The organism is Anaerolinea thermophila (assembly GCF_020723905.1).
In the GTDB taxonomy this organism is placed as follows: Bacteria; Chloroflexota; Anaerolineae; order Anaerolineales; family Anaerolineaceae; genus Anaerolinea; species Anaerolinea thermophila_A.
In genome coordinates this window covers 173,015-230,685 of the sequence record NZ_DYHZ01000002.1, presented here as the reverse complement: position 1 = coordinate 230,685, position 57,671 = coordinate 173,015, and the positions used below count along the sequence as shown (strand labels likewise).

General features: G+C 56.9%; 51 protein-coding genes, 1 tRNA gene, 1 other RNA gene and 1 riboswitch (2 of these 54 running past the window's edge). Of the genes, 31 read left to right on the top strand and 22 right to left on the bottom strand.

All coding sequences use genetic code 11. The features are described from left to right. The 7 genes from LHF31_RS03650 to LHF31_RS03620 form a co-directional block, all read left to right on the top strand. Positions 1-386, top strand: the end of a protein-coding gene (locus LHF31_RS03650; RefSeq protein WP_298009772.1) for a PstS family phosphate ABC transporter substrate-binding protein. The gene continues 682 nt to the left of window position 1, outside the view; 386 of the gene's 1,068 nt are visible here — the last part of the coding sequence; the start codon falls outside the window, past its left edge; it ends in the stop codon at positions 384-386. Positions 387-474: 88 nt separating this feature from the next. Next, entirely contained in the window at positions 475-1,428 is a 954-nt protein-coding gene (pstC, locus tag LHF31_RS03645; protein WP_298009775.1) for a phosphate ABC transporter permease subunit PstC, read from the top strand. Next, entirely contained in the window at positions 1,425-2,654 is a 1,230-nt protein-coding gene (gene pstA, locus LHF31_RS03640) for a phosphate ABC transporter permease PstA (protein WP_298009777.1), read from the top strand. The genes pstC and pstA overlap by 4 nt, the downstream gene beginning before the upstream one ends. Then, positions 2,651-3,436, top strand: a complete 786-nt coding sequence (pstB, locus tag LHF31_RS03635; protein WP_298009780.1) for a phosphate ABC transporter ATP-binding protein PstB — start codon at positions 2,651-2,653, stop codon at positions 3,434-3,436. Before pstA ends, pstB begins: the two co-directional genes overlap by 4 nt. Positions 3,437-3,478: 42 nt before the next feature. Beyond that, the gene (gene phoU, locus LHF31_RS03630) at positions 3,479-4,156 is read left to right on the top strand and encodes a phosphate signaling complex protein PhoU (RefSeq protein ID WP_298009781.1); all 678 of its coding nucleotides are present in this window, start codon (positions 3,479-3,481) and stop codon (positions 4,154-4,156) included. A gap of 102 nt (positions 4,157-4,258) precedes the next feature. Continuing rightward, entirely contained in the window at positions 4,259-5,281 is a 1,023-nt protein-coding gene (locus LHF31_RS03625) for a CHAD domain-containing protein (RefSeq protein ID WP_298009784.1), read from the top strand. Positions 5,282-5,346: 65 nt separating this feature from the next. Next, a complete protein-coding gene (locus tag LHF31_RS03620) occupies positions 5,347-5,592 on the top strand; it encodes a hypothetical protein (RefSeq protein ID WP_298009786.1) in 246 nt (81 codons plus the stop codon). Positions 5,593-5,594: 2 nt separating this feature from the next. On the opposite strand, the gene LHF31_RS03615 is transcribed toward LHF31_RS03620, so the two are convergent. The 3 genes from LHF31_RS03615 to LHF31_RS03605 form a co-directional block, all read right to left on the bottom strand. After that, positions 5,595-6,482, bottom strand: a complete 888-nt coding sequence (locus tag LHF31_RS03615) for a methyltransferase domain-containing protein (RefSeq protein ID WP_298009789.1) — start codon at positions 6,480-6,482, stop codon at positions 5,595-5,597. A gap of 38 nt (positions 6,483-6,520) precedes the next feature. After that, positions 6,521-6,620, bottom strand: an RNA gene (gene ffs, locus LHF31_RS03610) — signal recognition particle sRNA small type. Positions 6,621-6,726: 106 nt separating this feature from the next. Next, positions 6,727-7,968 carry a site-2 protease family protein gene (locus LHF31_RS03605; RefSeq protein ID WP_298009792.1) on the bottom strand — a complete coding sequence of 414 codons (1,242 nt, stop codon included), beginning with the start codon at positions 7,966-7,968 and terminating at the stop codon, positions 6,727-6,729. Positions 7,969-8,055: 87 nt separating this feature from the next. Between LHF31_RS03605 and LHF31_RS03600 the strand changes: the two genes are divergently transcribed. Beyond that, the gene (locus tag LHF31_RS03600) at positions 8,056-10,032 is read left to right on the top strand and encodes a kelch repeat-containing protein (RefSeq protein ID WP_303773581.1); all 1,977 of its coding nucleotides are present in this window, start codon (positions 8,056-8,058) and stop codon (positions 10,030-10,032) included. Positions 10,033-10,041: 9 nt separating this feature from the next. On the opposite strand, the gene LHF31_RS03595 is transcribed toward LHF31_RS03600, so the two are convergent. Both LHF31_RS03595 and LHF31_RS03590 read right to left on the bottom strand, forming a co-directional pair. Then, positions 10,042-10,135 (bottom strand) — tRNA-Sec (locus LHF31_RS03595). A 121-nt stretch (positions 10,136-10,256) separates the two neighbouring features. Next, positions 10,257-11,762: a DUF2807 domain-containing protein gene (locus tag LHF31_RS03590; RefSeq protein WP_298009797.1), complete on the bottom strand. Its 1,506-nt coding sequence runs from the start codon at positions 11,760-11,762 to the stop codon at positions 10,257-10,259. Positions 11,763-11,989: 227 nt separating this feature from the next. Between LHF31_RS03590 and LHF31_RS03585 the strand changes: the two genes are divergently transcribed. The 7 genes from LHF31_RS03585 to LHF31_RS03555 all read left to right on the top strand — a co-directional run bounded on the left by LHF31_RS03585 (position 11,990) and on the right by LHF31_RS03555 (position 18,898). Further along, positions 11,990-12,844: a sulfurtransferase gene (locus tag LHF31_RS03585; RefSeq protein ID WP_298009799.1), complete on the top strand. Its 855-nt coding sequence runs from the start codon at positions 11,990-11,992 to the stop codon at positions 12,842-12,844. Beyond that, the gene (locus LHF31_RS03580) at positions 12,841-13,284 is read left to right on the top strand and encodes a SufE family protein (protein ID WP_298009801.1); all 444 of its coding nucleotides are present in this window, start codon (positions 12,841-12,843) and stop codon (positions 13,282-13,284) included. Before LHF31_RS03585 ends, LHF31_RS03580 begins: the two co-directional genes overlap by 4 nt. A gap of 145 nt (positions 13,285-13,429) precedes the next feature. Next, positions 13,430-14,992 carry an ABC transporter ATP-binding protein gene (locus tag LHF31_RS03575; protein WP_303773580.1) on the top strand — a complete coding sequence of 521 codons (1,563 nt, stop codon included), beginning with the start codon at positions 13,430-13,432 and terminating at the stop codon, positions 14,990-14,992. Between the two features lie 13 nt (positions 14,993-15,005). Then, complete coding sequence (locus LHF31_RS03570; protein ID WP_298009326.1) at positions 15,006-16,292, top strand: ABC transporter permease; 1,287 nt, start codon at positions 15,006-15,008, stop codon at positions 16,290-16,292. Beyond that, a complete protein-coding gene (locus LHF31_RS03565; protein ID WP_303773576.1) occupies positions 16,293-17,567 on the top strand; it encodes an ABC transporter permease in 1,275 nt (424 codons plus the stop codon). Between the two features lie 133 nt (positions 17,568-17,700). Beyond that, positions 17,701-17,970: a YbeD family protein gene (locus tag LHF31_RS03560; protein ID WP_303773575.1), complete on the top strand. Its 270-nt coding sequence runs from the start codon at positions 17,701-17,703 to the stop codon at positions 17,968-17,970. Between the two features lies 1 nt (position 17,971). Next, positions 17,972-18,898 carry a DMT family transporter gene (locus LHF31_RS03555; RefSeq protein ID WP_298002786.1) on the top strand — a complete coding sequence of 309 codons (927 nt, stop codon included), beginning with the start codon at positions 17,972-17,974 and terminating at the stop codon, positions 18,896-18,898. Positions 18,899-18,977: 79 nt separating this feature from the next. Here the strand turns inward: LHF31_RS03555 and LHF31_RS03550 are convergent, their stop codons facing one another. Continuing rightward, entirely contained in the window at positions 18,978-19,766 is a 789-nt protein-coding gene (locus LHF31_RS03550) for a carboxylesterase (RefSeq protein WP_298002784.1), read from the bottom strand. A gap of 20 nt (positions 19,767-19,786) precedes the next feature. Then, a complete protein-coding gene (locus LHF31_RS03545; RefSeq protein WP_298002780.1) occupies positions 19,787-20,782 on the bottom strand; it encodes a zinc-dependent alcohol dehydrogenase family protein in 996 nt (331 codons plus the stop codon). Between the two features lie 301 nt (positions 20,783-21,083). Here LHF31_RS03545 and LHF31_RS03540 point away from each other — a divergent pair, with 301 nt between their 5' ends. Then, the gene (locus LHF31_RS03540) at positions 21,084-21,578 is read left to right on the top strand and encodes a protealysin inhibitor emfourin (protein ID WP_298002777.1); all 495 of its coding nucleotides are present in this window, start codon (positions 21,084-21,086) and stop codon (positions 21,576-21,578) included. Between the two features lie 66 nt (positions 21,579-21,644). Further along, a complete protein-coding gene (locus LHF31_RS03535; protein ID WP_298002774.1) occupies positions 21,645-23,918 on the top strand; it encodes a M4 family metallopeptidase in 2,274 nt (757 codons plus the stop codon). A gap of 78 nt (positions 23,919-23,996) precedes the next feature. Here LHF31_RS03535 and LHF31_RS03530 read toward each other — a convergent pair whose 3' ends face one another. After that, complete coding sequence (locus tag LHF31_RS03530) at positions 23,997-25,037, bottom strand: NAD(P)-dependent oxidoreductase (RefSeq protein ID WP_298002771.1); 1,041 nt, start codon at positions 25,035-25,037, stop codon at positions 23,997-23,999. Between the two features lie 150 nt (positions 25,038-25,187). On the opposite strand from LHF31_RS03530, the gene LHF31_RS03525 reads away from it, so the two are divergent. The 5 genes from LHF31_RS03525 to LHF31_RS03505 are packed head-to-tail and all read left to right on the top strand — an operon-like array spanning position 25,188 to position 31,769. Next, complete coding sequence (locus LHF31_RS03525; RefSeq protein ID WP_298002768.1) at positions 25,188-26,867, top strand: response regulator; 1,680 nt, start codon at positions 25,188-25,190, stop codon at positions 26,865-26,867. A gap of 3 nt (positions 26,868-26,870) precedes the next feature. Further along, positions 26,871-28,796 carry an ATP-binding protein gene (locus LHF31_RS03520; RefSeq protein ID WP_303773571.1) on the top strand — a complete coding sequence of 642 codons (1,926 nt, stop codon included), beginning with the start codon at positions 26,871-26,873 and terminating at the stop codon, positions 28,794-28,796. Positions 28,797-28,806: 10 nt separating this feature from the next. Then, on the top strand, positions 28,807-30,150 hold the full coding sequence (locus LHF31_RS03515) for a nicotinate phosphoribosyltransferase (RefSeq protein ID WP_298002764.1): 1,344 nt from the start codon (positions 28,807-28,809) through the stop codon (positions 30,148-30,150). Positions 30,151-30,177: 27 nt separating this feature from the next. Continuing rightward, positions 30,178-30,981: a LysM peptidoglycan-binding domain-containing protein gene (locus tag LHF31_RS03510; protein WP_298002762.1), complete on the top strand. Its 804-nt coding sequence runs from the start codon at positions 30,178-30,180 to the stop codon at positions 30,979-30,981. Further along, positions 30,978-31,769, top strand: coding sequence for a YlbF family regulator (locus LHF31_RS03505; protein WP_298002759.1), 792 nt, complete (start codon positions 30,978-30,980; stop codon positions 31,767-31,769). The genes LHF31_RS03510 and LHF31_RS03505 overlap by 4 nt, the downstream gene beginning before the upstream one ends. Positions 31,770-31,850: 81 nt before the next feature. Here the strand turns inward: LHF31_RS03505 and LHF31_RS03500 are convergent, their stop codons facing one another. From LHF31_RS03500 to LHF31_RS03485, 4 genes are all read right to left on the bottom strand, one after another. Further along, positions 31,851-32,909, bottom strand: coding sequence for a BMP family protein (locus tag LHF31_RS03500; RefSeq protein WP_298002758.1), 1,059 nt, complete (start codon positions 32,907-32,909; stop codon positions 31,851-31,853). A gap of 167 nt (positions 32,910-33,076) precedes the next feature. Further along, the gene (locus LHF31_RS03495) at positions 33,077-34,336 is read right to left on the bottom strand and encodes an SLC45 family MFS transporter (protein ID WP_298002754.1); all 1,260 of its coding nucleotides are present in this window, start codon (positions 34,334-34,336) and stop codon (positions 33,077-33,079) included. Positions 34,337-34,370: 34 nt separating this feature from the next. Beyond that, positions 34,371-35,117: a tRNA (guanosine(37)-N1)-methyltransferase TrmD gene (gene trmD, locus LHF31_RS03490; RefSeq protein ID WP_298002753.1), complete on the bottom strand. Its 747-nt coding sequence runs from the start codon at positions 35,115-35,117 to the stop codon at positions 34,371-34,373. A gap of 88 nt (positions 35,118-35,205) precedes the next feature. After that, on the bottom strand, positions 35,206-36,849 hold the full coding sequence (locus LHF31_RS03485) for an HD domain-containing phosphohydrolase (RefSeq protein WP_298002750.1): 1,644 nt from the start codon (positions 36,847-36,849) through the stop codon (positions 35,206-35,208). A gap of 172 nt (positions 36,850-37,021) precedes the next feature. Between LHF31_RS03485 and LHF31_RS03480 the strand changes: the two genes are divergently transcribed. Continuing rightward, complete coding sequence (locus LHF31_RS03480; RefSeq protein WP_298002748.1) at positions 37,022-38,254, top strand: response regulator; 1,233 nt, start codon at positions 37,022-37,024, stop codon at positions 38,252-38,254. Positions 38,255-38,260: 6 nt separating this feature from the next. Here LHF31_RS03480 and LHF31_RS03475 read toward each other — a convergent pair whose 3' ends face one another. The 4 genes from LHF31_RS03475 to LHF31_RS03460 all read right to left on the bottom strand — a co-directional run bounded on the left by LHF31_RS03475 (position 38,261) and on the right by LHF31_RS03460 (position 41,829). Next, positions 38,261-39,715 carry a hypothetical protein gene (locus LHF31_RS03475; RefSeq protein WP_298002746.1) on the bottom strand — a complete coding sequence of 485 codons (1,455 nt, stop codon included), beginning with the start codon at positions 39,713-39,715 and terminating at the stop codon, positions 38,261-38,263. Between the two features lie 197 nt (positions 39,716-39,912). After that, positions 39,913-40,182: an FmdB family zinc ribbon protein gene (locus tag LHF31_RS03470; RefSeq protein ID WP_298002744.1), complete on the bottom strand. Its 270-nt coding sequence runs from the start codon at positions 40,180-40,182 to the stop codon at positions 39,913-39,915. A 145-nt stretch (positions 40,183-40,327) separates the two neighbouring features. After that, positions 40,328-41,320: a CAP domain-containing protein gene (locus tag LHF31_RS03465; RefSeq protein ID WP_298002741.1), complete on the bottom strand. Its 993-nt coding sequence runs from the start codon at positions 41,318-41,320 to the stop codon at positions 40,328-40,330. Positions 41,321-41,412: 92 nt separating this feature from the next. Continuing rightward, entirely contained in the window at positions 41,413-41,829 is a 417-nt protein-coding gene (locus LHF31_RS03460) for a cyclic nucleotide-binding/CBS domain-containing protein (protein WP_298005689.1), read from the bottom strand. A 169-nt stretch (positions 41,830-41,998) separates the two neighbouring features. Next, positions 41,999-42,120, top strand: a riboswitch (SAM riboswitch). 115 nt (positions 42,121-42,235) lie between these two features. Between LHF31_RS03460 and metK the strand changes: the two genes are divergently transcribed. Continuing rightward, a complete protein-coding gene (gene metK, locus LHF31_RS03455) occupies positions 42,236-43,426 on the top strand; it encodes a methionine adenosyltransferase (protein WP_333657468.1) in 1,191 nt (396 codons plus the stop codon). Positions 43,427-43,506: 80 nt separating this feature from the next. Then, the gene (gene murJ, locus LHF31_RS03450) at positions 43,507-45,036 is read left to right on the top strand and encodes a murein biosynthesis integral membrane protein MurJ (protein ID WP_298005684.1); all 1,530 of its coding nucleotides are present in this window, start codon (positions 43,507-43,509) and stop codon (positions 45,034-45,036) included. Here the strand turns inward: murJ and LHF31_RS03445 are convergent. The 4 genes from LHF31_RS03445 to LHF31_RS03430 all read right to left on the bottom strand — a co-directional run bounded on the left by LHF31_RS03445 (position 45,033) and on the right by LHF31_RS03430 (position 50,051). Then, a complete protein-coding gene (locus LHF31_RS03445) occupies positions 45,033-45,533 on the bottom strand; it encodes a metallophosphoesterase (protein WP_298005681.1) in 501 nt (166 codons plus the stop codon). The genes murJ and LHF31_RS03445 overlap by 4 nt on opposite strands. Before the next feature lie 10 nt (positions 45,534-45,543). Beyond that, a complete protein-coding gene (locus LHF31_RS03440) occupies positions 45,544-47,400 on the bottom strand; it encodes an HD domain-containing protein (RefSeq protein WP_298005678.1) in 1,857 nt (618 codons plus the stop codon). A gap of 43 nt (positions 47,401-47,443) precedes the next feature. After that, positions 47,444-48,274, bottom strand: a complete 831-nt coding sequence (locus LHF31_RS03435; RefSeq protein ID WP_298005675.1) for an MBL fold metallo-hydrolase — start codon at positions 48,272-48,274, stop codon at positions 47,444-47,446. 145 nt (positions 48,275-48,419) lie between these two features. Further along, entirely contained in the window at positions 48,420-50,051 is a 1,632-nt protein-coding gene (locus LHF31_RS03430; protein WP_303773566.1) for an alpha-glucosidase, read from the bottom strand. A gap of 289 nt (positions 50,052-50,340) precedes the next feature. Between LHF31_RS03430 and LHF31_RS03425 the strand changes: the two genes are divergently transcribed. From LHF31_RS03425 to LHF31_RS03400, 6 genes are all read left to right on the top strand, one after another. Beyond that, positions 50,341-51,501, top strand: coding sequence for an NEW3 domain-containing protein (locus tag LHF31_RS03425; RefSeq protein WP_303773565.1), 1,161 nt, complete (start codon positions 50,341-50,343; stop codon positions 51,499-51,501). Between the two features lie 27 nt (positions 51,502-51,528). After that, positions 51,529-52,473: an ABC transporter ATP-binding protein gene (locus tag LHF31_RS03420; RefSeq protein WP_298005667.1), complete on the top strand. Its 945-nt coding sequence runs from the start codon at positions 51,529-51,531 to the stop codon at positions 52,471-52,473. Further along, positions 52,460-53,437, top strand: coding sequence for an ABC transporter permease (locus LHF31_RS03415; RefSeq protein WP_298005664.1), 978 nt, complete (start codon positions 52,460-52,462; stop codon positions 53,435-53,437). The genes LHF31_RS03420 and LHF31_RS03415 overlap by 14 nt, the downstream gene beginning before the upstream one ends. A gap of 314 nt (positions 53,438-53,751) precedes the next feature. Further along, positions 53,752-53,955: a 30S ribosomal protein S21 gene (gene rpsU, locus LHF31_RS03410; RefSeq protein ID WP_013561199.1), complete on the top strand. Its 204-nt coding sequence runs from the start codon at positions 53,752-53,754 to the stop codon at positions 53,953-53,955. 37 nt (positions 53,956-53,992) lie between these two features. Then, complete coding sequence (gene infA, locus LHF31_RS03405; protein WP_298005655.1) at positions 53,993-54,247, top strand: translation initiation factor IF-1; 255 nt, start codon at positions 53,993-53,995, stop codon at positions 54,245-54,247. An 83-nt stretch (positions 54,248-54,330) separates the two neighbouring features. After that, positions 54,331-56,124, top strand: a complete 1,794-nt coding sequence (locus LHF31_RS03400) for an SLC13 family permease (protein WP_298005652.1) — start codon at positions 54,331-54,333, stop codon at positions 56,122-56,124. Positions 56,125-56,161: 37 nt separating this feature from the next. Here LHF31_RS03400 and LHF31_RS03395 read toward each other — a convergent pair whose 3' ends face one another. Continuing rightward, the gene (locus tag LHF31_RS03395; RefSeq protein ID WP_298005648.1) at positions 56,162-57,169 is read right to left on the bottom strand and encodes a dihydroorotate dehydrogenase-like protein; all 1,008 of its coding nucleotides are present in this window, start codon (positions 57,167-57,169) and stop codon (positions 56,162-56,164) included. Positions 57,170-57,380: 211 nt separating this feature from the next. Then, a protein-coding gene (gene nifJ, locus LHF31_RS03390; protein ID WP_303773561.1) for a pyruvate:ferredoxin (flavodoxin) oxidoreductase crosses the window boundary here: on the bottom strand, positions 57,381-57,671 show its final stretch. Its footprint extends 3,282 nt past the window's final position; the window shows 291 of its 3,573 coding nt (coding positions 3,283-3,573); the start codon falls outside the window, past its right edge — the gene reads right to left on this strand; the stop codon is at positions 57,381-57,383.

Here is a 57,671-nt window from a genome sequence, read left to right as displayed (position 1 = left end):
ATGCCAAGAAACAGGTGCTGGATGCCAAGAACCTGAACACCTCGGAAGATGACAATGTGCTGGTGCAGGGCGTGGAAGGCAACAAATATGCCATCGGGTACTTCGGGTTTGCCTACTACAAAGGCGAAGGCTCCAAACTTAAACTCCTCAGCGTGGACGGCATCAAACCCTCCCTGGAGACGGCTGAAAATGGCTCTTACCTGATCTCCCGCCCCTTGTTCATCTACTCCGATGCCGGTGTCATGAAATCCAAACCCCAGGTTGCCGCTTTCATCCGCTACTACCTGGAGCATGTTCTGGATGTCATCGAAGAAGTGGGATATTTCCCGGCTTCTCAGGAAACACTGGATAACAACTTCAAACTGTTTGAAGAAGCCATAAAGTAAATCCGGACTGAATTTATATAAATCTGGTTTCCCCTTCTCCTCTCTTCTGTATAGGGGAGAAGGGGAAATCTTCCTGAGAGGTATAGCCATGGAAGTATCGCTGCGTCACTTGAAACGTCCTGAAGAAAGCGCTTTGGATGTTTCAAGGCGCTTACAAAAGCGCCCACGCTGGGGAGAAGGGTTCATTCAAGCCTTTCTGTTTTTCTGCGGGGCAGTATCCATTTTGACCACAATCGGCATTGTGTATGAACTGGGAAAAGAAGCCCTGCTCTTCTTCCAGATGCCCGGCGTGACCCTGCTGGAATTTTTCACCAAAACCGAGTGGCAGCCCACCGTAGGACGATTTGGCGTTCTGCCGCTGGTGAGCGCCACACTGGTCACCACTGTGATTGCCATGATGGTGGCTGTGCCGTTTGGACTGGGCGCCGCCATTTACCTGAGTGAATACGCCTCGGAAAAGGCCCGCAAGGTCTTGAAACCCGCTCTGGAAGTGCTGGCAGGCATTCCAACCGTGGTGTACGGCTACTTTGCCCTGACCACAGTGACGCCTTTTCTGCGCATTTTCTTTGGGGATGCTATCAACATTTACAACATGCTTTCCGCCGGGTTGACCATGGGCATCATGATTATTCCGCTGGTGGCATCCGTCAGCGAAGACGCCCTGCATTCTGTTCCCAACGCCCTGCGAGAGGGGGCGTACGCCATGGGCGCCACTCGACTGGAAACCTCCCTGCAGGTGGTAGTTCCGGCGGCGCTCTCGGGAATCATCGCCGGCTTCATTCTGGGCTTTTCCCGCGCCATCGGCGAAACCATGATCGTTGCCATTGCCGCAGGGGCGGGACCGAACTTTACCTTCAACCCGCTGAAAGCGGCAGAGACGATGACCGGCTACATTGCCCGCATCTCCGGTGGGGATGTAGCATATGACACGCCGGATTACAACAGTATCTTTGCCATCGGGCTTTTGCTGTTTGGCATCTCCCTGGTTCTCAACATCATCAGCCGGAGAATTTCCGCCCGTCTTCGGGAGGTGTACGAATGAATCGCAGTGTGGTTCTCTCCGAAACCGGCAATCTTTCGGTTCGACATCAGTGGGGAAAATTCTTTCAGGGGTTGTTCCTGTTCTCCACAGTGATTGGTCTCATTGTGCTGGGAATTCTCATCGTCACGGTGGTAGACAAAACCTTCACTCTGGTTGCGGTGACCAACAAAGTGGACCCGGCTACCCTTGCCGACCGTCCGCTGGAAGAACTGTCCGAGGAAGAACTGCGCCAGATTTTGCGCGAAAACCTGCGCCCGGCGCGCCTGCGCACCATTGAGCGCGATCAGGCACCACTGGATGAGATGAATCAGGCAGATCTGACAGCGCTGGTGACGACAGAAATCGTCAAACCCACCACCCGGGCTTCTTATCCGCTGTTCCAGTCGCTCACCCGCCGCGCGGAAATCGAAGCCGAAATCCGCAGTGAATATCCCGATGCGCAAATTTACTTCAAAGCCTGGCTGACCTGGGATTTCCTTCAGCGTTCCATGTCCACCAAGCCCGATCTGGCAGGCGTACGTCAGGCGGTGAAAGGTTCGCTGTGGATTATCTTCATCACCATCCTGGTGGCGTTTCCCATTGGGGTGGGAGCGGCAATTTATCTGGAAGAGTATGCCGACCATCGCAGTCGTATCAACCGGATTTTACAGACCAACATCGAGAACCTGGCAGGTGTTCCCTCCATTATTTACGGCATCCTCGGCTTAGCCGTATTTGTGCGCACGCTGGCGCTTATCACCTCCGGGGCAGTATTCGGTGTAGATGCTGGAAGCGGGCGCACCATTCTTTCGGGCGGGCTGACCATGGCACTGCTGGTGTTGCCCATCCTTATCATCAGTTCCCAGGAAGCCCTGCGGGCAGTGCCGCGTTCTCTGCGTGAAGCCAGTTATGCCATGGGAGCCACCCGCTGGCAGACCATCTGGCATCACGTTCTGCCCTATGCCCTCCCGGGTATCCTTACCGGAACCATCCTTACGGTTTCGCGAGCGCTGGGCGAAACGGCGCCCTTAATCCTGGTGGGGGCTTCCAGTCTGATCAACAAAGACCCGCAAAGCGTCTTTTCCTTCTTTACCACGTTGCCCTTCCAGATTTACAACTGGACGGTACGTCCTCAGCCGGAATTTCGAAATATTGCCGCCGCGGCTATTCTCGTTTTGCTGGCAGTTCTGTTATCATTGAATGCAACAGCCATCGTGCTGCGAAACCGATTGAGTAAGCGAATATGAGCGAACAAAACCTTTCAAATCACTTTGCCATTGAAACCCGTAACCTGAACCTGTTTTACGGCAACTTTCGCGCGGTCAAGGATGTCAATCTGCAAATTGTGCCGCGTAAAATCACCGCCATCATTGGACCTTCCGGGTGCGGCAAAAGCACCGTCCTGCGTTCGTTCAATCGCATGAACGACTTTGTGCCAGGCTTTCACATGGAAGGGGAAATCCTCTTCCATGGGAAGAATCTGTATGCTCCCGATGTAGACCCGGTGCAGGTGCGCCAGTACATTGGGATGGTGTTCCAGAAACCCAACCCCTTCCCCAAGAGCATTTACGAAAATGTGGCATGGGGGGCACGCATCAATGGTTACAAAGGAAACATGGACGAACTGGTGGAAGGAGCCCTGCGCGCTGCGGCACTGTGGGATGAGGTAAAGGACAACCTGAAGAAGAGCGGGCTTTCCCTCTCGGGCGGTCAGCAACAACGTCTGTGCATTGCCCGCGCGCTGGCAGTGAAGCCGGAAATCATCCTCATGGATGAACCCTGCTCGGCGCTCGATCCGATTGCAACCCTCAAAATTGAAGACCTGATGCGCGAACTCTCGGAAAACTACACCATCATCATCGTCACTCACAACATGCAGCAGGCAGCGCGCGCATCGGATTACACCGCATTCTTCACCATGGATGAAGACCGCGCCGGGGTCATGGTAGAATATGGGGAAACCAGTCAGATTTTTACCAACCCGCGAGACAAGCGCACCGAAGATTACATCACCGGGCGTTTCGGGTAAGAGCCTGTTCAAATTTTGAAAGAAAGGGGTATAACCAGACCCATGCCACGAGCCACTTTAGATCGTCAATTGCATCAGATTCAGGACGAAGTCCTGACTTTAGGAAGTATGGTTGAACAGGCGCTGGTGAAATCGGTGGATGCGCTGAAACGCCGGGACGTGACCGCCGCTCAACAAGTCATCCGCGGCGATCAAGCCGTCAACGAGAAACGCTACGCCATTGAAAACGGCATCATAGCCGTGGTGGCAACCCAACAGCCCATGGCACACGACCTGCGTTTTCTGGCGGCAGTGCTGGAAGTCATCATTGAACTGGAGCGCATAGGCGACTACGCCAAGGGAATTGCCCGCGTATGCCAGCGTCTGGAAGGGGTAGAGATTCCCATCCCCAGCCGCGATTTTGAACGCATGGCGGAGATTACCGTGTCCATGCTTCACCGCTCCCTGTCGGCATTCGTGAAGGAGGATGCGTCTCTGGCACACCGCATTCCCGATGAGGATGAGCAGGTGGATGCGCTGTACAACTCCGTATACCACGGGCTGATCACCTCCATGATTCAACACCCCGAATGGATTGATCACAGCAATTTGCTCCTGTGGGTTGCCCACAACCTGGAACGCGCCGCCGACCGTGTGACCAACATTTGCGAACGAACGGTATTCATCGCCACTGGAGAACTGCTGGAGATGGATCTGGACGACTACGAAGAGACAGAATAAGCCGGGGGAAACCCGTCAAAAGGGATGAGAGCGCTTCAATACTGCCGGGCGCTCTCATTTTTTGTTTACGAGTCTTGTATAATGAAAAAGTGGAGGATGGTCATGAAAACATCTGCCTGTGTGTGCGCCTACGGAGCGCGGGTGATCTTAAAACATCTCAAAGCCTTTGAAAAAGAATGGCAGGGGGTACATACCGGCGCAGAAGATATCGAACATATTCACCGGATGCGGGTGGCATCACGGCGTTTGCGCGCCACGCTTCCGCTGTTTGAGCGGTGCTTTCCCCCCAAAAAACTGGACGGCTGGATGAAAGCTATCCGCCGTGTAACCCGCGCTTTAGGCGCCGCCCGCGATGCAGATGTGCAAATTGCCCGTGTGCAGGCCTTTCTGGATGGGGTAGAAGATGCCCGCCTGCGTCCGGGGCTTCAGCGCCTGCTGTTGCGCCTGCGGCAGGCACGGATGAGCCATCAGCCTGCCGTCACTGCCGCGCTGGAGAAACTGGCAGAACAGGGCACCCTGGACGAGATCAAAACCTTTCTTGAAGAACGGCTGAATGCCTGCGAAGAAGGCACGCCTCCGGATGCCGAACTGTATGCACTGGCACATGCTGAAATCACCCGCCGGTTGGAGACATTTCTGTCCTACGATGCCATCGTACCTGTCCCCGAACGGGTGGCGGAACTGCACGAAATGCGCATTGCCACGAAATGGCTGCGCTATACCGTAGAGACCTTTGCACCGCTGTACCCCGACGAACTGTCTCACTGGTTGAGCCTGCTGCGCAACATTCAGGAGCGTCTGGGGCAGATCCACGATGATGATGTCTGGTTGACCTTCTTACCGGCTTTTCTGGAGGAAGAGCGCCAGCGCGTCGAAGCGTTTTACGGATACACCCGTCCATTCCGCCGACTGGTGGCAGGGGTACAATGGTTTGAGCAAACCTGCCGTGAGGAACGGGAACGCCTGTATCACGAGTTTGTCAGCGACTGGCAACTGTGGAAAGATCGGAGGGAATGGGAAGCCCTGCAGGAACAAATCAACCTGCCGCGCCTGGATACCGGAGAAATTTACCCACCCCTGAAGCAGGAAGAAAATCACAATGATTCTGAGATGCTTTCTGCGTAATTTCAGGTAAAATTGTGGTAATCTGTTAAAGGCACTGATTTTTATATTCGTAGGGGGAACACCGGATGAATTTACGTCTTCCTGCACTGCTTGCTCTTTTGCTGATCTTCTTCCTTGTAGGTGCCATTATTGCGGTCGCCAGCGAAGGCGGGGATGTGCAGTTTCGTTCGCTTACAAACCCCAATACCCAGACGATGCTTCAGCCGCAAATCACACCCGCTCCGGTGACCGCTGAAGCCGCGGTAATTGGCGCGCCCACTGCGAACTGGTGGGAGAACCTGCGCCGCTGGCTGGGACTTACCCCGCGCTGATTTTAAGTCCGTTTGTCCAGACGAAAATCGTAAATCCCCTCCCGCACCGGGTAGCGCTGACCGCATGAGGGACATTGAATTTCCGGCGGGGTATCTTCCAGCCCTTCCTGCCCGCATGCCGGACAGCGGAAGAAGCCCTCTCCCTGTCTGGATGCACCCACCGCCCGACAGCGGGCAAACACGCTGGGCGATAACTGCCAGAGGTTGCCCGTCCACTGCGCCAGCGAATCCATGGCAACCAGCAGATTGAGGGGCAGAAGACGCTTAAACAAACCCATCCGGAAGTGAGAAACGGTCAATTGCCGTTCGACGACAAACCCGCTGGCTTTGAGCCATTCGCGCACCGAAGCGGGGTGAAAATCAAAATTGAGCGGCGCAAACTCCACCGGCTCCAGTGAGAAGGGATTCCACGTCTGCCGACGTAGAAGGTAGCGCAAAATGGCTTTGAGATTGTGCTTGTTGGCGTATTCCAGAATAAACACCGCATCCGATTGCAGAGTGCGGCGTACCTGCTCCAGGGCAAGGCGCGGCTCTACCATGTGATGCAGGGTGCGAATCATGGTAGCAGCATCGAAAACCCCCGAACTGAAGGGCAGGTAGTAAATATCGGCGGCAACGTAACGGTAGCGTGGAGAATCGCCCAGCCGCTGGCGGGCTTGCTCCAGTTGTGTGTACGAGTAATCCACCAGGGTGATTTCTGCAAAGCCCTGATACCGGGGGGTGTTGCGACCGGCTCCTGCGCCCAGTTCCAGCAGACGCCTGCCGCCAGCGGGAAGAAGTCGCCGCAGGGCAACCGCTTCCACGGCGTCCTCGTAACGACGTTCCCCACGCTCCCAGAAAGAAGTCTGGTAGTCGGAACCTTCGTAATCACACACTGGAAAGGATTTCATGCTCCCGTTTCACTCCGCAGGTTAAGGGTACAAAAAGCGCCGGGCAGGTTTGCCGGCGGCACCCAGAGGGACCTCCTTACCGTTGCTTCCTCTCGGACCTGGCGGGGTTCGAAGGTTTCTGCCGCGCCGGTCCCGCCCGGACGCCTCGTAAGCATACCGCAGGAACGGGCTGGTGTCAAGTTGATTAACCGAAGCCGGGGACGGGATGCGGCTTACAAAGGGTTTCATATGCGGAAGTGCCGCCTCACATCCCGCTGATGGGAATGGGGGTGAAGACCAGGAAGAAAATGATGATTCCCAGAATTGCCAGCGCCTTGCGCGGCGGGTCTAAGGGGGTAATTTCATCCAGCGGCTCGGCGTAGGCTTTACCCAGCCACGAGATGAGTAACAGCCAGATGAGCCAGTTGATGGAAAGAAGGGACATGGCGAGCAAGATGCCCTGAATCCAGGGCAAAAGACGCATGGCGCGTTTGCGCCCGATCAGCACGTTGATCAGGTGACCGCCGTCCAGCGTGCCTGCCGGAATGAGGTTCAAAGCGGTGATGAGCAAACCGCCCCAGCCTGCCCATGCCACCGGATGCAAACTGACATCCACGCCGCCGTAAGGGGGCGGGCTGGCGGTAAAGAAATAACGAATCCAGTACAGTACGGGCGGCACACTGCCATAATCTGCCGGCGCAGGCAAAAGCATGCCAAAGCGCAGGTATTTCATCAGCAAATAGAGGATGGAATTGCCTTCCAGCGTCAGAGTGACCGGAGCAGTCAGGCGGTCCAGAAACTGCTGGAAGAACCCACCGCTGGAGGGCAGTTCCGGCGGAGGCGGGGGGAGAGTACTCAAATGGGAGAGCGAAAGCCCGATGCCCAGCACCAGCAACGAGACCACCAGCCCGGAAAGCGGTCCGGCAATGCCAATATCCAGCAGAACGCGCCGATTCTTAACGCGCCCTTTCATGTTAATCACCGCACCCAGAGTGCCGAACACATTGGGAAACGGGATGAAATAGGGCAGGCTGACATTCACATTGTGATACCGCCCTATCAGATAATGCCCGAACTCGTGGGCTCCCATAATGGAGAGGATGGCAATGGCAAACGGCAACCCTGCCGAGAGGTATGCCAGCAACCCTGGCAGGAAACCGGGCGGCGGTTCCTGCGTTAATCCCATAGCGCCGCCAGTGTAAATCACGCTGATCAGCGTAAGGATGAACAGGATCAGGTTCAGCCGTCCGCTGGAGGGTTTGGGCTCAGGCTGGGCGGGGATGAAATACACCGCATGATGTCCATCTTCCATGCGGAAAACCGGCGTGAGCCGGTATGGGAACAGTGCTGCTTCCAACTGATCATACAGGCGGGCGGTATCATCGCCGAGCAACCTGCCGCGGTAGCGCACCACGAAACCTTCCTGGGTTGTGCCAAGAGTTTTATCTTCCACGCGCATCACGCGAGCAATCAGGACATCCAGTTCCTCAATCAAACCATTATCCATGGTTTCAATTATACTGGAATGCGAATTCGAATTCCGCTCGGGATATAATGTAATGGAAATTGGTCTACTCAGAAAGGCAAAATCACTATGCCTCCGCTTTTACAGGATGCCATTAACCTCATCAAAGCCGGGCAAAAGCAACAAGCCCGCGCCTTGTTGATGCAAATTTTGCAGAAAGAGCCAACCAGCGAAGCCGCATGGCTGTGGCTGACCGAATGCCTCAGCGATGATATTCAGCGCATTCAGGCGCTGGAAGTATGCCTGAAGTACAATCCTGACAGTGAAAAAGCCCGTAAAGCCCTGCAGGTCCTGCGGGAAAAATCCTCCTCTGCCCGACCGTCCACATCTCCGGCTCAACCGCCCGCCGCCGCGCCCAAAGCAGAAACGCCCGTTATTCCTCCAGAAGCGCAGGAAGGCATTTCCCTGCCCCCCACATCAACACAACCGGAAGCACGCCCGGTCGCTCCCTTTACAGCGCCTCCAGCGGGCGACATTGATCAGGAATTCATCAATTCGCTCATCGAAGAGAGCCGTGAAAGCGCCCCCCGGCTTAAGCCTGCTCCCAAAGAAGAAAAGCCTGCGGTGCCGCCTTTCATTCCCGTCCCGGCGGTGGAAGAAAGTCCTGCACAGGCGGAAATTCCTTCCGAAACTGCACCAGCCCCTGCCGACAGCGTGGTGAGCGCCTTCCGCAAGCCCGAGCGCCGCGGATTGTTTGGCAGAAGAGAAGCGCCTCCCCCACCTCGTTCTTCGAAGGGGGAGGAAGAAAGCCCAAAAACCAACTGGCTGACTATGTTTCTGCAGGTGGCACTATTCGTCCTTTTCGTCATGGCAATCATCACGGTCGTCGTGGTGACCGATTTGCCCTCGCAACTGCGCCAGAGTCTCATCCCCATTTCCAGCGGCAGAGCCACGGCGGTTCAGCCTACTGCCCTCCCGGCTTATGTGAATACTGCACCGCCTCCTACCAGCACACCCACTGTCATCCTGCAGTTCACCGCCACCCCCACGCTGACCCCTGCACCGCCGCTCCCCACCGGACAGGCTGGCAGTTCCTTCCCGGTGTACTTCAGCCCGCAGGCATTTTCTCTGCCATTGCCCCTGGCAGGACATACCGCCACCCGCCTGCAAGATGGGCGCCTGCTGATTGCCGGCGGGAAAACCCTGAGCGGGGTGACCATGAAAACTTTTCTGCTGGACAGTGACCGATCGGATGCGCGAGAAATCAATGCCCTGGTTGCCGCCCGCACTCACCACAGCGCTACCCTGCTGGAAGATGGACGGGTGCTGGCGGTTGGCGGAGAAAATGATACAGGCGTGGTCAAAACTGCCGACCTGTTCGACCCGGCAAGCGAGTCTTGGAGCACCCTGCTGCCCCTGTATGGGCATGGCGTGGGACACGTTGCCGTGCGTATGGATAACGGATGGGTGCTTCTTGCCGGTGGATGCGGACAGCAAGCCGTTGCCGAACTGTTCGACCCGGTCTCGATGACCTGGCAGGACGCCGGCGCTCCGCCGTATCCCCTCTGCCATGCCAGTGCCACTCGATTACCCGATGGACGGGTGCTGGTGGCTGGCGGTGAAGGCGAAGCGGCAGGCGGCGCACTGATCTACGACCTGAACACGCGTACCTGGACGTCTACCGCCCCTCTGAAAACGCCGCGCTGGCGCCATACGGCTCTGAGCCTGCCAGAAGGCGATGTCATCCTGTTTGGCGGCGAAAGCACCAGTGGACAATCCCTCAACGCGGTAGAGATTTACCGCTGGCAGGAAAACCGCTGGGAGAGTCTGGCGCCGATGAACGAAGGGCGCATCCAGCCGCAGGCAACCTTTCTACCCGATGGGCGCATTGCCGTGCTGGGCGGATATCAACAACAGGGGTTTGCCACCACGCTGGAGGTGTACTTTGCCGCCAGCGATGCCTGGAGCGCCGCCACCGCCATGGATGTGCCCTCGGCAGATTTCACCCTGACCTATTCGGAAGGCTGGGCGTATCTCCTACTGGGAGGGGAAAGCCCTGAGGGATTGCTCGACCGCAGAACGTGGCTGATCTTCTCCAACCCTTAAAAGAAAAGGCGGGGATGGATGGGAGTCGAACCCACCACGGCTCGCCACGCGACCCGTCAGCGGTTTTGAAGACCGTGAAGCCCACCGGGACTCAGCCATCCCCACCGTTAAGCATACTCGCACGCCCTTAAATTGGCAAGATTTACAGAAGGAAAGAAAACCGGACATAAAAACTCCGGAGAGGCACCTGAGCCTCTCCGGAGTTTTCCTTGAACTCGCTGGATTCACTTCTCTCCCAGCGGACGCAGGGTAGCCAGCCCATCATTGCGTGGTTTGATCTGCGGGGATCCGTAGTAGCCCACCGAACCGGCGCCGGAAATGCGCGTTTCCAGTTCTCCGGTCACCCACACGGTGACATTGCCGAGACCATCCACCCGCACCTGGGCACGCTCGGCGCGCAGGTCGCCGGCATCCAGCGTACCCGAACCACTGATCTCCACATCCAGTTCAGGAGCGGTGCCTGCCGCCGTAACCTTACCCAGACCTTCGATATCCACCTCCAGACGGTTTACCGCCAGACCTTTCAGCGAGAAATCACTGGCGCCTTCGATACGGATACTTAAGGCGTTGCCTTTCCACCCGTCCACCCGGATTGTGGACGCCCCGCTGGCTTCAATTTCGCTCAATGACTTCACCGTCAGGCGATAGCGGATGGTGCGGGAAGGCGAAATGCCCACGCCGGGTTGAATGCCCAGGATCAACTTCCCTGCCACAACCCGGCTGGTCAGGTAAGGCAGGAGGTTCTCATCCGTCTCAATGACCAGTTCTTCTTTGTCCCCCTGAACAAGGGTAACCTCGCTGGCGCCTTCCACCAGCAAACTGGAAACCCCGCGCACCTCACGAGTCTCGCTGGCGACCTGTCCGTTGCCGGAAATGACCTGGCTCATCCCCCCTTGCGAGGAGATTGAAGGTATGAACAGAAAGCCCGAGCGAACCGGCAGGCGCGCCGCCGCCCCCGTCCACACCGCCCACACGATGACTGCGGCAGTCATCAAACCCAGCGCCAGATTTGCCAGCGGGTACCGGTTTCCTATCAGCACCAGAAAGCCAATGACGACCAGGAACGCGGGCCAGAGGCGGAAGACCGCCGTAAGGTTTTCGGCAGGAAGGACACTGACCGAAACCAGCAACCACAGCACACCAAAGGTGATGAACATGAGGGGCCAGAAGAAGTCCCACTCACCGCCCGGTTCGCCGCGGCGCAGGATGTAGCGCGACAGCCGGATTGCCAGCAGGAGGACACCCAGCCCGGCAAGGATCAACGCCCAGAAGAGACCGCCGCCCAGCCGCGCCCCCACGCCAACCAGGCTGAAGAGCAGTTCAAAAATGGCGCCAAAAATGAGGAACAGAATGATGCCAACCTGCATGGTCTTCCAGCCAGAGCGGCGCAATTCCGGCAGGTTACTCCACAGACCGTAAATCAGCAAGCCAAAGCCCACCGCCACAATGATCAGCGCCCAGGCATACGCCCAGGTCTGATACAGGTTGAAGCGTTCCTGCACCCAGAAGATTGCCCCCAGCATGGTGACAATGCTGGCAGGGATTGCCAGCACGCCCAGCCCTCGCCCGCCCAGAAACATGACGAGAAAGAGCAAACCGCCAACCGCAACAATGCCAAGAGGCCAGGTGAGAGAAATCCCAGCCCAGCCCACAACCTCAAAAGTTAGAAATGCCAGTCCCAGAAGAATCAACAGGAGACTCAAAACAATGCGAGCACGGGTATCGTTCATCGGTATAAACTCCTCTCTGCGAACATTCGAATGAGCGCATGATGCCATTCATTTACTCTCTTTCAGTATACGGAAAAACGGGGAAAAAATTGCAGGCATCTGGGGTATTTCAGTCCCTCTTCCCGGACACATACGAAACCTGTGGTTTCACCTTGACAAACCAGCCTCCAAATTTTTATAATAAATCATATAAATTTTATCCAATTTAGCCTCGAAAGGAGGTTCCCATGTCAGAACAGTACGCTCACCCGGAAGTGCTGGTAGAAACCGGATGGTTAATGGAGCATCTCCAGGATCCGAAGATTCGCATTGTCGAATCCGATGAAGACCCGTTGCTGTACGAAACCGGACACATCCCCGGTGCAGTCAAGGTGGACTGGTTCACCACTCTGCAAGACCCGGTGCGCCGCGATTTTATCAATCAGGAGCAGTTCGAAGCCCTGTGTCAGAGCCTGGGGATTGCCAACGACACCACGGTGATCTTCTACGGCGATAAGAACAACTGGTTTGCCTGTTACGCTTTCTGGCTGTTTGAGTATTACGGACATGAGCACCTGCGCATCCTCAACGGGGGACGGCAAAAATGGCTTCAGGAAGCCCGTCCAATCACCCGCGAGGTGCCGGTGTACCCGCCCACCACATACCGCGCCAGACCGCCCAAGCCCGAGATCCGCGCCTTCCGCGAGGATGTCTTCCGTCACATCGAACAAAACGGCGCGCTGGTAGATGTGCGTTCTCCACAGGAATACACCGGCGAACTGCTCCACATGCCCAACTATCCGCAGGAAGGGGCGCTGCGCGGCGGCCATATTCAGGGAGCAGTCAACATCCCCTGGGCAATGGCGGTCAACCCTGAAGATGGCACTTTCAAACTCCCTCAGGCTTTGCGGGAACTCTATCAGAGCAAGGGAATCACCCCTGACCGTGAGGTGATTGCCTACTGCCGCATTGGGGAGCGCAGTTCGCACACCTGGTTTGTGCTGAAGTACCTGCTGGGATATCCGCAGGTGCGCAACTACGATGGCTCATGGACGGAATGGGGCAATCTGGTGGGCGCGCCCATTGAGAAGGGGGGCGGATGAACGAAACGCTCCCTGAACGCCTTGCCGAAATTGTAGAGGATTTCCGTCTGTGCCAGGGGCGGGAGAAACTGGAGTTACTGTTGCAGTACGCCGAGAGTTTACCGCCTCTGCCCGCCCATCTGGAAGGACGCCTCGATGCCATGGAATCGGTGCCGGAGTGTATGACGCCGGTTTCCGTGGCGGTAGAATGGCTGGCGGATGGCGCCGTATTTCATTTTGCCGTGCCCGCCGAATCGCCTACCGTGCGCGGCTATGCCGCCATCATTGCCGAAGGCCTGCGCGGTGCAACCCCTGAGGACATTCTGCACCTGCCCTCCGATTTTTACATGAGGATGGGGTTGCAGGAAGTGGTAACCTCTCAGCGGTTAAACGGCATGGCGGCAATTGTGGCGCATGTCAAACGGCTGGCGCTGGCACGTCTGGAAGAATCCCCGAGATGATCGTAAGCCTCCCCCGCAGTGCGGGGGAGGCTTCATTATGTTCAATTGTGAACGTTGTGTGCGGAAAATATGACAAATGGAAGGAAGACTTGTCTAACATTGTGATAAAATAAGCACAATTCTTTCCTTAAAGAGCGGAGGATTCATGACACCAGTTCTGCAGTTGAAGGGAATCACCAAGCGGTTCCCGGGCGTACTGGCGAATGATCACATCGACTTAACCCTCAATGAAGGCGAAATTCTGGCTTTACTCGGGGAAAACGGAGCCGGAAAATCCACATTGATGAACATCCTATATGGCTTGTATCAGCCGGATGAGGGTGAAATCTATGTGCGAGGCCAGAAAATAACCGTTCATTCACCACTGGATGCGATTCGAGCCGGGATTGGTATGGTGCACCAGCACTTCATGCTGATCCCGGTTTTTACTGTCACGGAAAACGTCATGCTGGGCGCCGAGACGGTGCGCATGGGCGATTTCCTGGACCGTGAAAAGACGGCTCAGCGCATCCGCGAGATTTCCGAACGCTATCACCTTGAAGTGGACCCGTACGCCTACGTGCGCGATTTGCCGGTAGGCGTGCAGCAGCGTGTGGAAATCATCAAACTGCTATTCCGCGAGGCGGACATCCTCATCTTCGACGAGCCGACCGCCGTGCTTACCCCGCAGGAAGCCGATGAACTGTTCGTGATCATGCGCGAACTGGTCAAACAGGGCAAGTCCATCATCTTCATTACCCACAAACTGCGCGAGGTGCTGGAAATTTCCGACCGCATCATGGTCATCCGGCGCGGCAAAGTGGTAGGTGAAACCACCCCCGCCGAAGCCGACAAAGCCAAACTGGCAGAGATGATGGTAGGGCGCACCGTGCGCCTGGAAGTGGAAAAGGAAATCGCCAAAGCCGGTGAAGTGGTGCTGGAAGTCAGGGATCTGGTGGTTGCCGACGCACAAAAGCAGATTACCGTGGACGGGGTCAGTTTTGATGTGCGTGCAGGTGAGATTCTGGGCGTGGCTGGCGTGCAGGGCAACGGGCAAACCGAACTGGTGGAAGCCGTGACCGGCTTGCGCCATCCCATTTCGGGCACCATCCGTCTGCTGGGCGAGGATGTAACCCACGCCACCCCGCGCAAAATTACCGAACTGGGGTGCGCGCACGTTCCTGAAGACCGCCAGCGCGATGGGCTGGTGTTGACCTTCCCGGTCTCTGATAACATTGCCCTGTGCACGTACTACAAACCGCCCTTTGCCCGCGGCATCCGCATTCAGGAACAGGAGATTCTCAAGACTGCCGAAAAGTTAATCCAGGACTTTGACATCCGCACACCGGGACCGCTGGTGAACGTGGGCAATCTCTCGGGTGGAAATCAGCAAAAAGTCATTGTTGCGCGGGAGTTCTCGCGCCCCATCCGTCTGCTGGTGGCATCCCAACCCACGCGCGGTCTGGATGTGGGCTCCATTGAGTACATTCACAAGCGCATTGTCGAAAAACGCGATGAGGGCTGTGCGGTGTTGCTGGTTTCGTCTGAACTGGATGAAATCATGGAACTGTCCGATCGCATTGCCGTGATGTACCGCGGCAAAATCGTGGCAATTGTACCTGCCGAGCAAGCCACCAAGAACTACATTGGTTTGCTGATGGCAGGCGTCAGTCCGGAACAGGCAGGCGCCCCGCAGGTTGGGGAGCGCGTCGTCGAATCAACCTTGTGACACGGGGTGGATCGTGAGCGAAAACAAGCCGAAACAAGATGCAGGAAAAGTTTTTTTAGAGGAAGTCACCGGGCAGTCCGAAGAAGCCCAGCGAATAAAAGGCTGGCGTAAAACCGGGCGCACACTGGTGGTTCCTCTGCTGGCGATCTTCACCGGTCTGGTCTTTGGCGCGATCTTTATTGTGGTGACCAGTGAAGACGTGTATGCCGCCTTCCGCGTGTCGTTTGGCTCGGGAATGGCGACGGTCTGGAAGACCATCATCCAATCCTATCAGGCACTGTTTACCGGCGCACTTGGGGACCCGGCGCGCATCATCTCGGCGTTGCAGTCGGGTAACCCGCTGGAGATTCGCCGGGCAGTGAACCCCATTCTGGAAAGTCTGGTCAACGCCACGCCGTACATTTTTGCCGGTCTGGCGGTGGCGCTGGGCTTCCGCTCGGGGTTGTTCAATATCGGCGTGGAAGGACAGTTGTTCATCGGCGCCGCAGCGGCAACCGCGGTGGGCATCTTTGTAAAGGGACTGCCTCAAATCATCCATGCACCACTGGCGTTTCTGGCAGGCGCGCTGGGAGGAGCACTGTGGGGCTTTATACCCGGCTGGCTCAAAGCCAAAACCGGCGCTCATGAGGTGATCAACACCATCATGATGAACTGGATTGCCTTCCGCCTGACCGAATGGCTGTTGTCCGGTCCGCTGACCCGTCCGGGGTCGGGTGGTCTGCCCATCAGTCCCATCATTGAAAAGTCGGCAGAAATTCCGCAGTTCTTCCCGCCGCCCATCCGTTTCCACCTGGGCTTTTTCATTGCCCTGGCGTTTGCCTACGCCGTGCACTGGTTGCTCTTCAAGACAACCTGGGGATTTGACCTGCGCACCGTCGGGGCAAACCCGAATGCGGCAAAATACGCCGGGATGAACATTACCAAGAACATTGTGCTGGCGATGACCCTCTCCGGCGCGCTGGCAGGCATGGCGGGCGCCAATCAGATTTTGGCGGTCAACCGCAGTATGGCGCTGGGGCTTTCGCCGGGTTACGGCTTCGACAGCATTGCGCTGGCACTGCTGGGCAACAGCACGCCGATGGGCGTGGTGCTGGCTTCGCTGTTGTTTGGCGCTTTGCGCAACGGCGCCACCCGCATGGAATTGCTGTACATTCCCAACGATATTATTTCCATCATTCAGGCGCTCATCCTGGCATTTGTGGCGGCTCCTGCCATCATCCGCACCATTTACCGCATCCGTGTTCCCAAAGAAGCAGAAGAAGCCGTCTTTACCGGCAGTTGGGGAGGAGGGAACAAGTAAATGGCTACTTCAACAATTGTCATTCACCGCAAAAAAGTGGAGGTCATTTCCCCCACCCGACAGCGTGCCACCGGCATCATTGAAATTTTGCTGGGGGTGTTGATCTTCCTGTTCTTCCGCCGCACCGAACCCGGGATGGTGGCGCGCTTTGTGATGACCCCCGGTGGGTTGGATCGCGGTGCGGCACCGGACTGGCTGATTCCGGCGTACAGCACCCTGCTGGTGCTTGCCATTCTCACCGTGATCCTCGGGCTGGTTCAGGTCTGGCGTGGATTCGGACGCTGGATGAATCTGGTGTTGAGTGTGGTGGTGGGGTTGACGGTTTTCTCCTTCCTCACCTGGGCTACAGCAGGTAAATCGCTCAATCTGGTGGGGATGCTCAGTGCGGCAATCCTGCTGGGCGTGCCGATTATCCTCGGAGCGTTCTCGGGAGTGCTCTCCGAACGCGCGGGTGTGGTGAACATCGCCATTGAAGGCATGATGCTCATGGCGGCAATGGTTGGCGCGCTGGTGGGAAGCGTGACCAAGAACATGTGGGTGGGCTTGCTGGCAGCCATGCTCTCCAGCATGCTTCTGGCGCTCATTCACGGGGTGCTCTCCATCCACTACAAAATCAACCAGATTATCTCCGGCACGGTCATCAATATCTTCTCTGCCGGACTGAGTTCCTATCTCTCGGCAAAGTTCCTTCAGACCTACCAGCAGTTGAACAATCCACCCATCTTTCCGCGCATTCCCATCCCCCTGCTGGCGGATATCCCGGTGATTGGACCGCTGTTCTTCAACACCAACCTGTTTGTTTACATCATGCTCATTTCGCTGATTGTCATCCAGGTGGCGCTCTTCTCCACCCGCTGGGGCTTGCGCCTGCGCGCGGTAGGCGAGCATCCCAAAGCCGCCGATACGCTGGGTATTAACGTGTTCGCCACCCGCTACATGGCCGTCCTGCTCAGCGGGTTGATGGCGGGAATTGGCGGTGCTTTCTTCACTCTGGGCTCGGTAGGACGCTTTGACGAGATGATGACCGCGGGCAAAGGCTTCATCGGTCTGGCGGCGATGATTTTCGGCAACTGGACGCCGCTGGGCGCTTTTGGAGCGGGCTTGCTCTTCGGGTTCGCTGACTCGGTAGCCACCAAACTGACCATTCTCGGCACCGGGATTCCCACTCAGTTCATGGCAATGGCTCCCTACATCGTCACCATGATTGTCCTTGCGGGCGTAGTGGGACGCGGTCAGATGCCTGCCGCCGATGGCACGCCGTACGAAAAAGAGTAATTCCACACACACAGACAAAAAGGGCTGGCGTATGCCAGCCCTTTTTGTGTCGGAACATCAGCAGTCCGCTGAATCAGAAAATGACCCTTTTTTTCACCCTTGAGAGGCGCCCAGAATCAGGTATACTCGGCGCATGATGAATCTGGATCGTGAAGTTTTTGATTTTCCAACGGTAATCCCGCTCAAGGTGATCGGGCGCAACGAACAGGACTTTGAAGCCTTTGTGATTGCCCTGTTCCAGAAGCACCTCGACGAGGGAGATATCCAGAAGGTGGAGACACGCCTCAGCCGCGAGGATCGTTATCTCTCGGTCACCGTGTCGTTCACGGCTTCCTCGCGGGTGCAGTTGAACGCCATTTACGCCGAACTGCAAAGCCAGCAACGGGTCCTGATGGTGATTTGACATGTGGCGGTCGAACGCGCTCTTGCTGGTGGTCACCGCCATCTGGGGCATGGGATTCGTCGCCCAGCGCGTGGGCATGGAACACGTGGGTGTGTTCACCTACAACACCCTGCGCTTCGGAATGGGCGTACTGGCGCTCTTCCTGTTCCTTCCGCTGGTGCGTCGGTTTGAACCGCTGCGTGTACAGTCAAGTGCCCGCACGGTTTTGAAAGCCTCTCTGCTGGCGGGGGTGCTGTTATTCATTGCCTCTACCCTGCAAACAGAAGGACTGGTGTACACCACCGCGGGCAAAGCAGGGTTTATCACCGGTCTGTACGTGGTGCTGGTGCCTGTGCTGGGTTTGCTGTGGCGTCAGCGCACCCACCCGGCAACCTGGATGGGCGCTGTGCTGGCAGTGGCAGGGTTATACCTGCTCAGCGTCAACGAAGCCTTGCAGATTTCCCGGGGCGACTGGCTGGTGCTGGCAAGCGCGTTCTTTTGGGCGGCGCACATTCAGGCACTGGGTTTTCTAACCCGCAGAGCCGACCCGGTGCACATTGCCATCGGGCAGTTTGTGGTGGTCACTTTGCTCAGTCTGCCCGGCATGCTTGGGATGGAACACCCGGCACTGGCAGACATTTCCGCCGCCAGCGGCGCCATTCTCTACGGCGGACTGATGGTCGTGGGGGTGTCCTTTACCCTGCAGGTCATCGCTCAACGCGAGGCGCACCCCGCCCACGCCGCGGTGATTATGGTCTCCGAAGCGGTGTTCGCGGTGCTGGCAGGCTGGCTGCTGCTGGGCGAGCGTCTGTCCATGCGCGGCATTGCCGGTTGTGTACTGATGACCGCCGGGATGGTGCTTTCGGCGCTGGCGCCTTACCTGCACGCCAGAATGGAAACCCCCACCCTGCAGAATCAGCCCGTGATTGAGGCAGGCAAAGAGCGATAGGTTCGAGAAACCCCTTACAATCTCACCATAAAAAAATGGCTTCGGCAGGTCCAGGAACGTTCGAAGCGCGCCAGTCCGATCAACTCAGCATGGCGGGCATACCGTCATTCGAGGTATCCTGAATGAAACGCTCGATGCGCTCGGTAGCGGCGTCCACTTCCTGATCAATCAAAATCACATGGCTGGAATGCTCGAACCATGCCAGCGACTTATAAGTCGAAGAAACACGATCCAGAATGATCTTCCCTGCATCGGGGTGAACGGTGGTGTCGTGGCGCCCCATCAGCACCAGAACAGGCTGAACAATTTCTGGAAGGCGGCGCTCCACCTCTTTCTGGAAGAGGAATAACTGTTGCACACCTTTGAGCGGATTGACGGGATACCCCTGCCAGTGCGAATCGGCATCCAGCCCGCCTTTGGGAACTGCGGGGGTGAACAGACTCAACACCGGCAACAGGGCTTTCTGCACAGGAGAAATTTGCAGGCGGATGGCAGGAGCTGAGGCGATGACTCCCTCGGCTTCGCGGTGTTCCGCCGCCAGAGCCAACGCCACCAGCGCGCCCATCGACTCGCCCAGCAAATAGACCTTCTGACAGGTTTTCCGCAATTGCTGATAGGTTTCCTCCGCTGCGGCAACCCAGTCCTGCCAGCGGGTGCGGTTGAGGTCGTCGGGGTGTGTGCCGTGACCGGGCAATAGCGGCGCGGCAACCGTGTATCCGCGCGGATGCAGGCGCTCGGCAACCATGCGCACCTCCACCGGCGTGGCGGTGAAGCCATGCACCATCAGAATGCCAATCGGACCAGCCTGCCAGAAAAATGGCTCACCGTTCAGGTGCGGGTTGTGCAGATTGGGATTGGGTTGGGTCATGCGTGTTCCTCCATGGGGATTCATGCCTGAGGTAAAATCATCACTTTCCGGACACCTTCAGCGCCCTGTTCCATTAACTCACAGCCGTGCAGAAAATCAGCCAGTGGCAGGCGGTGCGAGATGAGATCATCCACACGCAGGGCGCCGCTCTGCAACAGCCTCACCGCCTGATAGGAATTACGCTTTGAGGTAAATGATCCCATCACGGTCAAGCCTTTGCGGAAGATTTTGAACGGCTCCAGAGTCATGGTGGCATCGGAGCGCGGCACGCCAAACCACAACACCCTGCCGCCCGGGCGGACAAAATCCAGCGTGCGGGTCAGCACCGCAGGGACACCGGTCGCGTCAATGACGGCATCAAAGAAATCCAGCGGCAAATCGTCCAGACTGCTCAGGGCTTGATCGGCTCCGGCTTCGGCGGCAAACATCAGACGGGCAGGGTTGCGCTCTACCACGGTGATGTGCGCCGCGCCCTGCAAACGCACCACGCGCATCAACTGTACGCCAATGGGACCGGCGCCAATGACAAGCAGATGGTCGCCCATGCGGGGAGCCAGGTTTTCCATGCCGTGCAGGACACAGGAGAGCGGCTCCATGAAAGCGGCTTGCTCGGCAGGCAAGTCGCCCACAGGAAAGGCGGCTTTTTCGGGAACCACCGCGTACTCCGCCATGCCTCCCGGCAGAGTCACGCCGGTAGCCTGCCAGTTGCGGCAGAAATTCTGGCGATTGTTCAGGCATTCCTCACAGGCATCGCATGAGATGTTCGGTTCCACAGCAACCCGCTCGCCCACGCGAAAACGGGTGACGCCTTTGCCGGTCTCAACCACCGTGCCCGCAAACTCGTGACCGGGGATAACCGGATACGTTCCCATGTACTCCCCACGCAGAATGTGCAGATCTGTACCGCAGATGCCCGAGGCTTCCACACGGATGAGGATTTCTCTATCGCCGGGACTGGGGATGGGAATCTCGGAAATTTCCACCTGATTGGGCTGAACGATGCGAACGGCTTTCATGAGCAACCCTCCATGGAATGGTCTTGTGAAAGATTGTATCCCAATTCCGGGCATAAATAAAAGGAAAAAAAGCAGGAACAAGCGTGGTTTTCTTCCGGTAAAAATTCTGTTATACTGAGGAGGGATTTCCCATCTTTTTTATTTACAGGGATTGAGTCCGCACCTTACGGGTGGATTGAGTATTTTCTCTCCAAAAAAGGTCCTTTCCCCCCAGAAACGAAATTCCTCCCTGTCGGTACGGACATTCCCTTTCAGACCACTCTGGAAGGGATACCTGTTTTGTTTCAGAAAGGAGTCCTTTATGAAAGGTCCTCAAAAAGTCTGGTGGCTGATGCTGATTTTCCTGCTGGGAATGGTGTCCTGTGCGCCGCGCTCCGGCGTTGAAACGCCCCCCCTGCCGACCGCATCGCCGGAAGGGGCAAAGGGTCTCCCGCAGTGGAAGGTGCGCCTGACGCAGGCAGGAGGATTTGCCGGCGTGTCCCGTCGCGTGGAACTGGACAGCACCGGCACGCTGACGGTCAGCGATGAAAATGCGGCGCGCATCATAACCTCTACGCTGTCTGAGAAAGAGTTAAAGGAAATCTCCGCTCTGGTGCTTGAGGCGCGTGGGGAAGAGTCAAAGCCCGCGCCGCCCGGATCAGCCTGCCGCGACTGCTTTGAATACACCCTTACCATTGAGCGTGATGGGGAGCGAATCCAGGTGCGGGCGGACGATTTAACCCTGGACCAACTTCCTCTCGAGCCTTTAATTTCCCGTTTGCTGGAACTCCAGGAAAAAGCACTTTCCGGAAAATAACCTTTATCCCCTTAATGGAGAGGTCGTTTTATGAATTTGTTTTCCTTTTCAGGTGTAAGGCGCGCCATGTGGCGCATTGTAACGGTTGGTATGCTTGCAGCGACTGCGCTGGGAACAGGCTTGATGCGCGCTCAGGCATCTGGACTGACAGCAACCGCTCCCGCGCAGTGCCTGCCTCAGGGGCAAAGCCAGATGACTCTGAATCGCGAGAGCGGGCTGGTGCGCTTCATCGGAACAGATGAAACCCGTCCCATTCCACAACCACAGGCACTCCCCGCATCCGCCACCCCGGAGATGGCGGCGCGGGCATACCTGCAAACCTGCGGATCGCTGTTCGGGCTGAAAGACCCGGCATCTGAACTCACCCTGATGAGCAGTGAACCGGCAGAGAACGGCGGCGGGGTGGTGCGTTTCCAGCAGAGGGTACAGGGCGTACCCGTATTGGGCGGGGAACTCTACGTCCATACCACTGCCCGCAACGAGATTCTGGTCGTGGGCGGAGAGGTGTTTTCTGATCCCGGTGTAAAGATCACCCCGGCGTTTGCGGCGGAAGAAGCCAGTGAGAAAGCCCTGGCAGGTGTGGCGCGCAAATATGGGCTGGAGGCTGCAACGCTGACCACTTCCGAGCCAGAGTTGTGGATTTATGACCCTGCCATACTGGGCGGGCGCGGCATCCCCATCCCCCGTCTGGTGTGGCGCATGGATGTGATTCCCGCCGCAGAACTCCTGCCCATCCGGGAACTGGTGCTGGTGGATGCCCGGACCGGTTTCGTAGCGCTCTCGTTCAATCAGATGGACACGGCGTTGAACCGACGTATTTACGATAACAACAACGTGCGCAGCAGTTCATTGCAAAACCCCGCCAACCTCAAACGCACCGAAGGGCAGGCGGCAACCGGTATCCAGGACGTGGACAAAGCCTATGACTATGCCGGGGATGTTTATTCCTTTTACATGACCTACCACAGCCGCGACAGCCTTGACGGCGCGGGGATGGCGCTCATCTCCACCACCCGTTACTGCCCTACCTCAACAAGCACGGGCTGTCCATATGTGAATGCCTTCTGGAACGGCGCACAAATGGTATATGGAGACGGCATGGTCGTGGATGATGTGGTGGCACATGAAATGACCCATGGGGTTACTGATTTCACCTCGCGCCTGTTTTACTATTATCAGTCCGGGGCAATTAACGAAGCCTTTTCAGATATCTGGGGCGAATGGATTGACCAGACCAACGGCAAGGGCAACGATACTGCCGGAGTGAAGTGGATATTAGGCGAAGATCTTTCCATCGGTGCCATCCGCAGCATGAGCAACCCACCCGCCTACGGCGACCCCGACCGCATGACCAGTCCCAATTACACCTGCGATCCTGATGAGCAAGATAACGGCGGGGTGCATACCAACAGCGGTGTGGCAAACAAAGCCGCCTATCTGATCACCGACGGCGGTACGTTCAACGGCAAGACGATCACCGGACTGGGTATTGCCAAAGCAGCGCGCATTTTCTACAAAGCCCAGACCAGCCTGCTGACTTCTGCCAGCGACTACCTCGACCTGTACAACGCACTCCAGCAAGCCTGTACCCTGCTGGTGGGGACAAACGGAATCACCTCTGCCGACTGTACACAGGTCAAGAACGCGCTGGATGCGGTAGAGATGAATCAACAACCCATCGGGTGTTCCGCCCCTGAAGCGCCGGTTTGCACCAGCGGCTTCCCTGTGGATCTGTTTAAGGATGATCTGGAAAACCCATCCAGTGGGAAGTGGACGACATCCAGCCTCACCGGCGGGAATTACTGGTACTACCCGCAGAATCCCAACGCTTTATCCTTCGACGCCACCTACGCTACCAGCGGAGTGACCAATTTCTGGGGCTATAACTACGGGAATACCGCCAGTTACGCCATTGCCATGACGTCCAGCGTATCCCTGCCAGCCGGAAGCACCCCATACCTCTATTTCAAACATGCCTATGGATTTGAAGATGATTCCAGCGCGGCATATGATGGCGGAGTGATCGAGTACAGCACCAACGGCGGCGCCACCTGGATAGATGCCTCGACGCTCTTCACCCACAACGGCTACAATGGCACCATTTCCGCCTCGTATGGCAACCCTCTGGGAGGCAGACAAGCCTTTGTGCGCGAGAGCAACGGCTACATCTCCACCCGTCTCAATTTGAGTTCGCTGGCGGGGCAAAACGTGCGTTTTCGCTTCCGCATTGGCACAGATAGTAGCAATGGCGACTACGGCTGGTTCATTGACGATATTCGTATGTACACCTGCGTAACCTCACTGCCCAATAAAGTGTATCTGCCAGTGCTCCAGCGCTGAAAGTGTTTCGGAACAAAACAGGCTCTCCATCCTCTCAGGGGAGCCTGTTTTGATGTCCTGTTACGGAAAACTGTTGCGTTAGAAAAACACCTTTACCAGTTTAAGCGCCTTTTGCTTCCACGGAACGCGGTGAGTGACGCCCTCGCCGCTGTGGACAAGACTGTCCTTGTTCGCCAGATACCAGCGGTAATTGCGCAGGAGAGCGTCCCGGTTGGAGTATCTGGGCTGGAAATTCAACACCCGCCGGGCTTTTTCGATGGAGACAAACGAATCTTTTGAAGCCGTCTCGTAAATCCAGGGGTAGAGCGGGGAAAGATTCAGGGCTTCCAGGATTTTGAGCGCCAGCACCACCGGTCCTGCCGGGAAGGGGATGATGCGCTTGCCAAAGCCGGCTTCGTCCAGCACCGCCTGATAGTCCTGCCGCATGGTGGTGAATTCTGCCGCGCCGATATTAAACGTATCGTTGACCTTCTGCTCATCCAGCGTCATACAGGCGTAAATGGCATCGCACAGGTCTTCCACATCCAGCAGTTGGTAGCGATTGTTCCCCGAGCCAATCATCGGGAAGTTTTTACCCTCGCTTGCCCATTCGTAAAAGATGGCAAACACCCCCAGCCGTTCCGGTCCGATGAAGGATTTGGGACGTAAAATCGGCACACACATACCCTTTTGACGGAACTCCAGACACACTTCCTCGGCTTCAATTTTGGCTTTGCCATAGGGTCCGACCCCGATCAGCGGGTCATCCTCATACAGCGGATGATGATCGGGCACACCATAGACTGCCGTACTGGAGATGTGGATAAAGCGTTGAACCCCCAGCGCGTGCGCCTCTTCCAGGAGGATACGAGTCCCGACCACATCGGTGGTGTAAATCTCTTCCGGGGGGTAGAGCGGAAGCGCCGCGGCAGTATGAATGACGATCTCAGCGCCTGCCATGCTCCGGCGCACTGCCTCACGATCGCGAATATCGCCCTGATAAAAGGTAATACGGTCACGTTCGGGATAGTTAAATTCCACCCGATCAATGCCGGAGATGCGGGTATACCCTTTCTGCAAAAGGTAACGCACCAGATTAATGCTTAAAAAACCGCTAATGCCGGTAATGTAAATGTTCATATCCTGTCCTTCCTCCATTATTTGGATAGGCTGATTGTACCTAAAAACCGGAAAACCAATCCCCTTGAAAACGTTTTCCGCGAAAATGTGAAAACATTCCCATGCCAATTTTCTCCCCAATCCGGGGTAGTCATGCTATATTATAGGAATATGGCAAATGGGCGTGATCGCATCTTACTCGTCGAAAGCGATCCTGTTGTGGCAGACCTGATCGGCAGACAGGCGCTCCAATCGGTGGGATATCAGGTGGTGGTGGTGGGCGATGGCAATTCCGCCATTGCCCGCGCCGTGCAATGGAACCCCGATCTGGTACTGGCTAACCTTAATCTGCCGGGGTTGAGCGGCAAAGACCTGATGGTTGCCCTGCAGGCTCAGGGCTTACAGATGCCCGTGATCCTGCTGGCAAACCGCGGGCAGGAAGCCGATATCGTGCAGGCATTCCGTCTCGGAGCAACCGATTATCTGCTTCTGCCGGTTCGGGAAGCCGAAGTAGTCTCGGCGGTAGAACGCGCCCTCAAACAGGTGCACGAACGCCGCGAACGAGAGCGCCTGCAACAACAACTCCAGCAAACCAATCAGGAACTGCAACAGCGAGTGCGCGAATTGACCACCATTTACTCCGTTGGAAAGGCGGTCACCTCCATCACCGACCTTTCCCTGCTGATGGATCGCATCCTCGAAGGAGCGGTGACCGTGACCCAGGCGGATGTGGGCTGGTTTCTCCTGCGCGACGAGGATAGAAAACCCTTTGTGCTGGTCGCCAGCACCAACCTGCCCAATTCACTGGGAGCGGTGCGTGGCAAGCCCTGGGATGATTCAATCAGCGGGCTGGTTGCCATGTCGGGCGAGCCGTTAAGCATTCACGGCGAGCCGCTCAAGCGGTTTAAAATCTCCAGTCTGGGGCAGGCAGCCCTGATTGTGCCCATCAAAGCCGTGTCCAGAGCGCGCCGCCACGTGGTAGGCTTGCTGGTGATGATGCGTCGCGCTGCCACTGCCTTTAGCGCCAGCGAACAGCATCTGCTGGAAGCCCTGGCAGACTACGCCTCGATTGCCCTGACAAACGCTCACCTCTTCCGCGCCGCTGAAGAGCGCGCCCGCTCGCTGGAACTGCTGGCACAAAATGCCCGGATCGGCGAGCGCATCAACTACGATATTCTCAACACGGTGCGCGAGTCCATGGCATCGCCAATTGCCGCCGCGGCGGATGCCCTGAACAAACTGGGTAAGGATCCCACCGCACGCTGGCGTCCTGACCAGAGGCAGTTGCTCTCCACCATTCAGGAAAAACTGGATGTTCTGCACCAGATTGTGGAAGCCATTCCTTCCCCACCCACCGGCGAGGCGCGTTCGACGCCGGTCAAACTGAACGACCTGATTCGTCAATCGGTCAGCCGCGCGCAGAAACTGGCACAACCCAACCGCCTGACCCTGACCACCGAACTCCCCCCGGAAACCGTAGCGGTGAACGTGGAAGCCAGTCTGCTGGAACCGGTGCTCGACAGCGTGCTGGCAACCGCCATGCGCCTGAACGATTCAGGCAGTCCGCTGGTCATCCGCCTGGAACGGGAGAAAGACGGAAGCGCGCATTTACAGGTGCGCGTTTCCGGGGTAGTTCTGCCGCCAGCAGACATTGATCGGGTGATGAACGATACCCACCCGATGACTGCTCCCTCTGCGCCGCGCTTCAGCGGGCTGGGCATCCGGATGAAATTAATACAGGAAATCCTCAGCCGACAGAACGCAAAGATCTGGCTGGAAAGCCAGAGCGGAAAAGGCACGGTTTTCCATCTCTCATTGCCCTCTGTACCTCATTTTTCGGGTAAGCCATAAAGCATGTTGCCTCAAACGACCGAAACGATTTTAATTGCCACCCCCAATCCGCAGGTGAACTTCCTGCTGGAGCGCATGATTCGCTCGATGGGGTACGGCGTGTTCATCTGCGCCGACCGTGCCAGTCTGAAGAGTATCCCCTCTGGACTGGCTCCCACCATGATCTTCGTCTCTGAGAAGATGGACGGCGAGAGCGCCGAAATGGAAACGGCGCAGGAACTTGCCTACCGCTTCCCTGCCGCACCGGCAGTGTTGTTCGTGGAACGGGATCAGCCGGAAAAACTCAAAGCCGCCATGCGGTTGGGGTTTATTGATTATCTTTCTCTGCCCTTACGCACCGATGACATTCTGCGGGTGCTTCGCCATGCGCTGGAAATTGGCAGGTTGCGCCGGGAAGCCATCTTAATTGAAACCCGCCGCGCCACCGCCAGTTTGCAACAGCGTCTGGATGAACTTGAAACCCTTGCCCGCCTCGGGCGCACGGTGGTCAGTTCGCTGGATCTGGATCATGTCCTCGGCGCTGTGGTGGATGCCGCCGTGGAAATGACCGGGGCTGAAGAAGGCAGTCTGTTAATGCTCGACCCTGCGACGGGGGAACTGTACATGCGGGCAGCACGTAATTTTAATGAAGATTTCGTGCGCACCTTCCGCCTTCCGGTCAAGGATACGCTGGCAGGCACGGTTATCCGCACCGGGCAACCCGTCCTGCTGGATGACAGCACCCCGCAAAAAATCAAGACCACCTATCTGGTGCAGAGTTTACTGTATGTACCGCTGGCGGTTCACGGGCACACCTTTGGCGTGCTGGGCGTGGATAACCGTCAGCGCGGCACCTCATTCAGCGAGCATCATCTGAAACTGCTGGGGGCGCTGGCTGAGTTTGCCACCATTGCCATCGAAAATGCCCGCCTTTACACTGAAACCATCGCCGAACGGCGCAAACTGGAAACCGTCCTCACCAACGTACAGGACGGGGTAGTGCTGATGGACCGGGAAAAACGCCTTCTGCTGGTCAACCAAACCGTGCGTCAGGCGTTCTCCCTGCCCGAAAACCATCTGGTGGGGCGCTCATTCCGGGATGTCTTCACCCATCCTGCCCTGCTGGAACTGCTGGAGGGACTGGATAACGGCACCGACCGCACCGAACTGCAGGTGGAAGACGGCAGATATTTCGCCGTGCGGGCTTCTCCCATCCCCGAAGTGGGAACTGCCCTGACGTTTTCGGACATCACCAACCTGAAGAAACTGGATCAGATCAAGAGCGATTTTGTCCATACCGTTTCACACGATTTGCGCTCGCCGCTGACCGCCATCCTGGGGTATGTGGAACTCATCGAACGGGTGGGAACGGTCAACGACCTGCAACGGGATTTCATCCGCCGTATTCAGGTCAGCGTGCACAACATCACCAGTCTGGTGGATGATTTGCTCGATCTGGGACGCATCGAAGCCGGTTTCGACACCCGCAAAGAGCCGGTGGCGCTGGATACCATCATCCGCTACAGCGTCGAGGGCTTCAAGAAAGCCCTGGGAGAAAAGGGACACACTCTGCAACTGGATCTGCCCGCTCAATCCCCCAGTTTGCTTGCCAACCCGGTGCAGATGCGCCAGATGGTGGACAATCTGCTGGATAACGCCATCAAGTACACGCCGCAAGGTGGCAGAATTCAGGTCTCTCTGCGAGTGGAGGGCAACCAGTTGCTCTTCCAGGTCTCCGATAACGGCATCGGCATTCCCCCCATTGACCTGCCCTACGTCTTCGACAAGTTCTACCGCGCCAGCAACGCCGCTCCAGACGTCTCTGGTACGGGGCTGGGGCTGGCAATCGTAAAATCCATTGTCGAGGCGCACGAAGGGCGCATCTGGGTGGATTCGGCGGTAGGCAGCGGTTCGACTTTTACCGTGGTACTCCCTTTGAGCGGAGGATAAATACCGTTCTATGAGCATCTTTGATGGCCAGCGGTTGGATAACCGCACCTTTAAATTAGACATCGAGCGCATGCGCCGCGGCTGGTACAGCGACAAGTACTTCGTCAACATTGCCGTGATGCTGAACGAACTGTCCCGCCGCAAAGTTCTGTACCGCGGCGACAAACCCAACCTGCCACCTCACATGGCGCCTAACGATTTACCAGTGGGCGATATCGAGGTGGAGATGCAGTGGTTCACCCGCCGACCGGGCACAACCATTGTGGTCGGCGTGGATAAAGCCCTGACCATGCTCCGTCACTGCACCGGTTACTGGGAAGGCGACCATTTCGTGGATACCCATGAGCAACTGGAAGTCTGGGCTGTGCATGACGGCTCGCTGGTTCATTATAACGGCGACCCGCTCAACATCACCCCGGTAATGCGCGTACGCGGGCGCTACCGCGATTTTGCCATGCTGGAAACGCCCACCCTGGGCATCCTCACCCGCGCCAGCCGGGTAGCCACCAATGTGTACGAAACCCTTATCGCCGCACGGGGCAAGCCAGTGTTGTTCTTCCCCGCACGCTTCGATGTGCACGAAGTCCAGGCGGCAGATGGGTATGCCTACAACATTGCCGTCCAGCGCTTCAACATGGATTACGCCAGTACGCTGGGACCGTTTGTCTCCACCGATGCGCAGGGCGACTGGTGGGGCGGGTACGGCGGCGGGACCATTGCCCATGCCGCCATTGCCTGTTTTCTGGGCGATACTGCCGAAGCCATGCTGGCGTTCTCTGAAGTGTTGCCCAAGAGCATCCCGCGCATTGCGCTGGTGGATTTTAACAACGACTGCGTGGGCGATTCCCTGCGGGTGTGCCGCAAGATGTTCGACCGCTACCGTGCGCTGATTGAAGCAGGGAAACCGGACGAGGCGGAACGCTATCGCCTGTATGGGGTGCGCCTGGATACCAGCGGCAGTTTGCGCGATATCTCCGTGCCCCCTCTGGGCGATCCGGATCTGGACCTGGGGGTCAACCCCCGCCTGGTGTTCCTTGTACGGCAGGCGCTGGACAGCGCCGCCGAAACCTGGGATGTGCCGCCCGAATGGGTGGAACGCGCCCGCGAGTACTGCCGTGGAGTGAAGATCGTCGTCTCCGGCGGTTTCAATCCGGATAAAATTCGCCGTTTTGAGAAACTGGGCGTTCCAGTGGATATCTACGCGGTGGGTTCATCGCTTTTCAACAACCATGGTCCCACTGTTACCGACTTTACCGCCGACGTGGTGCGCGTGAAAGTACACGGCGAATGGGTCGACATGGCAAAAGTCGGGCGCCGTCCGCGCGACAACCCCGAAATGGAACGCGTCTGGTAAGCGGTGGACATGTTATAATCCTGAAATATGGACAGGAATTTTCGATTTGCCACCGGGTTTGTTTTCATTCTGCTGATCGGGCTGATGCTGGCAAGCCTGGCTTTGCCGGTTGCGGCGCAACCCCCTGAGCAGGTCACCTATCAAACCCCCACCCCTCAGCCAGACGGGCGCATCCTCTATATTGTCCAGCCAGGAGATAACTGCCTGCGCATTGAACTGCTCACCGGCGTGAAGGTGCAGACTCTGCGCGAACTGAACAATCTGGACTCTGCCTGTACGCTGGTGCAGGGGCAGGAACTGTTGCTGGGGGTGGCAACGGTAGAACCCACTCCCACACCGGCTCCGGATATCACCCCCACTCCCTTACTCCCTACCCCCACTCCCATGCGGGGTACAGGACAGGTATGTATCATCCTGTTTGCCGACCTGAACGGAGATGCCGTGCGCGAGGATAACGAACCGCCCATTCTGGGCGGCGCAGTCAGCGTCACCGATCGCACCGGCAATGTGTCCCTTTCCGGTTTAACCACCGATAATCCCGACAACCCCCTGTGCTTTGCCGATGTTCCAGAAGGGGAGTACAACGTCAGCCTGGCGGTGCCGATGGGCTACAACCCCACAACCACTACCAGCGTGCCGATCAAACTGCTGGCGGGAAACGTCTCGGTGATTGACTTTGGCGCGCAAATCAGCGTGCGCCAGCCGCCACCCGGCGAAACCCAGAGCGGTGGGCGGTCTCCCCTGTTGCTGGTGCTGGGCGCGCTTCTGGTGCTGGGAGGCATCGGGCTGGCGGTGTATGTGCGTGTGTTCCGCAATGTGGGCGGTGAATGAGCGTTTCTGCCTTTGTGCCTGCCATTCTGGAAGAGCCGGGAAGAGAGGCTATCCGGCAAGCCACGCTGAACCTGGCGGAAGCGCTGGCAGTTTCTGAGGAATTTCAGGCATTTTTACAGACTGCTCAGGCGGTGCATGGCGATGCCGACGTGCACCGCCTTCTGGTTGCCATCCGACAGGGACGCACCCGCTATGACCAGGGGGAGGCGCCCTCTCTGCAATCTCAGGTGGAAGCCCTGCCGGTCATGCGCGCCTACCGCCGCGCAGAACAAGGGGTGCGATTCCTTTTTTCGGCAGTGGTACAGCAAATCAGCCGCTCTGCCGGAGTGGATTTTCTGGAGCACGTCCATCAGGAAATGAACGCCTGCGGGATGCCGGTTCACGTTGTTTCCGATGAGGTGATCAACCTTCCGGAAACGCTCTCCGAGCCTTACGCTGATCTGGCACGGCAGTTGGGCGAAGCCCTGCGCAACTCTCCAGAAGTGCGCGCCTACCTGGCTGCCCGGCAAGCCGTGCGCGAGGATGCGGCGCTGGCGGCTCTGCGGCGCGAGGTGGAGGAAATGGAGGAATCATTCAACGCCCGCCGCGCCAGCGGATTCTATCCGGCGGGGGGAGAACTGGAACTGTATGCAGAAAAGCAGGCACAATTACGCCAGCATCCCCTTTTGGTAGCGAAAGAGGATGCCCGCGCGCAGGTGATGAACCTGTTCAGCGCGGTGCACACGCTTCTGTCCAATTCGCTGGGCATTTTGTTCAGCGAACTGGCAAAGAAACCAGCCATGTTTTAAATAACCTTTTTCCAGCATTGGGAAATAAAGAAGGAGGGCGGCTGTTTCAGCCGCCCTCTGATTTACAGGCTCAATCCGGACTTATTTGATGTCGGCGAGTTTGATCTTGCCGTCAATGATGTCCTTCTTGATTTGCTCGATTTCAGCCTTCAGTTCCGCAGGAACCTTGCTGTCGAGGTTGTGATACGGGGCAATGCCCACACCGTTGTTGGCGAGGGTACCGACCACGTTCGTGCCACCCTTGAAGGCGCCATCTTTGACCTGCTTGGCAACCTCAAGCGTGGTGGCGTCCATATTCTTCAGCACAGAGGTCAGGATGATGTCCTGATACCCTTCGGCGGTGAGGAACCAGTCGGAGTCTACACCGATGATCAGCGCGTTGCCGCGTTCCTTGACGGCGGCGGCGGTGCCCAGACCCACAGGACCAGCCACGGGCATGATGATATCGGCGCCTTCATCCATCAGGGTGATGCCGAATTCTTTACCCTTGGTCTGATCGTCGAACGAGTTGGTGAAGAGACCCTTGTCGGGGGCGGCGAGGTCATAACCCAGCACTTCCACGCTGGTGCCTTTCACCTGATTGTAGTACTTGACGCCGCGCACGAAGCCATCCATGAAGATGGTCACGGGCGGGATGGGCAGACCACCAAAGGTCCCGACCTTGCCGGTCTTGGTCATGCCAGCGGCGAGGTAGCCAGCCAGGAAAGCGGCTTCATCGGTGGCGAACACCTGACCCACCACATTGGGGATGGGCGGATCATAGGCGAAGTCCACGATGGAGAATTTGAAATCGGGGTTGGCTTCAGCCGCGGCTTTGGTGGCATCGCCCAGCAGGAAGCCGACGGTCACGATCAGGTCGCACTTCTCTTCGATGAAGGCGTTCAGGTTCTTTTCGTAATCGGCGACTTCTTTGGACTCCAGGTACTTGGCTTCAAAGCCCAGTTCATCCTGCGCACGCAAAGCGCCTTTCCAGGCGGTGGCGTTGAAGGATTTGTCATCAATACCACCGGTGTCGGTGACCTGACAAATCTTCAACTTCTTTTCAGGCGCCTGAGTAGCAGTCGCCTGAGGCGTGGTGCAGGCGCTCAGAACGAGCGAAAGGATCAGCACCAGAGCCAGCACGAGGGAAAACTTTTTCATACGATTCTCCTCCACTGAGAATTGAGTTTTGGGTTACACAGCAAAACCAGAGAGGTTGTCAAAACAATCCACCTCTGGCTACCGGTAACTGTATAGAAGAGTATAATGCGCTTTCCCGATGGATGCAAGTATGAGATGCGCACATTTTTCTGATAAAAATCACAACTTTAATCCCCTGTCTGAGCAGTCCTGGCTTCGCCGCGGCGCACGCCCAGCATCATCACCAGCGCCACCAGCATGAAGACCGGTCCAACCAGCATGGTGTTGCTGTAGTTTTTGCCGGTCAGCTGGATGATCCAGCCATTCAGGTTGGGTCCGGCAATGGCGGCAAGGGTAGAGAAGAGGTAATACAATCCCGTGTACGTACCCACCCGCAACTGATCGGTCATGTCCACAACCATCGGCAGGGAGTTCACGTTGATCATTGCCCAGGCAATACCGGCAAGCATCAAAATCAGTCCCACCACAGGCACCACTCCCAGCACCGGCAGGCGCGTGATTTGGATCAACAGAACCTCGGGGGGCAGAAAATACATACCCAGCATACAGGCAGAGAGCAGTACAATGCCGGTCATGATAACCTTGCGGCGTCCCAACGCGCCTCCCAGCATACCGGCTGGCAAAGCAAACAGCACAAACAACAGTGACAACTGTCCCAGCAGGCGGGCGCCATCGCCGCCGGGCAAGCCCAGATGGTTCTGCGCGTACAGGGTGAAGAAGGCTTCGATGGCGTTGTACGCCACGAACCAGAAGAAAATCGCCAGCAGGATGCGCAGGGCGCTGCGTTCCTGAGAGGTGAGTACTTCCTTCAAACTGTGCCACAGAGAGGGCTGTTCTTCCGAAGTCGTCTCGTATTCTTTAGGTTCTTTAATGAAAATGAAGACCATCAACGCCGCCAGAATAACCAGCGCCGATCCCATCCAGAAGGGATAGGCTTCGTTGATGTTGAAAAGGGGGCCACCCACCAGTGTGCCCAGGATCGCGCCCAAGCCGCCCATCAGATTGATAATGCCGTTTGCCTGTGAACGGTACTGTGAGGGAGTGATATCGGGCATGAGCGCCACCACCGGGGTGCGCCAGAACGCCATGCTCAAAATCAGGGTGCTGGTGCAGGCGACGAATAAAGGCAGGACCGAAGCCAGCGGAATCAGCCCAAAAACCAGCGCCGCGACCGGTGCGCCGATGAGAATGAAGGGCATCCGCCGTCCAATGGGCGTGCGCAGACGATCTGACCATGCCCCCACCGGTGGCTGGATGAAGAGCGCGGCGATGTTGTCAAAGGTCATGAACAAGCCAATCAGCCACGGCTCAATGTGGAAGCGGTTGGCAAGAAACAGCGGGACGAAAGCGTTGTACACCATCCAGATCACGCTGACGCCAAAGAAGCCGAACCCCAGCAAGAACGTTCGACCGACACTGAATTTCATGCAATCCTCCTCAGGGTTGAGATGGTTGAGTCATTCATGTCCCCGAATCATTCAGGGACTTACGCACCTGTTCCAGGAACTTCCGGTCTTCTTCGCTCAAAGGCGCTTTTTCCAGCAAATCGGGACGGCGCTGAAGTGTGCGTAAAAGCGCCTGCTGGCGGCGCCAGCGGGCAATTTCAGCATGATTGCCCGAAAGCAACACCTCAGGCACCTTCCAGCCGCGGAATTCCGCCGGGCGGGTGTAGTGGGGGTATTCCAGCAAACCGCTGGCATGCGAATCATCCATGGCGCCATCGGGGTCGCCAAGGGCACCGGGAATCAGTCGGGTGATGGCATCCATGACAATGAGCGCGGGGAGTTCCCCGCCGGTGAGGACGTAATCGCCAATGGAAAGTTCATCGGTCACCAGATATTCGCGGACGCGCTCATCCACCCCTTCGTAGCGCCCACACAACAGCGCCAGATGGGGGTACTGTGCCAGTTCCATGGCAACCTGCTGGGTGAAAACCCTGCCCTGCGGGGTGAGCAGAATGACCGGACAGGCAGGCGGCGCGCCCAGCACCGACTCCACGGCGTTGAAGATGGGTTCGCATTTCATCACCATGCCGCCACCGCCGCCATACGGGGGTTCATCGGTGACGTGGTGGCGGTCGGTGGCATAGGCACGGATATCATGGACATGCACTTCCAGCAAGCCGCGTATACGCGCCCGCTCAAGGATGCTTTCGTTAATGTAGGGTTCGATCAAACCGGGAAAGAGGGTAAAGACATCAAAACGCATGTCTTTATTCTACCGTAGAAAAAAGAAATGGCGCTGTCCCCTCCCGGTTTCCCGTGCCGGACAGCGCCTCAAAGGGGCTTTACAGAGATTATTCTTCGGAAACTGCCTCTGTGTGATTGTTGACAATGGCTTTTTCCTCGGAGTTGTTGAGCACCGTTTCGAGTAATTCAATGGCTTCGGGGTTGAACTGGGTACCGGCATTGCGGCGCAGTTCGTACAGGGCTTCTTCTTTGCTCATGGCAGGGCGCTGAGGCATTTCTACCAGCATGGCAGCAAAGGCTTCGGCAACGCTGATGTAACTGGCTTGCACCGGAATTTGACGCCCGGTCAGATGATCGGGGTAACCCCGCCCATCCCAGCGCTCGTGATGATGGTACACCCAGGGAACAATGCGTGCCACCGCGTCAATGGGTTTGAGGATTTGCGCCCCGTAATACGGATGCATCTGAATCTGGTACCAGTCGTCTTCGGTGAGCGGTTCTACTTTGGAAAGGATGGCTTCGGGCACCGAAATCTTGCCCACATCGTGCATCAGCGCCGCCAGCACCAGGAAATCTGCGTCGGTTTTGTTCATACCGGCTACCGCCGCCATCTTCCGCACCAGCACGCTCACCTGTTCGGAATGCCCGCGCAGGAAGCGGTCGCGCGCCTCGATTGCCGAGATGAGCGAACGCGCCATGGCACTGACCTGCGTAAAGACATCTTCCTGACTCTCCGAGGTCACCGCGGTTACCAGCGAGCGGGTAGCCCCCGGTCGGCGGCGTTCCAGATAGGTCAGTTCGGTTTCTACAGTGTTTTCGTAGGTGGAGACAAAACTCTCCAGCACCTCAATGGCATGTTCCAGCTCCTGGCGGTCCCCATTTGCCCACAACTGCGGAATCTGCTCATGCAGTTTGATGGTCATGCGGGCAATCTCTTTGGCGGGGATAACGGTTTTTCCCAGCGATGCCAGCATGTCGTGACGGGTGACCAGACGGGTGAATTTTTCCTCCACCTCGCGCACCCGCATGGAGAGAGAGGGCAGTTCCCGCACCATGGACTCAAGGTTATAGATTTGCAGGATGACCTCATCCGGATTGAGCGCGCCGGAGCGTTCATCCTCAAAAATTTTGTTCAAACGCTCGTTCCAGATGCGCTGGGCTTCTTCTAATTGCAAAATTTGAGAACCAAAGGTGACTCTGCCCTCCCGATGGAGTTGTTCCAGATAACCAATTGCCAGATCAAGCGAACGCCGTGCCGAGGAAATGCGCTGAATGTATTCCTGGCGGCGCATTTCTTCCCTGCGCTGGAGTTCTTTTTCGATTTGCTTCTGGTTGTATTCTGCCAGTTCCGCCGGCGCCTGCGACAGATATTCCATCAGGGCGTTCTGGTCGGAGAGCAATTTCTGCCATGCCTCTTTCAACTGGCGCAAATCCTTTACCCGACGCAGAAACAGAGGACGATTGCGCATGTCCTGCTCAAGACGGGCTTTTTCCTGCAGGATGTGATTAAACAAATCCCACACCCGGCGGTCGGTATCAGCGGCTTTGTAATCCAGTTTACTGATGAACAGGCGGTAATCGTTCAATCCTGCTTCCAGTTCAACCAGTTTTTGCTGAATTTTTTCCGGAAACCCTCCCAGTTCCCGACGCAGTTGTTGCCACTCCTTAAAAGTAGCCGTCCACCCCTGCGAGGTTTCCACGGGGGGAAGGTTTTCTTTAACCTCATATTGAAGACTGGTTGCCTGATCCACGTTTTCTCCCATATTCCATACCCAACAATCTCGATAAAATCCCCTAAGGTTATTATAGCGATATCCTCTTCAAAAAAACATTGTTATTTCCTTGCAACTCTGCAAACGCCATTCTCATTCAGATGAACCTATGTACAATATATATAACCCCAACGAAACATAGAGGGAGAAGATGAGTCCACAACGTATTACCCGTGTGCTGGTCGTTGAAAACAACATTCAAGCCGTTAAGACCTTCCGGAAACTGCTCTCGCTGATCGAAAATATCGAGGTGATTGACTTCATCACCACGGCGCAGGAAGCGCTGGAGATGGTGGCTGAAATGAAGCCCGATGTCATGCTGGTAGAAGAACATCTGCCAGATATTGACGGCATCAGTTTCACCGAAATCATCCGCCGGGATTATCCTGCCACGCAGGTCATCATTGTCTCACAGGACAAGCACTACGATACCGTCCTGCGCGCTCTGCGCAATGGCGCTTCAGACTTTCTGGCACACGATGTTTCGATTGGGGAATTTCGCGAAGCCATTCTGCGCGCCAGTGAACTGGCAGCCCGGGAACGTGCCAGTTACAATGCATTTGCACCGGTAGAGTCCCGTACAGAAGCGCCAGATTCCGGCATACGCGCCGATGTGATCGCCGTGTACAGCCCGCGGGGCGGCTCCGGCACCACCACCATTGCCAACAATCTGGCGCTGGCACTGCGAGACAACGAAAGCCAGATTGCCCTCATTGACGCTTCCCTGCAATATGGAGACGTAGATATCCTCTTCAATGAATTGGGACGTCTCTCGTTGATGGATTTAACCCCCATCGCATACGACCTGGACCCCAAGGTGGTCAAAGAGTGCATGATTCTGCACCGCTCGTCCGGGTTGTACCTGCTGGCGGCGCCCAAACATCCGGTCATTTCTGAAGCGCTTTCGGGAGAGCAAATCTGCCGCGTGCTGGAGTACACCCGCAACCTCTACAACCACATGGTGATCAACACCTCGTCCTACATTAACGAGTCGACTCTGGCGGCGCTGGATGTCGCTGATCTCATTGTGCTGGTCGGTACACAGGAAATTTCCTGTATTAAGTCCCTGCGTTCCTTTCTTGAAGTATGGGATAGCCTGGGGATGAAGCGCGAGCGTCTGATGCTGGTCATCAATAAATATCGCGCCGAAAGCCCGCTGACCACCAAAAAAATCAGCGAGACGCTCAATCATCCGGTGGAACTGTTCATCCCCGAGGATCAGGAAAGCGCCCTGCGCGCCGCCAATCTGGGCAACCCCTTAATGATCAGCAACCCGAACGCGGATATTTCCCAGTCCATCGCGGAACTGGCAGACCGGGTGAAAAAGAAACTGCCCGCCCTGCAGAGCGAGCAGCGTTTCCGTTTGTTCATGAAAAATCAGTAACTCCCTTCAGGGAGCATTGAAAACCACAAAGGTATCGCTCTGGCAGATGGGCTCTGCTGAGGGCAGGTTCAGGCAAATCTGATACTCGATCACGCTTAAATTGCTGACCCCCTTGAGCGGCGGCAACGTCACCGTTGAAATCCCTTCCCGGTTGGTAGGCGGCAACGATAAAGTCAGCGTCCGCCCGGGCAGAGTTACGGTGGCTGTTCCGGAGACGAGAACCATCGGTTCCCCGCTTTGACGATAAAAGACGTTCATTTGCAGGACCTGATGATCAGAGTCGCTGACCTGTGGATAGGCTTCGGAAATCATCAGATTGACCGTCTGCGGGGTAAAGGCTTTCGGCAGCGTCAACTGATCGGCAAGGCGCCGGGCATACTCCACCCCCTGGGGCACCAGCCGGACGCGCTTCTCTGAAGGGGCAGTGGGTTGATAGTCCACACAAAAGTTTTCAAAGCACTGCCGGTACACGCCGTTCTCTGCAATTTGTCGGACATCGCCCAGCGGTTTACCGCTGTTGCGCACCCCGCCCAGCCGTACAATCAGATCATCCACCTCAAGCGGAACCAGAAACCCCAGTTGCTCATCCACCAGATGAAAAACCATTCCGGCTTGCTCGCGGTAGGGGTAAGGCGTTTGAGTAATCTCGTTACCCAGCCAGAGCGTGAGCGGGCGCAGAGCAACTTCCGAGGGGCGATCCAGCGGGGCATAGAGAATGGCGTTTTCGTAAACCTGCTCAAGCATGCCATCGGGGGTAACAGTCGGCGCCGCGACGGGTTCGCCCAGGGCTTCCCAGTGCCGCGCGGTCACCATCCGCTCGAATGGCTGGGTGATCAGGCCGTTCTGGATGATATTCCAGTATTCCTGAGTGCGCTCCGAGCATTCCACCCCGCACAGATACGCTCCATAGGGCAATAGATGCACCGTGCCGGGCGGGTCTTTGAGACTGCGGTAAAAACCCAGATTCTCAAAAAACTGCTCGTATCGCGCGTAATCGTGGTTGATGCGAACATGCGTCAGCGGTGCACCGGCAAAAATGGACAGACGCTGGTAGGATTCGACAAATTCGGAATACACCCAGTACCCTTCAACCAGCAGGTCATGGACTTCATCATGCACCACCGGGATACTGGCATCGTCACGCACCTGCAGTTGCAATCCCAGCGGCTCAAAGCGGATGCGTTTACCGGGTTCCATCTGGGCAGGATCGTACGCCAGTAACCCTGCCTCCACATACTGATAGCGCTTTTGATTGGCATCAAAAGGCGCAGACAACACCCTCCCCAGAAGCGCCTGCCCTCCCAGATTCTGATAGAACTCCACGAAGACCGGATCCAGCGCAATGGATGGTCGAGGGTGTGAAACGGTCCCGCCCTGTGTGGTGGGTAAACTGCATGCCATCATGGGGAAAAACAGAGCGAGACCCAGAAAGATCCATCGTATCAGTGCCCCTCTGCGCATTATTGCCCCCTCACTCCCTGTGTTACGGCAAGATTGTGATTTTGTGTACTTTTTACAATATAGAATTTTTTACCGATCATGTAAAGAGGAAGGATGCCCGGAAACGCAACAATTGCATTACAATTTTTTACCCGATCCCCGGGTAAACAAAACCCGGCAAGGGTTGCCGGGCTATTCAAAAAAGGAAAGAGGAAAAACTAATCTTTACTCTCGGAGGAACTGCTCGAGTCTGAAGTGCCTTTTTCGGTGGATTTGTTTTCAGAAGAGCGGCTCTTGCCATTCCCCGATGGCGAGCGATGATCGGTGGCATAGAAGCCCGACCCCTTAAAGACAATGCCAACCGGTTGATACACTTTGCGAACCGGTTCGCCGCACTCCGGACACTCGGTCAGCGGAGGATCGCTAAATTTTTGGGTATGATCAAACTGCAACCCGCAGGATTCGCACCGATAGGTATAGACTGGCATACGTTCACCTCACAAACAGACTCGATGAGTCTCGATTCAATTTCACCTGAGTCCAGGGGGGAATTATACGCCCCTCTGCTCTGAATTACAACCTTACACGCACGCATCATAACAGAAAAATATAAAAAGAAAATAAGAATCTGGATTATTTTCCTTGCAATCTGCCGACAAAAACGAGGAACAACCCGAGGATCGAAAGTCCAATCAACCCGACGCCTGCAATCTTCCAGGGAAAGGGTGTTGGGGAGACAGTTTCTTCGGGCACTGGCGTAGGGGTGATTGCTGTCACCGGGATAATGGCTGTTGGCGAGAGGGTGTAAACTGGAGTCAGGGTGGGGGTAGGGGTGGGAAGCACCGGCGTTTCGGTCGGTGGAACGGTGGGAGTAAAGGAAGGCTGAACAATGAGACGGTCGCCGGGCCAGAGATTGGGTGTGGCGGGTAAATTGTTCCAGCGCTTAAGGTCTTCCATGCTCACCTGATAGGTTATTGCAATTCCCCACAGGGTATCGCCGGGCTGGACTTCATACATCAACGCCGCGTCCGGCGTGGCAGACAGGGCAGGTTGAGGGGTAGCCGTAGCCTGCGCGGGGACCGGAACAGGTGTTGACGGGGAGACAGGTGTGCTGGAAGCAGGCAGGGTGTTGACGGTATTACTTGCCCCGCTGGTGCTTCCTACCACCAGCGTGTAATACACCATATCCCCGGAAAACGCCACCCCTGCGCCGACGTGCTGATAACTGGCATTGAGCATGGTATTCATGTGCACATCGTCCGACCAGTACAGAGCAATGGCATCCTGCACAGAAAGGCTGGTGCCCGCCGCAATATTCTCGGAGACAAACACAGTTGCTCCACCGCCGTACCCGGCGGCAATGGCGCGGTCTTTCGGACGTGTGTTTCCTGCACCGGTGTGGGTGATGGTCTGAATGGAAGCCTGATACTCTGCATGAGACTGAGCAGCGTTCATTAACGCCGCGTTCCTGGTCAGGGCAGGTAATCCTCGCTGGGCGCGCAGGGCGTTGACCGCGGCAATCAAATCATCCGCTGTCCCGGCCTGTGCCGAAACCGGTGCAATCAGGGCAAAAAAACAGCCCAATCCCACCAGAAAACCCACAGTGATATGCCAGACGGTTTTCATTATTTACTATCATAACAAATAATATCCAAAATTTCCAGTTAAAAAAAAGAGCGGGGAGTTCCCTCCCCGCCGGGTTGAGGTGGCAACGTGTTTCAACTCAGCGATCGGTCGCCGCCGCGTCCCATGGCTTCAGCAACCACCAGAAAATCGGTAGCCGAGATCATCCCAATGATGTGTCCGGTTTTGTCGGCAACCGGAAGATGATGTATCCCCTTTTCACTCATGAGTCGGGCGCATTCATCAATGGGCATTTCCGGGGAAATGGTGATGATAGGCGAACTCATGATCTCCGAGGCTTTGACCCCAGCAGGGTTGCGCCCCGCGGCAACGATTTTATCGCAAATATCGGTCGAGGTGACAATTCCGTACTCAGGGTTTTCAGGACCTTTATTGACGATGACGCTGTGAATATAGCGTCGGCGCATGGTAGCCAGCACTTCAGTCACCGGCATATCCGGCTCGACCATGACAACCAGATCAATCATCCAATCGCGAACCTTGAACTGCATACCCTCTCCTTTCCATGAATCCCGCTGTGCATGTGGATATAAACAGTATAGCGAAAATTGAACATTTTGCAAAATGGGTTTGCGGATGATTTTGAAAATTCCCGACGCGATTTGACATTCCCCCCGATTTATGATAATATCGCCCAAAATTGAATAGCCCCTTACGGCACTCTTATCCAGAGAGGTGGAGGGACCGGCCCGATGAAACCTCGGCAACCTGGGGAAGTCCGTCGAGAGACGCACGACCTTAAGGTGCTAATTCCGTCAGACGGATGTACTGGAAGATGAGAGGGCAGCCGCTTTTGAAAAATGTTTGTTGCCCCTCGTGTGTACACCGCAAGGGGAATTTTTTTGTCAAAAAATCTTTGTAAGGAGTGTTGTTGAAATGAGCCTCACCTTCATGAATATGCCTCGCTACCTGTTCACCTCTGAATCGGTCACCGAGGGGCATCCCGACAAGATTTGCGATCAAATCAGCGATGCTGTCCTGGATGCCTGTCTGGAGCAGGACCCCTATTCGCGGGTTGCCTGCGAAACCGCTACCAAAACCGGCTTCATCATGATTCTGGGCGAAATCACTACCAATGCCTTTGTCAACTTTGATGTGCTGGTACGCAAAATCCTGCTGGAGATCGGTTACGACAATACCGACAAAGGGTTCGATGGCAACACCTGCGCAGTCATCTCCGCCATTGCCAACCAGTCCAGCGACATCGCCATGGGCGTAGACAAGGCGCTGGAAGCCAAAGCCGGCGAGATGACCGAAGCAGAAATTGAAGCCATTGGCGCAGGCGATCAGGGCATGATGTTTGGCTATGCCTGCGATGAAACCCCTACCCTCATGCCCACCCCCATTTACTACGCTCACAAACTGACCCGCCGCCTGGCGGAAGTGCGCAAGAACGGCACCCTGCCGTGGCTGCGCCCCGACGGCAAGAGCCAGGTGACGGTGGAATACCACTATGGCAAACCCGTACGTGTGGATACGGTGCTCATCTCCACCCAGCACGCTCCTGAGATTTCTCATTCCGAAATTCGCGAAGCCGTGCTGGAGCATGTCATTCTGCCCACCTTACCGGCAGAGATGGTGGATGATCACATGAAGGTGTTTGTTAACCCCACCGGTCGTTTTGTCATCGGCGGACCGATGGGCGACGCGGGCGTGACCGGACGCAAGATCATTGTAGATACGTACGGCGGTATGGGACGCCACGGCGGCGGCGCTTTCTCCGGCAAAGATCCCACGAAAGTGGATCGCTCCGGTGCGTACGCAGCCCGCTGGGTGGCAAAGAACGTGGTTGCCGCTGGACTGGCGAACCGCTGTGAGGTGCAGGTTGCCTACGCCATCGGCGTTGCCCGCCCGCTGAGCATCAACGTGGAAACCTTCGGCACGGGCAAAATCCCCGATGAGAAGATTGCCCAGATCATCAGCGAGACCTTCGACCTGCGCCCCGGCGCCATCATCCGCGACCTCGATTTGCGCCGTCCCATCTACCGCAAGGTGGCGGCTTACGGCCACTTCGGGCGCGATGACCTGGACCTCACCTGGGAACGCACCGACAAAGCCGAAATTTTACGCCGCGCCGCCGGTCTGTAAATCTTTTCGTGTGGCTGTTTGCCCTCCCGCCCGTCCATTCGGGCGGGAGTTTTTCTTTTTACCTGTGTTATCATTAGCCCATGTCCCGATTGACGCGCATTTCCATCCTGCTGGCGGTGTGCTTTGCCCTGGACAAAGCCGCTGCGTTCCTCCGTCAGGTGATCATTGCCCGCCAGTTCAGTTTTTCGGCGGAACTGGATGCCTTCAACGTTGCCAACAATGTTCCCGATTTAATTTATGCAGTTATCTCCGGCGGTGCGCTTGCCATGGCGCTGATACCGGTGCTCTCCGCCACGCTCACCACCCAGGGACGCGATGCCCTCTGGGAAGTGTTTTCGCATGTTGCCAATCTGGTTTTTCTGGTGACCGCGGGGTTATCCATTGTGGTGGCTCTGGTTGCCATGCCGCTGGTGCGCGCTGAAGTGGGCATTGCCCCCGGATTTGGCGTGGAGCAACAGCGCGTAGTTGTGCAGTTGATGCGCCTCAATCTGATCGCCACGCTGATTTTCTCGATCAGCGGACTGGTGATGTCGGCACTGCAAGCCAATCAGCACTTTCTCTTCCCCGCTCTGGCGCCCCTGTTTTACAACGTGGGGCAAATTTTTGGTGCACTCATCCTCGCTCCCGGCGAGGGCTACCGCATTGCGGGCATCACCCTGCCTGCCATGGGGATGGGCGTGTATGGACTGGTTGCGGGGGTGATTGTGGGGGCTTTTCTACACCTTGCCATTCAGATCCCGGCATTGATTCGTTACCGCTTCCGCTGGAGCGCAGGGCTTGGGCTGAATAACCCGCAGGTGGTGCAGGTGCTTAAATTGATGGCACCGCGCATTCTCACTGTGGGATTCGTGCAGGTGATCTTTCTGGTGCGCGATAATCTGGCGTCGCGCCTGCCCGAAGGCGCGGTAAGCGCGCTGACTTACGGCTGGATGATTCAGCAGGTACCTGAAACGCTTATCGGCACCGCTATTGCCACCGCCATGTTGCCCACCCTCTCAGAACTGGCGGCGCAGAAACAGGAAGGGCTGTTTCACGAATCCATTCAACGCGCCGTGCGTGTACTGATCGGCATCACCCTGCCGATTGCGGCAGTGCTGGCGCTGGGACTGGGTCCAGTCATGCAAGCCGTCTTTGCATTGAACGACGCCCACGCCTCCACCCTGCTGTGGGCAACCCGGGGATTCCTCGCCGGTCTGGTGGGACATTCGTTGATGGAAGTGGCGGCACGCTCGTTCTACGCCCGCCAGCGTCCCATTCCCCCCATGCTGGCAGGGTTGGGCAACATGCTTCTCTATATTGGACTGGGAAGCGCCCTTTACCGTCCTCTGGGAGCGGCGGGCATCAGTCTGACGGATGCCGTGTGCTTTACCAGTCAGGCAGTCTTTCTGCTGGTGTTGCTGGGGGTGCAGACGGGCCACTTCATCCGGTTGGGAGATAGCCTCACCCGCGCGGTGCTGGCGGCGCTGGCAGGCGGGGCTGTCACCTTTGCCGTGCTGAATATCGGAGTGCTGTCTTCGCCTTTGCTTGCCAGCCTTCTTGCCATGACGGCAGGCGGGCTGGTAGCCATTCCATTTATCTTCAAGGAACTGAAACTGCTCTTACGCCTCTAACTGCCTGGGACGAGGAAAAAGCCGCCGTCTCCGATTTGCAGGTCAATCAGGTACACCGAAGGGGCTTCCGGACGCAAGCCGCCCAGCGCTCCGGGGTTAATTACCCAGGTATTGCCCATTTTCTGAGCTTTTCGGCGGTGAGAATGCCCGTAAAAGACATAAGCGTATTGACCGCTTTGCGCCAGTTCTGCCACCTTACCCGGCACATGTCCATGCGTCACGGCAATGGGAAATCCCCCCAGTATTCCGGTAACTACCAGAGCGGATTGATTGAGCGGGTTGAAACGCTGTAATACCGCGCGGATTTCCCCGCTGGCAAAATCGCCATTGCCCAGCGCATGCCACACAGGGAACTCTCCCAGGGCTGAAGCGGTCTCAGGCGTGGTGATATCCCCGCAGTGAATCAGCCAGTCCACTTTCTCCTGGCGGAACAGCGACAGGGCTTGTTCAAGGGCTGTGAGATTGTTGTGTGTGTCGGAGAGAACGCCCAGTTTCATACCATCCTTTTCAAACCACCTGTAACGATTTGAAGACAATTCCCGAAGTGCGGAAGGATTCTTCCATGGCGTCCTTCATTTCTGGCTGCGAGAAGATCACCACCAGCCGCAGGGTAAAGCCCCCTTCGGGCAGGGTATTGTTGACCGAGCGCAGGATGTTACCGTTGTGCTTTGAGACCAGCCCTGCCAGTCTTGCCAGTACGCCGGGGCGGTTCTCCGCCGGGTCGGCGGTAATATTGACCGTCACCCAGCCAAGTTGTTCGCGGGTGATGCCCACCTTGCACAGGACTTTCTGGAAATCATTCAGGCGCACCGCACCACCGCCAACGGCAACGTACAGGTCTTCCAGACTGGAACATCCCAGTTCTTCGAGCAGGTTATCCATGCGGTCTGATTCCAGCGCCTGCACGTCCTCAAGCGCCAGAATTCCTTCTTCAGCGATAATGGGTAAAAGTTTAATGCGCCCCAGTTCGGCGTCCTTCTTGAGCGACTGGGTTGCCAGCACCATCCGCAGCAGGCGAGCGGTGGTTTCATTGGCAAAGCCCAGCCATTCCTCGGTGGGAACCAGGCGCTTCCCACTGGTGACCACCTCCACCACATCCCCGGGACGCACACGGTCGGAGAGACGCGCCAGCGCCCCATTGACCTTCACGGCGCTGATTTTGTCCAGGAGCATTTCCTGCTGAATGGCGGCTACGGCATCCAGTACACTGGAGCCCTCGCGCAGGAAACGCGCCCCGCCGCTGGGAGTGAGGATTTCCACCGGGTTGTACTGGCTGGTGTCGCGTCCTTTGCGGATGCAGTCCACCACACCCCACATGTTTTCCCCTTCCATCTCTTCGGTGGCAATGGCAACTTCCACCGCTCCGAAATCGGGCAGGTAAGCGGTGACCTGCAAGGCGCGGTAGCCGTTTTGCGGATAGGCGATAAAGTCATCGAAACGATCATTGTCCAGATAGGGACCAAAGAAGGTGTTGACCGCGCCCAGCAGGGCATAACAGGCGTTTTTGTTATCCCCATCCACTACCAGGCGGAAACTGACCAGATCGTTGACCATGGAAAAACTGTTCAACGAGGCTTTGCGGGAACGCGCCATACGGCGCAGTTTTTGCCATACCTGCCAGTAGCCATTGACAAAGATGCTCACCCGCCCATCAATGCCAGACTTTTCCATCAACCCGCCCAGTTGCTCCATAAAGGGTTGAATAAACTCCAGACGCAGGCGGGGATCGGCGTCCACATGCTCTTTGACATAGACGTACATGTCCGGCTCGGCAAAGGGAAATGCCAGGTCTTCCAGCCAGCAACGCCACTGATGACAGTTGAGGATGCCCGCCAGTTTGCCATAGGCGCGGATGGCTTCGGTGGCTTTTTGCGCTCGTTTGGCAGGCGGCATGTGCTCCAGCGTGAGCAGGTTATGGGTTTTGTCCGCCAGTTTGACCAGAAAGACCCCCGGATCGCGGAACATCCCCAGTTTACGCAGGGTTTCCATCTCGCGCGAGCGCCCATCGCGCGGCGCAGAGAGTTTGGTCACCCCATCCACAATAAACGCCACTTCCTCCCCCAGTGCGCCGGGGAAATGAGCGCGGATGCGATCCAGACTTTCGCCGGAGTCTTCCACGCTGTCGTGAAGCAAACCGGCAATCGTCCAGGCTTCTTTCTCTACCAGTTTGTCCAGAAACGCGCCTACCCAGGCGCAGTGCGTTTCAAAATAGGGCTCGCCGCTCAATCGCATCTGCCCGGCATGCAGTTCCTTCCCCCAGCGGTAAGCCTCAGCAATGGCAGGCGTGCGCGGGACAAATTCTTTCAGGTTAAATTGATCCAGAATGCGAGGGCGAATCTCTTTAATCTTTTCAATCCGTACCATATTCCGATTCTACCTTAAGAAAACCACCCTTTCAGCCCCGATTTCACCCCAGAGAGACACATTCCCATGGCGGTAAAACGGTAAAGTCCACACCTTCCTGCCGACAGCGCTGTTCCAGCCACTCCATCGTCACGCGCGAACCGGGCAGAAGTACCGGAGGATTGCCGAGCGGTAAAAAGAAATGATCATGATGGATGGGAACAACCCGCTCCGCAGCGGTGTTAAGGACGACTTCGCGAAAGAGGCGTTCGCGCCCGGCGGGAGTGCGCGGGAAACCCGCAATGGCGACAAAGACCACCCGCGCCCGCCTGCCCTGTAAAGCGCCGGGTACCATCCCCGCCGATTCCAGAATCAGCAAATTGCCGGCGGGGTGTTCCAGAAACAGAGCAAACGTTCCCCCTTCGCGGTACGCCGAAACCGGTGCGGGTGGAACGAGCGGGGCGCGAATCTCCCCGGGATAGAAGCGGGGGAAAGAATGCCGCCACTTCAGAAAGGTCACCTGAAACGCCCCCCATGAGAAGGTCCTCCCGGCTTCGGCAAGGCAAAGGCGCGCTTCGGGCACCCCGGCGCCTCTGCCAATATTCAGGGTGGAAGCCGAACCTGCCAGCACAGCACCGGTTTGACGGCAAACCTCGCCGCAATCCAGGGCGTGGTCGTAATGCGAATGTCCCACCAGCACAGCAGTCAACCGGTCAATTCCGGCGCGATGCAAAGCCTGAGCGATGCGATCAGGAGAAGGGGCAACCCTGCCCAACAGCACCTGCATCAGTGCAGGACGGGTAAAAAAACCATCGGTGAGCAGGCGGGTCTCCCCATCGCTGAGCAACAGGGTGGTGGTGCCAAGAAAAGTCACGAAAAGAGAGGACAAGGTCACAGGACGGTCACTTTCCGATCATGGGGCAGATTTCTGTCTGTATTAAACCACAATCCCGTGTGAGAAGGGGATCGGGCGTGCGCCATAAGAAAAAAGCGGAGCCGCGCTTCTACGGCTCCGCCAGTGGATGCTCTTTCAACCGGCTTCAGGCTTGCCGGAGCAAAAGGGCTTCGTTGGGCTCCAGTGGGATGAGACTGCCTTCCACCGGCACCATGGAGGCGCGCTTACTGGAGAGAAGCAGTTCCCAGCGGCGTCCCGCCAGTTCATGTCCGAGGACGAGGTTTTGACGGCGTTCAGAGAAGTTGAGTGCCACCAGCACCGTCTCGCCTTCCACCTGACGCAGATACGCCAGGATAAAGCGCGTGCCGTACGTCACCGGCGTGAACATGCCCTGACGCAGGGCAAGGCTGTTTTTGCGCAGCGCAATCAGGCGTTTGTAGTAATTCAATAAAGAGTTGGGGTCGGCAGACTGCGCTTCCACATTGCGAGTGCGGTAATTGGGATGCACCGGAAGCCAGGTGGTCACCCCGGCAGGGCTGAAGCCGGCATTGGGCGCCGCAGACCACTGCATGGGCGAGCGACAGCCATCGCGCCCTTTGAAGAGGGGCCAGAGGCGTTTGCCGATGGGATCCTGCACCTGTTCACGGGTGATCTTGATATCGCGCATACCGATTTCTTCGCCGTAGTACATGAAGGGGGTGCCGCGCAGGGTCAGCAACAGGGTTGCCGCCACCTTCAGGCGTTCGTCGTTTTCGCCGCGGCAGTAACGCGTGGCTGAACGCACACGGTCATGATTGTTCAGCACGTAGTTGGGCCAGGCATCGGCAGGCAGAACACGCTCCCACCTGGCAATAGAGTCGTAGAAGGCTTTTGCCCACCACGGGCATTCCAGGAACTCGAAGTTGAAAGCGGCATGCAGTTTATCGTTGCCCACATAGCGGGCGGCTTTTTCAGCACCACCGATGAACGTCTCGCCCACTGCATAGCGTTCGGGGTAAGAGTCGAGAATGGCGCGGATTTCGTTCAGCAGAGGAATCATTTCCGGCTGGTCAATGTCATAGCGGTGTTCCTGAATAAAGAAAGGCGAAGCCAGACCCTGCAAAAGGTTGGCAGGCTTTAAGTTGAGAGGGTTGTCGGGCAGGTCAGGGTGTTTGAAGTAAGCGTTGAACACATCCAGACGGAAGCCATCCACCCCCCGGTTCAGCCAGAAGCGGAACACGTCCAGCATGTACTGGCGCACCGCCGGGTTGCGCCAGTTGACATCGGGCTGTTCTTTGTAGAAGATGTGCAGGTACATCTGCCCGGTGGTCGGGTCGAGTTCCCAGGCTTCGCCGCCAAAAATGGATCCCCAGTTGTTTGGCGGAGCGCCATTGGGTTTGGGGTCGCGCCAGATGTAGTAATCGCGGTAGGGGTTATCGCGAGACTTGCGGGATTCCTGGAACCAGGGATGCTGGTCGGAGGTGTGATTGAGCACCAGATCCAGCACCACGCGGATCCCCCGCTCATGCGCTTCCTTCACCAGCCGGTCAAACGTTTCCAGCGTGCCGAATTTGGGGTCAATGTTCAGATAATCGGCAACATCATAACCAAAATCCACATCGGGCGAAGGGTAAATGGGCGAGAGCCAGATGGCATCCACACCGAGGTCCTTCAGGTAATCGAGATGGGCGATAATGCCTTCCAGATCGCCAATGCCATCGCCATTGCCATCGGCAAAGGAGCGCGGATAGATCTGATAGATGATACCATCGCGCCACCAGAGGTAATTGTTGTCCATAGGTTTTACTCCTTGCTGGGATTGGGGAAATTCATCCGCCCTTCCCTATTGTACCGAAGGGCAGGCAGGGTGACAATTCTTTTCAACGGGGAATTTCACCTTCTTTCAGGGGGTAAAAAGAAGACACAGGTTGCTTTCCTTGAGAGAATGCAGCGTGAGGATGGCTTCCCACCTCATTAATAATCTTCTTATACAAATATGTTAAACTCTCTTCCGGTGCAGGCAAAAGCCCTGCCCGAATCCTGATATTTCTACAATTTCATACGCTTGCATCCACAGGAGGTAGAAGATGAAACGTCTGGTTGCGTTACTGATGTCTCTCTTGCTGATCTTCTCACTGGGTGTATCCATTCAACCGGCGCACGCTCAAGATACTGCCCCGCTGAAACTGACCACCACCTATCCGGGTGTGGTTGTGGGGTTGAACGAAGGCGTGTCGTTTGACTTAAAAGTCAGCGTGAGCGATGCTCCGCGCATCGTCAAACTGGAAGTCACTCAGTTGCCAGAGGGCTGGACAGCTACTCTGCGCGGCGGAGGGAAAACGATTCAATCCGTGTATGTGGAACCCGGCAAAGAGGTCAGCGTGGACCTGCGGCTGGATCAACCTAAAGAAGTGCAGTCTGGCACTTTCAATGTACTGGTGACCGCCAGCGCAGATGGATTGAAAGCGCAATTGCCCTTACAGGTGACGGTTAAGGAAAAACAACCCGCCCGTCTGACCCTGAGCACCGACCTGCCCACCATCAAAGGCGGTCCAACCTCCACCTTTTCGTACGACGTCACCCTTAAGAACGAAGGCGATGAGGACATGATCGTCTCACTCAGCGCTTCAGCGCCGGCAGGTTTCCAGGTGACCTTCCGGCTGGGCGCGCAGGACGTGACTTCGTTCCCCAACAACGCCCGCGAAACCAAACGCCTGACCGTGCGGGCTGAGCCGTATGTGCAACTGGAGGCAGGTACCTACCCGTTGAAAGTTACCGTGCAGAGCGGTGAGGTACAGGCAAGCCTGGATTTGAACGCCGAAGTGACCGGTCAGCCCACCCTCTCCCTCACCGCGCCGGATGGTCGTCTCTCCGCGCAGGTGCGCTCCGGGCGCGAGACTCCACTGAAACTGGTGGTACGCAATACCGGAACGGCTCCGGCACGCGGCATCAAACTGTCCTCCAGTGAACCTAATGGCTGGAAGGTGGCTTTTGAGCCGGAGAGCATCGAAGAACTTGCCGCCGGTGAAGAAGTGACCGTGACCGTCAAGGTGAAACCGGCAGATAACGCACTGGCAGGCGACTACATGCTTACCCTGCGGGCGGCGCCGACGGGCAGTTCGACCAAATCTGCCGATTTCCGCATCACTGTGTTGACCTCCACCCTGTGGGGACTGGTCGGAATCGTGTTGATTGCCGTGGCAGTTGGGGTGGTCTTGCTGGCTGTGATGCGCTTTGGGCGCCGCTAATCCCTCTGCCTGAAAGGAGGGTGTCTTATGCGTGACGTGATTGTGACCCGCGACCTGACCAAACGCTACGGCAACTTTACCGCCGTGGACAACCTGAACCTGACCGTGCGTCAGGGGGAGGTGTTCGGTTTGCTGGGTCCCAACGGCGCCGGTAAAACCACCACCATCCTGATGATTCTCGGTTTGACCGAGCCAACCTCGGGGCAAATCGAGGTACTGGGTTACGACCCGACCCGTCAACCGTTGACAGTAAAATCGCGGGTGGGCTACCTGCCCGATCAGGTGGGATTTTATGATGAACTCACTGCGCTGGAAAACCTGCACTACATCGCCCGCCTGAATGGCTTGAACGGCAAGAACGCCGATACCCGCCTTCAGGCGGCGCTGGAAAAGGTGGGACTGCAGGCAGTTGCCCACAAACGGGTGGGGACCTTCTCGCGCGGAATGCGTCAACGCCTGGGAGTGGCAGAAGTCCTGCTGAAACAACCAGAGATTATCATCATGGACGAGCCCACCCAGGGACTGGACCCCGAAGGGGCGCGCGAGTTTCTGCAACTGGTGCAATCCCTGAAAGAGGAAGGTATTACCATCCTGCTGTCCTCGCACTTACTGCATCAGGTGCAAGCCATCTGCGATCGGGTAGGTCTGTTCAACCGCGGACGCATGGAACTGGTCGGCACGGTGGATGAACTGGCGCGCAAGGTGCTGGGCAGAGCCTATCGGGTAATCGTCGAGGTGGACGAGATCACCCCGGAATTAACCGAAACCCTGAAGGCAGTGCCCGGCGCGGTGGATGTGCACCCGCTGGAAGGCAACCGCCTGGCGGTGGAAGCCGCGGGGGAAATCCGCCACGAAGTGGCGCAAGCCATTGTCCAATCAGGTCGGCGCCTGTTGGGACTGTACATGGAAGCGCAAAATCTGGATGAAATCTACGCCCATTACTTCAAGGAGGTGGAACATGGCGCTCGCTGAACGTGTGCAATCTCGCCGCGAAGGGTCGCCGTGGACCGGGCTGTGGGCAGTGGTGGCAAAAGAGATGGCGGACCATCTGACCAGCGCGCGCATGCGCATCCTGGAGTTTCTCATCCTGCTGACTGCCGGGGGGACGGTGTACGTTGCCATGCAACAAATCCGTTCGGCGGGCATCAGCGAGCAGTTCGTCTATCTACGGTTGTTCACCCTGGCGCAGGATCCTCTGCCCGCGCTGGTGGGTTTTCTGGTCTTCCTCGTTCCGCTCATTGCCATTGCTCTGGGGTTTGATGCCGTCAACGGCGAATTCAACCGCAAAACCCTGTCGCGCATTCTTTCCCAGCCCATCTACCGGGATGCCCTGCTGATGGGCAAGTTCCTCGCCGGGCTGTTCACCCTGGCACTGGTATTCACCGCCATCTGGTTGTTGATTTTCGGCATGGGGATGATCGGGCTGGGCGTGGCTCCCGGCAGTGAGGACGTGGGGCGCCTGCTGTGGTTCCTGCTGGCAACCGTGTTCTACGGGGGCATCTGGCTGGCGCTGGCGCAAATGTTCTCGGTGGTCTTCCGCCAGCCTGCTACCGCGGCGCTGGCGTCCATCGCCGTGTGGTTGTTCTTCACCGTCTTCTGGGAGATTCTCGCCGGACTGCTGGCGCAAGCCCTGCACCCCATCCAGTTTGGACTGGCGCAGGAAATCCTCGGGCAGGCGCAACTGCAGATGACACTGGAACGCTTCTCGCCCAACACCCTTTATGCGGAGAGCATGGTTGCCCTGCTTAACCCGACGGTGAGATCGCTGGGACTGGTTTTGCCCAGTCAGTTGCAGGGCGCCATTCTGGGCACGCCTCTGCCGCTCAGCCAGAGTCTTCTGCTCATCTGGCCTCACCTGACCGGTTTGATTGCGGTGACGATTTTAATCTTTGCGCTGTCTTACGTGCTCTTCCAGCGTCAGGAGATTCGCGCGTAAACGGCGCAGAACAGACCGTATTCAAAGCCTCCCGTTCAAAAGCGGGGGGCTTTGAATTTCCCTTCTCCCTTCTCAAAAAGGAGATTCATTTGTATAATCAATGGCGCTGGTGAAAACTCGCCAGAGGCAGGTTTGTACCTGCAGGCGGGTGACCTTCGTTCTTATCGAGATGAGGGAAGGAAGGAGTGAATGCAACCGAGTGAGGCAACCGATCTGGATGATGTATTCCGTAACGTGCTGAAACCCGGCTGCATTCGCGAAAACCAGCCGGGTTTTTTATGCATCCTTCGCAAAGAAGGGAGGTGAGATAAGGCATGACGATTGTCGTTCTGCGCCCAAACGAATCGCAAGATCAGCTCTTGAAGCGCTTCCGCAAGAAGGTCGTCAAGAGTGGCGTGCTCAGCACCGTCCGCCGCAAGCGCTGGTTTGTCAGCAAGAGCGAACTGCGACGCGTGGAGAAGAAAAAGGCTCTGCGCCGCCTCAAACGCCGTCAGTACACCAAGATGGCTGAAATGTAAGCCCGCAGGGTAAGGTTTTTGCGGGAGGAGAATGCCCATGGCAAAAGAAGAAGATAAGATTCAGGTTGACGGTACGATTGTTGAAGCCCTGCCGGGCACGCAGTTCAAAGTGCGTCTGGACAACGGTCACGAGGTACTGGCTTACCTCTCCGGCAGAATGCGCAAGTATTACATTCGTATTCTGCTGGGGGATCGGGTGCGCGTAGAGATGTCTCCCTACGATTTAACGCGCGGGCGCATTGTGTATCGTCAGAAGAAAACGAGCGAAGGCATCGTCGAAGAAGAAATCTAGCCTGAATCTCTGCCCTATTTGTGTTCAAACCGCCGCATCCCGGGATGTGGCGGTTTTTAATTGTGCTACAATCCACCCTGTAGATGGAATTTCCTGCCTTCTTCACCCTGGTGGTTATGATTCTCGCCGCAGCGCTGTTTATCAGCGAACGGGTGCGTCCCGATCTGGTGGCGCTGATTGTGCTGGTGTTCCTGGGAATCGGCGGGATCGTCACCCCCCAGGAAGCCTTTGCCGGTTTTAGCGGCTCGGCGGTCATCACCATTCTGGGCATTTCCATTCTTTCCGAAGCCCTGCGTCAGACGGGGGTAACCCGCTGGCTGGGGACGCACATGCACCGCCTCGGTGCCAGAACCGAAAAGCACCTGATTCTGACCACCCTGCTGGTCTCGGCGGGGCTTTCTCTGCTGATGAACAACATCGCCGTCGTGGGGGTGCTGTTGCCTGCCGTGCTGGGGCTGGCGCGGCGCAGTCATACCTCGCCTTCGCGGCTGATGATGCCCCTCGCCTACGGCACTGCCCTGGGGGGCATGGCAACCCTGCTGACCACTGCCAACCTTATTGTCAGCAACGCCCTCAAAGATGCCGGGTATGCCCCCTTTGGTTTGCTGGATTTTTTCCCGGTAGGCGCGCCACTGGTAGTGCTGGGTGCCGTGTATATGGTTACGCTGGGCATACGCCTGATGCCACACTACACCCACGAGGATGATACGCTTCCCCAGCAACTGCACGAAAAACTCAGTCAGTTGTACGGGCTGACCCGCCGCCTGTATGAAATTGAGGTGCTACCCACCTGCCCGCTGGCCGGGCAGACTCTGCGCGAGGCACGCTGGCTTCAGCGCACCGGCTTGCGCATTCTAACGGTGCGTCCGCAGGGACGCATCAACCTGCCGCCCTTTCCGGGGATGCGGGTTCACCCCGGCGATGTGCTGGTAGTACAGGGTATCCTTCAGATGGAACAAATGGATGCCCTGGGCTTGCGCTTCCTTCGCGCCCTGCCCGACCTGCAGCCCATTGCCGAAAGCGGGCTGGCGCTGGCAGAGATCATTGTCTCGCCGCACGGCGGGTTGATCGGACGCACTCTGCAGGAAGTGCACTTCAACGAGACCTATCAACTGCAGGTACTGGGCATCTGGCGCGAGGGTGCGCCGCTGCTGGACGACCTTGGAAGCGTCCGCATCCGCGAGGGCGATACCCTGCTGGTGCAGGGAGCCGCCGAGCGTTTGCATCTCCTGCGCCACAACTCCGACTGGATTGTGCTGGAAGAAGACCCCGACGCTCCGCTCAAACCGGAACGGTTTGGCTTATCACTGGGAATTACCGCGCTGGCACTGGGAACCGCTGCATTCAATCTCCTGCCTGTATCGCTGGCGGTGTTTGGAGGTGCTGTCCTGCTCCTGCTCACCGGCTGTCTGGACATGCAGGAAGCCTACCATGCGGTAGAATGGAAAGCCATCTTCCTCATCGCCGGGATGTGGCCCCTCAGTACGGCTATGCGCACCAGCGGGCTGGTCAACGACCTTCTTCAACCGCTGATGGGGGGCATGGGCCAACTTCCGGTGTGGATGGTGGCGCTGATTCTCATCGTACTGGCGTTCATCTTCACCCAGATCATGAGCGGGCAGGTTGCCGCCCTGGTACTGGCGCCGGTCGCCATCACTGTTGCCAGTCATCTCCATCTGGATGCGCGGGCGCTGGGCATGGCGGTGGCGCTGGGTTGTTCGCTCTCCTTTCCCACCCCTTTCGGGCATCCCGTCAACGTGCTGGTGATGACCCCCGGCGGCTACACTTTCCGCGATTACTTCCGTGTGGGTATGCCCCTCACCCTGCTGGCGATTGTTTTCATTTTGACAGGATTACATTTGTTCTGGGGAATTTAAACCATTCGCCCCGCCTGACGGCGGGGCGATTTTCCTTTTAGTACAGTTTCTTATTATCAAACGTTTGCAGGGCTTTCAGGTAGTTTGCCCGTTCAAAGGCGGCAGGTTCTGCCACTGCTTTCTGGCTCATACTACCCTGCATCTGACGGACGGATTCGTACTCAAAGGTATCCATCCAGGCGTTCATGTCGGCAAGGATTTCCTCAATGCGTTTCAAACCGTTTTGGAGCAGTTCCGAAGCCAGCATGGTCACTCTGGCGCCAGCCATCATGGCTTTGAGCACCGCCTGAGCATCATGCACGCCTGAAGTAAGCGCCAGATCGCAGGGCACACGTCCGTAGAGGATGGCTACCCAGCGCAGGGGCAGGCGCAGTTCAGCGGGGGTGCTGAGTTGCAGGGCTGGTACGACCTCCAGCGTCTCAATATCCAGATCGGGCTGGATGAAGCGGTTGAACAGCACCAGTCCTTTAGCGCCGGCGCCTGCCAGACGTTTTGCCATGTTGGGAAGGGCAGTGAAGAAGGGGCTGAGTTTAACTGCCACCGGAATGCTCACCCGGCTGCACACCTCCGACACCAGATCCACGTAGTTCTGCTCCAGTTCCTGGGCGGTGATGTCGGGGTCGGTGGGAATGTAGTACATATTCAGTTCCAGCGCATCGGCGCCGGCTTCCTCGATTTTACAAGCGTAATCCACCCAGCCGCCCGCCGAAACGCCGTTCAGACTACCGATGATGGGGATGTTCACGGCTTCTTTGGCTCGGCGGATGAGATTCAGGTACTCTTCCGGACCAACGTTGTAATTTTCCAGATCGGGAAAGTAACTGAGCGCCTCGGCAAAGGACTCGGTGCCGCGGTTAAGGAAATGATCCAGCGCCAGGCTTTCGTGGGTGATCTGTTCCTCAAACAACGAATACATCACCACGGCAGCGGCGCCTGCCTCTTCCAGTCGGCGGATACCCTCCAGTTTCTTGGAAAGCGGAGATGCCGAAGCCACCACCGGATTTTTCAGTGTCAATCCCAGATAGGTTGTCGTTAAATCTGCCATAATTCCTTCCCTCCTGTTCAGTTTCCTGTACCGATCATTACAAAGAAGTGAAACCGCTGAATCCATTGCCGGCTTTCACCTGACGGGGCTCCCCTCATGGGGGGAACGCCTTCGCAATGACATCGGATTATCTTTTCAAAAGGTGCCATTATTTACGGTAAGAGAGGCGCCTCTCACAGACAAGCCCATGAGAGGCGCCCTGGTACGGGCTTTAATCGTTCCCGTTGGATTTATATTGAATGGACGCCATTTGCTTGTAGAGTTCCCAGCGTTTGCGGGCGTCTTCGCGCGCCTGCTGCATCAGCATCTCGGCACGGGCTTCATCTGCCTGAACGAGCATGCGGTAGCGCGTCTCGTTATAGGCATATTCCTGGACATCCACCGTCGGATCTTTGGAGTCGATGATGAGCGGATTCTTGCCTTCCAGCGCGAGCATCGGGTTATAGCGGTACATAGGCCAGATGCCAGAGTTGACCGCCAGTTTCTGCTGATCCAGACCTTT

What these genes read in the sequence shown, in the direction of transcription:
- LHF31_RS03620 (WP_298009786.1), top strand. Translation starts at nt 5,347, where the DNA reads ATGAATTTACGTCTTCCTGCACTGCTTGCTCTTTTGCTGATCTTCTTC.
- murJ (WP_298005684.1), top strand. Translation starts at nt 43,507, where the DNA reads ATGTCCCGATTGACGCGCATTTCCATCCTGCTGGCGGTGTGCTTTGCC.
- LHF31_RS03625 (WP_298009784.1), top strand. Translation starts at nt 4,259, where the DNA reads ATGAAAACATCTGCCTGTGTGTGCGCCTACGGAGCGCGGGTGATCTTA.
- trmD (WP_298002753.1), bottom strand. Translation starts at nt 35,117, where the DNA reads ATGCGTTTTGATGTCTTTACCCTCTTTCCCGGTTTGATCGAACCCTAC.
- LHF31_RS03395 (WP_298005648.1), bottom strand. Translation starts at nt 57,169, where the DNA reads ATGGCAGATTTAACGACAACCTATCTGGGATTGACACTGAAAAATCCG.
- LHF31_RS03460 (WP_298005689.1), bottom strand. Translation starts at nt 41,829, where the DNA reads ATGCAGTTCAAGGTTCGCGATTGGATGATTGATCTGGTTGTCATGGTC.
- LHF31_RS03480 (WP_298002748.1), top strand. Translation starts at nt 37,022, where the DNA reads ATGAGTCCACAACGTATTACCCGTGTGCTGGTCGTTGAAAACAACATT.
- LHF31_RS03520 (WP_303773571.1), top strand. Translation starts at nt 26,871, where the DNA reads ATGTTGCCTCAAACGACCGAAACGATTTTAATTGCCACCCCCAATCCG.
- pstA (WP_298009777.1), top strand. Translation starts at nt 1,425, where the DNA reads ATGAATCGCAGTGTGGTTCTCTCCGAAACCGGCAATCTTTCGGTTCGA.
- LHF31_RS03425 (WP_303773565.1), top strand. Translation starts at nt 50,341, where the DNA reads ATGAAACGTCTGGTTGCGTTACTGATGTCTCTCTTGCTGATCTTCTCA.
- LHF31_RS03510 (WP_298002762.1), top strand. Translation starts at nt 30,178, where the DNA reads ATGGACAGGAATTTTCGATTTGCCACCGGGTTTGTTTTCATTCTGCTG.
- LHF31_RS03530 (WP_298002771.1), bottom strand. Translation starts at nt 25,037, where the DNA reads ATGAACATTTACATTACCGGCATTAGCGGTTTTTTAAGCATTAATCTG.
- rpsU (WP_013561199.1), top strand. Translation starts at nt 53,752, where the DNA reads ATGACGATTGTCGTTCTGCGCCCAAACGAATCGCAAGATCAGCTCTTG.
- LHF31_RS03550 (WP_298002784.1), bottom strand. Translation starts at nt 19,766, where the DNA reads ATGACCCAACCCAATCCCAATCTGCACAACCCGCACCTGAACGGTGAG.
- LHF31_RS03615 (WP_298009789.1), bottom strand. Translation starts at nt 6,482, where the DNA reads ATGAAATCCTTTCCAGTGTGTGATTACGAAGGTTCCGACTACCAGACT.
- LHF31_RS03525 (WP_298002768.1), top strand. Translation starts at nt 25,188, where the DNA reads ATGGCAAATGGGCGTGATCGCATCTTACTCGTCGAAAGCGATCCTGTT.
- LHF31_RS03540 (WP_298002777.1), top strand. Translation starts at nt 21,084, where the DNA reads ATGAAAGGTCCTCAAAAAGTCTGGTGGCTGATGCTGATTTTCCTGCTG.
- infA (WP_298005655.1), top strand. Translation starts at nt 53,993, where the DNA reads ATGGCAAAAGAAGAAGATAAGATTCAGGTTGACGGTACGATTGTTGAA.
- LHF31_RS03495 (WP_298002754.1), bottom strand. Translation starts at nt 34,336, where the DNA reads ATGAAATTCAGTGTCGGTCGAACGTTCTTGCTGGGGTTCGGCTTCTTT.
- LHF31_RS03400 (WP_298005652.1), top strand. Translation starts at nt 54,331, where the DNA reads ATGGAATTTCCTGCCTTCTTCACCCTGGTGGTTATGATTCTCGCCGCA.
- phoU (WP_298009781.1), top strand. Translation starts at nt 3,479, where the DNA reads ATGCCACGAGCCACTTTAGATCGTCAATTGCATCAGATTCAGGACGAA.
- LHF31_RS03500 (WP_298002758.1), bottom strand. Translation starts at nt 32,909, where the DNA reads ATGAAAAAGTTTTCCCTCGTGCTGGCTCTGGTGCTGATCCTTTCGCTC.
- LHF31_RS03505 (WP_298002759.1), top strand. Translation starts at nt 30,978, where the DNA reads ATGAGCGTTTCTGCCTTTGTGCCTGCCATTCTGGAAGAGCCGGGAAGA.
- LHF31_RS03420 (WP_298005667.1), top strand. Translation starts at nt 51,529, where the DNA reads ATGCGTGACGTGATTGTGACCCGCGACCTGACCAAACGCTACGGCAAC.
- LHF31_RS03605 (WP_298009792.1), bottom strand. Translation starts at nt 7,968, where the DNA reads ATGGATAATGGTTTGATTGAGGAACTGGATGTCCTGATTGCTCGCGTG.
- LHF31_RS03535 (WP_298002774.1), top strand. Translation starts at nt 21,645, where the DNA reads ATGTGGCGCATTGTAACGGTTGGTATGCTTGCAGCGACTGCGCTGGGA.
- pstC (WP_298009775.1), top strand. Translation starts at nt 475, where the DNA reads ATGGAAGTATCGCTGCGTCACTTGAAACGTCCTGAAGAAAGCGCTTTG.
- LHF31_RS03585 (WP_298009799.1), top strand. Translation starts at nt 11,990, where the DNA reads ATGTCAGAACAGTACGCTCACCCGGAAGTGCTGGTAGAAACCGGATGG.
- LHF31_RS03515 (WP_298002764.1), top strand. Translation starts at nt 28,807, where the DNA reads ATGAGCATCTTTGATGGCCAGCGGTTGGATAACCGCACCTTTAAATTA.
- LHF31_RS03415 (WP_298005664.1), top strand. Translation starts at nt 52,460, where the DNA reads ATGGCGCTCGCTGAACGTGTGCAATCTCGCCGCGAAGGGTCGCCGTGG.
- LHF31_RS03545 (WP_298002780.1), bottom strand. Translation starts at nt 20,782, where the DNA reads ATGAAAGCCGTTCGCATCGTTCAGCCCAATCAGGTGGAAATTTCCGAG.
- LHF31_RS03600 (WP_303773581.1), top strand. Translation starts at nt 8,056, where the DNA reads ATGCCTCCGCTTTTACAGGATGCCATTAACCTCATCAAAGCCGGGCAA.
- LHF31_RS03445 (WP_298005681.1), bottom strand. Translation starts at nt 45,533, where the DNA reads ATGAAACTGGGCGTTCTCTCCGACACACACAACAATCTCACAGCCCTT.
- LHF31_RS03560 (WP_303773575.1), top strand. Translation starts at nt 17,701, where the DNA reads ATGATGAATCTGGATCGTGAAGTTTTTGATTTTCCAACGGTAATCCCG.
- LHF31_RS03475 (WP_298002746.1), bottom strand. Translation starts at nt 39,715, where the DNA reads ATGCGCAGAGGGGCACTGATACGATGGATCTTTCTGGGTCTCGCTCTG.
- LHF31_RS03555 (WP_298002786.1), top strand. Translation starts at nt 17,972, where the DNA reads ATGTGGCGGTCGAACGCGCTCTTGCTGGTGGTCACCGCCATCTGGGGC.
- LHF31_RS03430 (WP_303773566.1), bottom strand. Translation starts at nt 50,051, where the DNA reads ATGGACAACAATTACCTCTGGTGGCGCGATGGTATCATCTATCAGATC.
- LHF31_RS03580 (WP_298009801.1), top strand. Translation starts at nt 12,841, where the DNA reads ATGAACGAAACGCTCCCTGAACGCCTTGCCGAAATTGTAGAGGATTTC.
- LHF31_RS03590 (WP_298009797.1), bottom strand. Translation starts at nt 11,762, where the DNA reads ATGAACGATACCCGTGCTCGCATTGTTTTGAGTCTCCTGTTGATTCTT.
- LHF31_RS03465 (WP_298002741.1), bottom strand. Translation starts at nt 41,320, where the DNA reads ATGAAAACCGTCTGGCATATCACTGTGGGTTTTCTGGTGGGATTGGGC.
- LHF31_RS03565 (WP_303773576.1), top strand. Translation starts at nt 16,293, where the DNA reads ATGGCTACTTCAACAATTGTCATTCACCGCAAAAAAGTGGAGGTCATT.
- LHF31_RS03440 (WP_298005678.1), bottom strand. Translation starts at nt 47,400, where the DNA reads ATGGTACGGATTGAAAAGATTAAAGAGATTCGCCCTCGCATTCTGGAT.
- LHF31_RS03575 (WP_303773580.1), top strand. Translation starts at nt 13,430, where the DNA reads ATGACACCAGTTCTGCAGTTGAAGGGAATCACCAAGCGGTTCCCGGGC.
- pstB (WP_298009780.1), top strand. Translation starts at nt 2,651, where the DNA reads ATGAGCGAACAAAACCTTTCAAATCACTTTGCCATTGAAACCCGTAAC.
- metK (WP_333657468.1), top strand. Translation starts at nt 42,236, where the DNA reads ATGCCTCGCTACCTGTTCACCTCTGAATCGGTCACCGAGGGGCATCCC.
- LHF31_RS03470 (WP_298002744.1), bottom strand. Translation starts at nt 40,182, where the DNA reads ATGCCAGTCTATACCTATCGGTGCGAATCCTGCGGGTTGCAGTTTGAT.